This window comes from Amycolatopsis pigmentata (assembly GCF_042684065.1).
GTDB lineage: Bacteria > Actinomycetota > Actinomycetes > Mycobacteriales > Pseudonocardiaceae > Amycolatopsis_E > Amycolatopsis_E pigmentata.
The window spans coordinates 226,314-282,359 of record NZ_JBHUKR010000015.1; the positions used below are offsets into that span (position 1 = coordinate 226,314).

61 protein-coding genes and 1 tRNA gene (2 of these 62 running past the window's edge) are annotated in these 56,046 nt (G+C 67.4%); 23 read left to right on the forward strand and 39 right to left on the reverse strand.

Going from position 1 to position 56,046, the window contains the following annotated elements:
• From ACFSXZ_RS26850 to ACFSXZ_RS26860, 3 genes are all read right to left on the reverse strand, one after another.
• Nucleotides 1–1,385, reverse strand: partial view of an MGH1-like glycoside hydrolase domain-containing protein gene (locus ACFSXZ_RS26850; RefSeq protein WP_378267974.1) — the 5' portion only. Its footprint begins 700 nt before the window's first position; only the first 1,385 of its 2,085 coding nucleotides appear in the window; the start codon lies at nt 1,383–1,385; its stop codon lies beyond the left edge, outside the window.
• Between the two features lie 149 nt (nt 1,386–1,534).
• Entirely contained in the window at nt 1,535–2,005 is a 471-nt protein-coding gene (locus tag ACFSXZ_RS26855; RefSeq protein WP_378267975.1) for a thioesterase family protein, read from the reverse strand.
• Nucleotides 1,999–2,250, reverse strand: coding sequence for a hypothetical protein (locus ACFSXZ_RS26860; protein ID WP_378267976.1), 252 nt, complete (start codon nt 2,248–2,250; stop codon nt 1,999–2,001). The genes ACFSXZ_RS26855 and ACFSXZ_RS26860 overlap by 7 nt, the downstream gene beginning before the upstream one ends.
• Before the next feature lie 821 nt (nt 2,251–3,071).
• On the opposite strand from ACFSXZ_RS26860, the gene ACFSXZ_RS26865 reads away from it, so the two are divergent.
• Both ACFSXZ_RS26865 and ACFSXZ_RS26870 read left to right on the forward strand, forming a co-directional pair.
• Complete coding sequence (locus ACFSXZ_RS26865; protein ID WP_378267977.1) at nt 3,072–3,845, forward strand: TIGR03084 family metal-binding protein; 774 nt, start codon at nt 3,072–3,074, stop codon at nt 3,843–3,845.
• Between the two features lie 61 nt (nt 3,846–3,906).
• Complete coding sequence (locus ACFSXZ_RS26870; protein ID WP_378267978.1) at nt 3,907–4,560, forward strand: class I SAM-dependent methyltransferase; 654 nt, start codon at nt 3,907–3,909, stop codon at nt 4,558–4,560.
• On the opposite strand, the gene ACFSXZ_RS26875 is transcribed toward ACFSXZ_RS26870, so the two are convergent.
• Nucleotides 4,547–5,299: a maleate cis-trans isomerase family protein gene (locus ACFSXZ_RS26875; RefSeq protein WP_378267979.1), complete on the reverse strand. Its 753-nt coding sequence runs from the start codon at nt 5,297–5,299 to the stop codon at nt 4,547–4,549. The genes ACFSXZ_RS26870 and ACFSXZ_RS26875 overlap by 14 nt on opposite strands.
• A 16-nt stretch (nt 5,300–5,315) precedes the next feature.
• The gene (locus tag ACFSXZ_RS26880; protein WP_378267980.1) at nt 5,316–5,837 is read right to left on the reverse strand and encodes a DUF7660 family protein; all 522 of its coding nucleotides are present in this window, start codon (nt 5,835–5,837) and stop codon (nt 5,316–5,318) included.
• Nucleotides 5,838–6,002: 165 nt separating this feature from the next.
• On the opposite strand from ACFSXZ_RS26880, the gene ACFSXZ_RS26885 reads away from it, so the two are divergent.
• Nucleotides 6,003–6,326 (forward strand): tyrosine-type recombinase/integrase, encoded by a 324-nt coding sequence (locus ACFSXZ_RS26885; protein WP_378267981.1) that lies wholly within the window; start codon nt 6,003–6,005, stop codon nt 6,324–6,326.
• Nucleotides 6,327–7,023: 697 nt separating this feature from the next.
• On the forward strand, nt 7,024–8,502 hold the full coding sequence (locus tag ACFSXZ_RS26890) for a P-loop ATPase, Sll1717 family (RefSeq protein ID WP_378267982.1): 1,479 nt from the start codon (nt 7,024–7,026) through the stop codon (nt 8,500–8,502).
• Nucleotides 8,503–8,564: 62 nt separating this feature from the next.
• Here ACFSXZ_RS26890 and ACFSXZ_RS26895 read toward each other — a convergent pair whose 3' ends face one another.
• Nucleotides 8,565–8,807 carry a helix-turn-helix domain-containing protein gene (locus tag ACFSXZ_RS26895; protein WP_378267983.1) on the reverse strand — a complete coding sequence of 81 codons (243 nt, stop codon included), beginning with the start codon at nt 8,805–8,807 and terminating at the stop codon, nt 8,565–8,567.
• Nucleotides 8,808–8,938: 131 nt separating this feature from the next.
• On the opposite strand from ACFSXZ_RS26895, the gene ACFSXZ_RS26900 reads away from it, so the two are divergent.
• Complete coding sequence (locus ACFSXZ_RS26900; protein WP_378267984.1) at nt 8,939–9,238, forward strand: winged helix-turn-helix domain-containing protein; 300 nt, start codon at nt 8,939–8,941, stop codon at nt 9,236–9,238.
• 15 nt (nt 9,239–9,253) lie between these two features.
• A complete protein-coding gene (locus ACFSXZ_RS26905) occupies nt 9,254–9,832 on the forward strand; it encodes an HD domain-containing protein (protein WP_378267985.1) in 579 nt (192 codons plus the stop codon).
• Here the strand turns inward: ACFSXZ_RS26905 and ACFSXZ_RS26910 are convergent.
• Together ACFSXZ_RS26910 and ACFSXZ_RS26915 are read right to left on the reverse strand one after the other, a co-directional pair.
• Nucleotides 9,801–10,271: an NUDIX domain-containing protein gene (locus tag ACFSXZ_RS26910; protein WP_378267986.1), complete on the reverse strand. Its 471-nt coding sequence runs from the start codon at nt 10,269–10,271 to the stop codon at nt 9,801–9,803. The two genes, ACFSXZ_RS26905 and ACFSXZ_RS26910, sit on opposite strands and share 32 nt — an antisense overlap.
• 4 nt (nt 10,272–10,275) lie before the next feature.
• On the reverse strand, nt 10,276–11,025 hold the full coding sequence (locus tag ACFSXZ_RS26915; RefSeq protein WP_378267987.1) for an XRE family transcriptional regulator: 750 nt from the start codon (nt 11,023–11,025) through the stop codon (nt 10,276–10,278).
• Nucleotides 11,026–11,199: 174 nt separating this feature from the next.
• On the opposite strand from ACFSXZ_RS26915, the gene ACFSXZ_RS26920 reads away from it, so the two are divergent.
• The 7 genes from ACFSXZ_RS26920 to ACFSXZ_RS26950 all read left to right on the forward strand — a co-directional run bounded on the left by ACFSXZ_RS26920 (nt 11,200) and on the right by ACFSXZ_RS26950 (nt 16,440).
• A complete protein-coding gene (locus ACFSXZ_RS26920) occupies nt 11,200–11,523 on the forward strand; it encodes a hypothetical protein (protein ID WP_378267988.1) in 324 nt (107 codons plus the stop codon).
• 106 nt (nt 11,524–11,629) lie between these two features.
• Nucleotides 11,630–12,373, forward strand: a complete 744-nt coding sequence (locus ACFSXZ_RS26925; RefSeq protein WP_378267989.1) for a hypothetical protein — start codon at nt 11,630–11,632, stop codon at nt 12,371–12,373.
• Between the two features lie 12 nt (nt 12,374–12,385).
• Complete coding sequence (locus ACFSXZ_RS26930) at nt 12,386–13,204, forward strand: FtsK/SpoIIIE domain-containing protein (RefSeq protein ID WP_378267990.1); 819 nt, start codon at nt 12,386–12,388, stop codon at nt 13,202–13,204.
• Nucleotides 13,205–13,254: 50 nt separating this feature from the next.
• Nucleotides 13,255–13,509, forward strand: coding sequence for a hypothetical protein (locus tag ACFSXZ_RS26935; protein WP_378267991.1), 255 nt, complete (start codon nt 13,255–13,257; stop codon nt 13,507–13,509).
• 18 nt (nt 13,510–13,527) lie between these two features.
• Nucleotides 13,528–15,033 carry a replication initiator gene (locus tag ACFSXZ_RS26940; protein ID WP_378267992.1) on the forward strand — a complete coding sequence of 502 codons (1,506 nt, stop codon included), beginning with the start codon at nt 13,528–13,530 and terminating at the stop codon, nt 15,031–15,033.
• Between the two features lie 16 nt (nt 15,034–15,049).
• Nucleotides 15,050–15,226, forward strand: a complete 177-nt coding sequence (locus ACFSXZ_RS26945) for a helix-turn-helix transcriptional regulator (RefSeq protein ID WP_378267993.1) — start codon at nt 15,050–15,052, stop codon at nt 15,224–15,226.
• An 11-nt stretch (nt 15,227–15,237) separates the two neighbouring features.
• Nucleotides 15,238–16,440, forward strand: coding sequence for a tyrosine-type recombinase/integrase (locus ACFSXZ_RS26950; RefSeq protein WP_378267994.1), 1,203 nt, complete (start codon nt 15,238–15,240; stop codon nt 16,438–16,440).
• Between the two features lie 81 nt (nt 16,441–16,521).
• On the opposite strand, the gene ACFSXZ_RS26955 is transcribed toward ACFSXZ_RS26950, so the two are convergent.
• Nucleotides 16,522–16,594 (reverse strand) — tRNA-Asn (locus tag ACFSXZ_RS26955).
• Between the two features lie 123 nt (nt 16,595–16,717).
• On the opposite strand from ACFSXZ_RS26955, the gene ACFSXZ_RS26960 reads away from it, so the two are divergent.
• Nucleotides 16,718–16,945: a hypothetical protein gene (locus tag ACFSXZ_RS26960; protein WP_378267995.1), complete on the forward strand. Its 228-nt coding sequence runs from the start codon at nt 16,718–16,720 to the stop codon at nt 16,943–16,945.
• A 54-nt stretch (nt 16,946–16,999) separates the two neighbouring features.
• Here the strand turns inward: ACFSXZ_RS26960 and ACFSXZ_RS26965 are convergent, their stop codons facing one another.
• From ACFSXZ_RS26965 to dnaG, 3 genes are read right to left on the reverse strand one after another with little or no spacing between them, the layout of a single operon-like run.
• Complete coding sequence (locus tag ACFSXZ_RS26965; protein ID WP_378267996.1) at nt 17,000–17,758, reverse strand: trans-aconitate 2-methyltransferase; 759 nt, start codon at nt 17,756–17,758, stop codon at nt 17,000–17,002.
• A 17-nt stretch (nt 17,759–17,775) separates the two neighbouring features.
• Nucleotides 17,776–18,288 carry a hypothetical protein gene (locus tag ACFSXZ_RS26970; RefSeq protein ID WP_378267997.1) on the reverse strand — a complete coding sequence of 171 codons (513 nt, stop codon included), beginning with the start codon at nt 18,286–18,288 and terminating at the stop codon, nt 17,776–17,778.
• 3 nt (nt 18,289–18,291) lie between these two features.
• On the reverse strand, nt 18,292–20,187 hold the full coding sequence (dnaG, locus tag ACFSXZ_RS26975) for a DNA primase (RefSeq protein WP_378267998.1): 1,896 nt from the start codon (nt 20,185–20,187) through the stop codon (nt 18,292–18,294).
• Between the two features lie 24 nt (nt 20,188–20,211).
• Between dnaG and ACFSXZ_RS26980 the strand changes: the two genes are divergently transcribed.
• Entirely contained in the window at nt 20,212–21,162 is a 951-nt protein-coding gene (locus ACFSXZ_RS26980; RefSeq protein ID WP_378267999.1) for a sigma-70 family RNA polymerase sigma factor, read from the forward strand.
• Here ACFSXZ_RS26980 and ACFSXZ_RS26985 read toward each other — a convergent pair.
• The 10 genes from ACFSXZ_RS26985 to ACFSXZ_RS27030 all read right to left on the reverse strand — a co-directional run bounded on the left by ACFSXZ_RS26985 (nt 21,125) and on the right by ACFSXZ_RS27030 (nt 31,632).
• The gene (locus ACFSXZ_RS26985; protein WP_378268000.1) at nt 21,125–21,703 is read right to left on the reverse strand and encodes a carboxymuconolactone decarboxylase family protein; all 579 of its coding nucleotides are present in this window, start codon (nt 21,701–21,703) and stop codon (nt 21,125–21,127) included. The genes ACFSXZ_RS26980 and ACFSXZ_RS26985 overlap by 38 nt on opposite strands.
• Nucleotides 21,704–21,785: 82 nt before the next feature.
• Nucleotides 21,786–23,579, reverse strand: a complete 1,794-nt coding sequence (locus ACFSXZ_RS26990) for a glycosyl transferase (RefSeq protein WP_378268001.1) — start codon at nt 23,577–23,579, stop codon at nt 21,786–21,788.
• A 10-nt stretch (nt 23,580–23,589) separates the two neighbouring features.
• Nucleotides 23,590–24,714, reverse strand: coding sequence for a serpin family protein (locus tag ACFSXZ_RS26995; RefSeq protein WP_378268002.1), 1,125 nt, complete (start codon nt 24,712–24,714; stop codon nt 23,590–23,592).
• A 62-nt stretch (nt 24,715–24,776) separates the two neighbouring features.
• The gene (locus ACFSXZ_RS27000) at nt 24,777–26,012 is read right to left on the reverse strand and encodes a deoxyguanosinetriphosphate triphosphohydrolase (RefSeq protein WP_378268003.1); all 1,236 of its coding nucleotides are present in this window, start codon (nt 26,010–26,012) and stop codon (nt 24,777–24,779) included.
• Between the two features lie 30 nt (nt 26,013–26,042).
• The gene (locus ACFSXZ_RS27005; RefSeq protein WP_378268004.1) at nt 26,043–26,678 is read right to left on the reverse strand and encodes a YdcF family protein; all 636 of its coding nucleotides are present in this window, start codon (nt 26,676–26,678) and stop codon (nt 26,043–26,045) included.
• 30 nt (nt 26,679–26,708) lie between these two features.
• Nucleotides 26,709–27,314, reverse strand: coding sequence for a response regulator transcription factor (locus ACFSXZ_RS27010; protein WP_378268005.1), 606 nt, complete (start codon nt 27,312–27,314; stop codon nt 26,709–26,711).
• Nucleotides 27,311–28,480, reverse strand: a complete 1,170-nt coding sequence (locus tag ACFSXZ_RS27015) for a sensor histidine kinase (RefSeq protein ID WP_378268006.1) — start codon at nt 28,478–28,480, stop codon at nt 27,311–27,313. Before ACFSXZ_RS27015 ends, ACFSXZ_RS27010 begins: the two co-directional genes overlap by 4 nt.
• 31 nt (nt 28,481–28,511) lie before the next feature.
• Entirely contained in the window at nt 28,512–29,243 is a 732-nt protein-coding gene (locus ACFSXZ_RS27020; protein ID WP_378268007.1) for an ABC transporter permease, read from the reverse strand.
• Nucleotides 29,240–30,163, reverse strand: coding sequence for an ABC transporter ATP-binding protein (locus ACFSXZ_RS27025; RefSeq protein ID WP_378268008.1), 924 nt, complete (start codon nt 30,161–30,163; stop codon nt 29,240–29,242). Before ACFSXZ_RS27025 ends, ACFSXZ_RS27020 begins: the two co-directional genes overlap by 4 nt.
• A gap of 80 nt (nt 30,164–30,243) precedes the next feature.
• Nucleotides 30,244–31,632, reverse strand: coding sequence for a glycine--tRNA ligase (locus ACFSXZ_RS27030; RefSeq protein WP_378268009.1), 1,389 nt, complete (start codon nt 31,630–31,632; stop codon nt 30,244–30,246).
• 326 nt (nt 31,633–31,958) lie between these two features.
• Here ACFSXZ_RS27030 and ACFSXZ_RS27035 point away from each other — a divergent pair, with 326 nt between their 5' ends.
• Nucleotides 31,959–32,333: an ArsR/SmtB family transcription factor gene (locus ACFSXZ_RS27035; protein WP_378268082.1), complete on the forward strand. Its 375-nt coding sequence runs from the start codon at nt 31,959–31,961 to the stop codon at nt 32,331–32,333.
• Nucleotides 32,330–32,761: a Fur family transcriptional regulator gene (locus ACFSXZ_RS27040; RefSeq protein ID WP_378268010.1), complete on the forward strand. Its 432-nt coding sequence runs from the start codon at nt 32,330–32,332 to the stop codon at nt 32,759–32,761. The genes ACFSXZ_RS27035 and ACFSXZ_RS27040 overlap by 4 nt, the downstream gene beginning before the upstream one ends.
• On the opposite strand, the gene ACFSXZ_RS27045 is transcribed toward ACFSXZ_RS27040, so the two are convergent.
• From ACFSXZ_RS27045 to ACFSXZ_RS27120, 16 genes are all read right to left on the reverse strand, one after another.
• Complete coding sequence (locus ACFSXZ_RS27045) at nt 32,749–33,459, reverse strand: TIGR03943 family putative permease subunit (protein WP_378268011.1); 711 nt, start codon at nt 33,457–33,459, stop codon at nt 32,749–32,751. The two genes, ACFSXZ_RS27040 and ACFSXZ_RS27045, sit on opposite strands and share 13 nt — an antisense overlap.
• On the reverse strand, nt 33,456–34,448 hold the full coding sequence (locus ACFSXZ_RS27050) for a permease (RefSeq protein WP_378268012.1): 993 nt from the start codon (nt 34,446–34,448) through the stop codon (nt 33,456–33,458). The genes ACFSXZ_RS27045 and ACFSXZ_RS27050 overlap by 4 nt, the downstream gene beginning before the upstream one ends.
• A 36-nt stretch (nt 34,449–34,484) precedes the next feature.
• A complete protein-coding gene (locus ACFSXZ_RS27055; protein WP_378268013.1) occupies nt 34,485–34,886 on the reverse strand; it encodes a YbjN domain-containing protein in 402 nt (133 codons plus the stop codon).
• On the reverse strand, nt 34,883–35,704 hold the full coding sequence (locus ACFSXZ_RS27060; RefSeq protein ID WP_378268014.1) for an isoprenyl transferase: 822 nt from the start codon (nt 35,702–35,704) through the stop codon (nt 34,883–34,885). Before ACFSXZ_RS27060 ends, ACFSXZ_RS27055 begins: the two co-directional genes overlap by 4 nt.
• Entirely contained in the window at nt 35,685–36,494 is an 810-nt protein-coding gene (gene recO, locus ACFSXZ_RS27065; RefSeq protein ID WP_378268015.1) for a DNA repair protein RecO, read from the reverse strand. The genes ACFSXZ_RS27060 and recO overlap by 20 nt, the downstream gene beginning before the upstream one ends.
• Before the next feature lie 182 nt (nt 36,495–36,676).
• Complete coding sequence (locus ACFSXZ_RS27070) at nt 36,677–37,141, reverse strand: DUF2752 domain-containing protein (protein WP_378268016.1); 465 nt, start codon at nt 37,139–37,141, stop codon at nt 36,677–36,679.
• A gap of 6 nt (nt 37,142–37,147) precedes the next feature.
• Nucleotides 37,148–38,038, reverse strand: a complete 891-nt coding sequence (era, locus tag ACFSXZ_RS27075) for a GTPase Era (protein ID WP_378268017.1) — start codon at nt 38,036–38,038, stop codon at nt 37,148–37,150.
• A complete protein-coding gene (locus ACFSXZ_RS27080; RefSeq protein WP_378268018.1) occupies nt 38,035–38,403 on the reverse strand; it encodes a cytidine deaminase in 369 nt (122 codons plus the stop codon). Before ACFSXZ_RS27080 ends, era begins: the two co-directional genes overlap by 4 nt.
• Complete coding sequence (locus ACFSXZ_RS27085) at nt 38,396–39,727, reverse strand: hemolysin family protein (RefSeq protein WP_378268019.1); 1,332 nt, start codon at nt 39,725–39,727, stop codon at nt 38,396–38,398. The genes ACFSXZ_RS27080 and ACFSXZ_RS27085 overlap by 8 nt, the downstream gene beginning before the upstream one ends.
• 25 nt (nt 39,728–39,752) lie before the next feature.
• Entirely contained in the window at nt 39,753–40,295 is a 543-nt protein-coding gene (gene ybeY / locus ACFSXZ_RS27090) for an rRNA maturation RNase YbeY (protein ID WP_378268020.1), read from the reverse strand.
• 133 nt (nt 40,296–40,428) lie between these two features.
• Entirely contained in the window at nt 40,429–41,484 is a 1,056-nt protein-coding gene (locus ACFSXZ_RS27095; protein WP_378268021.1) for a PhoH family protein, read from the reverse strand.
• A 121-nt stretch (nt 41,485–41,605) separates the two neighbouring features.
• Nucleotides 41,606–41,962 (reverse strand): histidine triad nucleotide-binding protein, encoded by a 357-nt coding sequence (locus ACFSXZ_RS27100; RefSeq protein WP_378268022.1) that lies wholly within the window; start codon nt 41,960–41,962, stop codon nt 41,606–41,608.
• Between the two features lie 508 nt (nt 41,963–42,470).
• On the reverse strand, nt 42,471–43,232 hold the full coding sequence (locus tag ACFSXZ_RS27105) for a 16S rRNA (uracil(1498)-N(3))-methyltransferase (protein WP_378268023.1): 762 nt from the start codon (nt 43,230–43,232) through the stop codon (nt 42,471–42,473).
• An 11-nt stretch (nt 43,233–43,243) separates the two neighbouring features.
• A complete protein-coding gene (dnaJ, locus tag ACFSXZ_RS27110; protein WP_378268083.1) occupies nt 43,244–44,410 on the reverse strand; it encodes a molecular chaperone DnaJ in 1,167 nt (388 codons plus the stop codon).
• Between the two features lie 23 nt (nt 44,411–44,433).
• Nucleotides 44,434–45,459, reverse strand: coding sequence for a heat-inducible transcriptional repressor HrcA (gene hrcA / locus ACFSXZ_RS27115; RefSeq protein ID WP_378268024.1), 1,026 nt, complete (start codon nt 45,457–45,459; stop codon nt 44,434–44,436).
• Between the two features lie 150 nt (nt 45,460–45,609).
• Complete coding sequence (locus ACFSXZ_RS27120) at nt 45,610–46,899, reverse strand: aspartate aminotransferase family protein (protein ID WP_378268025.1); 1,290 nt, start codon at nt 46,897–46,899, stop codon at nt 45,610–45,612.
• 112 nt (nt 46,900–47,011) lie between these two features.
• Here ACFSXZ_RS27120 and ACFSXZ_RS27125 point away from each other — a divergent pair, with 112 nt between their 5' ends.
• The 6 genes from ACFSXZ_RS27125 (at nt 47,012) to ACFSXZ_RS27150 (ending at nt 54,178) form a co-directional block, all read left to right on the forward strand.
• Nucleotides 47,012–48,607, forward strand: coding sequence for a PucR family transcriptional regulator (locus tag ACFSXZ_RS27125; protein WP_378268026.1), 1,596 nt, complete (start codon nt 47,012–47,014; stop codon nt 48,605–48,607).
• Nucleotides 48,608–48,769: 162 nt separating this feature from the next.
• A complete protein-coding gene (locus ACFSXZ_RS27130; RefSeq protein WP_378268027.1) occupies nt 48,770–49,141 on the forward strand; it encodes an SSI family serine proteinase inhibitor in 372 nt (123 codons plus the stop codon).
• Nucleotides 49,142–49,317: 176 nt separating this feature from the next.
• Nucleotides 49,318–50,928, forward strand: coding sequence for an NCS1 family nucleobase:cation symporter-1 (locus ACFSXZ_RS27135; protein WP_378268028.1), 1,611 nt, complete (start codon nt 49,318–49,320; stop codon nt 50,926–50,928).
• The gene (locus ACFSXZ_RS27140) at nt 50,925–51,767 is read left to right on the forward strand and encodes a nitrilase-related carbon-nitrogen hydrolase (RefSeq protein WP_378268029.1); all 843 of its coding nucleotides are present in this window, start codon (nt 50,925–50,927) and stop codon (nt 51,765–51,767) included. The genes ACFSXZ_RS27135 and ACFSXZ_RS27140 overlap by 4 nt, the downstream gene beginning before the upstream one ends.
• Nucleotides 51,768–51,780: 13 nt before the next feature.
• A complete protein-coding gene (gene hydA / locus ACFSXZ_RS27145; protein ID WP_378268030.1) occupies nt 51,781–53,166 on the forward strand; it encodes a dihydropyrimidinase in 1,386 nt (461 codons plus the stop codon).
• 13 nt (nt 53,167–53,179) lie between these two features.
• Entirely contained in the window at nt 53,180–54,178 is a 999-nt protein-coding gene (locus tag ACFSXZ_RS27150) for a TIGR03842 family LLM class F420-dependent oxidoreductase (RefSeq protein ID WP_378268084.1), read from the forward strand.
• Nucleotides 54,179–54,181: 3 nt separating this feature from the next.
• On the opposite strand, the gene ACFSXZ_RS27155 is transcribed toward ACFSXZ_RS27150, so the two are convergent.
• Nucleotides 54,182–56,046: the 3' portion of a DUF4132 domain-containing protein gene (locus ACFSXZ_RS27155; RefSeq protein WP_378268031.1), read on the reverse strand. It continues 1,318 nt past the right edge of the window; 1,865 of the gene's 3,183 nt are visible here — the last part of the coding sequence; its start codon lies off the right edge, out of view — the gene reads right to left on this strand; its stop codon occupies nt 54,182–54,184.

The following is a 56,046-nucleotide window of genomic DNA, read 5'->3' on the forward strand; positions in this document are numbered from 1 at the left end:
AGCAGGCCGGAGAGCACCAGGTCGTTGAACGACGAGTGGTTGTAGTCCTCACTGTGGCCGGGCGAGTCGTAAAGCCACCGGTCCTCGTCCGGGTGATGTGCCTCCGCCACATAGGGCCGGCCGTTCTTCCGCTGTGTCAGGGCATAACCGTGGAGCAGATCGTAGAAGTCCTCTTCGCCGACGTAGGGTTGCGGTGGATAGTCGATCAGCAGGTTCGCCAGCGCGGTCAGCGTCTGGCTCGTCGCGTACGGCCAGCTCGGACCCGACCAGTGGCAGCAACCCTGAAGCGCGCCGTGCAGGTACCAGGGGCTTCGCCGTTCCACCGTGGCCGGGCCGAACGGGGCCGCGAAACCCGCCGGGTCGCGCAACTGCGCCCACGCCGCGGCGTCACCCGGCGGCGCCATGTGGAAGTACCACGGAATGAACCCGATCTCCTCCCGGTCGCCGATCTTGGCGCGCGTGGGGTTGTCATCGCGCATCACGTGCTTGTAGAACTGGCCGCCGCTGTCCCACAGGTAGCGTTCCTGGTTCGCTTGAAGGGATCGCGCGTCGTGCTCGTACCGGTCGGCCAGCAGCCGGTCACCACTCGCGCCCCGCAGGCGCAGCAGGCTCGCGATGGCCATCGCGTCCCCGTACTGGTAGGCGTTGAGCGTGGGCCGGAAGCCGGCGCCGCCGTGATACGGATCGGGGCTCTGGTAGGAACTCGCCGTGTATTCCATCGCGTCCCACACCGGCACCTGCCAGTACAGGCCGAGCTGATCGTCGAACTGAGGCGACCACGCCGCCCACTGCCGCCGCAGCTCCGGCAGCCGGTCCACCGCGAAGTCCCGCCGCCCGTCCACCGAAGCACGCGCCAAGACAGCGTCCGCGGCCCAGAACGAGTACTCGTGAGCCCAGTCGGTGGTGTTGGGGTTGAGCTCTTCCGTCGCCGGCTTGTCCTTCGAGCCGCTCCCCCGCAGCCAGTAGTCGATGTAGTCGTCGAGGTAACGGCTGTCGCGCAGCCATCGCCCCTCGTAGATGTGGTGGCCCGCCGCGGCGTCGATGCCGCCTCCGGGCGCGGAATAGCCGACCGGGCCGAGGAACTCCGAAACGATCCAGCCGTCGCGGGCACCGGTGTATTTGAGCGCTTCCTTGTACGTACGCCACCGGTAGTAGTAGGTGTCCTCGATCGCCTTGTCCGGCAGGTCGACGAAGGGGATGTTGGCCTCGTACCAGTCCGGCTCGACGAAGCCCGCCAGTTTCGCGGAATGGTCCAGCAGGTGCGTGCCGGGACCGACCTGGGGATACATCGGCGGCGCGGGTGCGGCTCCGGCCGTCACCGGCGGTGCGGCGATCAGGCCCGTGAACAGGGCGGCCACGACACACACGTGTCGAAACGCTGGCATGCGGCGGCTCCTCGTGATCGCGCGGCAACCCACACGAAAACGGTAAGCCTCTGCGAGGACCCCTGTAAATGGTCTAAACAAGCATCTGCCGTCAGGGACCGGAACGCGGTGCCCCGGCCCCTGACGGCGGTGTCGACGAGGGAAACTTCCTAAATCCCCAGGCCGACTATGCTTCTCACATCCTCATGGTCTTGCCCCGCCACAGGCGACCTTGCTTCGGCCGGATGTTTGCCGTGCAGGCGGCGGCGTTCGAACTCTGCCTGGTCGACGACTACGAACCCGAGGTGCGCGCTTCCGACGAGTTCGAATCCGTCGTGCACCTCGACCTCCCATTCGCTGTAGGGACCGGAACGCGAGACGCACCGCGCCGCGAGGGCGATCCGGGCCCCGATGGGAATGGGGCCGGTGTGTCTCAGATGCTGGAACACGCCGAGGGAACACTGGTGCGGGCCCAGTCCCTCGCGCAGTTGTTCCATGCAGGGCCATTCGCACACCGCCACGAGGCGGGCGCTGGCCATCACCGCGGGCTTGTGCCGGCAGAACTCCGGACTGAGTTCGATCGCGCGGACGGAGTCCTTTTCGGTGACGGTGTAGATCACGGTGCGAACCGGGATCACCATGTTGTGCCGTCCTCGGCACTGTGGTCCGAGCCAGGCAGGTGTCCCTGCGGCTGGATGCAGATCCAGCCCAGGTGTTCGGTGTCGGCCGGCACGGAGGTGAGCAGTTCTCCGCACAATCCTTCCGCGGGTTCGGGAGCCGCGCTCGTGGCACCTGCTTGGACAGGCACGACCGCGGGATAGGCGAGTTGCTTGTCACGGTCACTGATCACGGTGGGGGTCGTGGCGGAGGTCGTGGTGATCGACATTGCTGTTTCCCTTTCAGTTGATAGTGATTCATGCCGCGGAGGAGGTCATGTGGTGTCCGTAGGGTCGAAGGAACCGGAGAGCCTGAGGCTTTGTCCGGGGGTAGTCGTGTTTCGGATACTGGTGTCGGGTGGCCCGTCGCCTCGGAGTGGGCGAGGTAAGAAGACTGTAAGTTAGTTCCTGTCCAAGTTCGATGGGCTGGCGTCAAAAATGACCCATTTGGACGGACGTCAATTGGTGATCCGCGGGCATTGGTAACGGAGAGAGCGCGGTAGCGTTGCGGTTGGCTTGCCAGGACGTAACTATTGTGGTCCCTGTCGAAGGAACGACCGCGCGGAGTGCTTCGATAGTGCTCCGGTGGTGCATGAAAAATTCACTGTGACCAGCCTCGCAGCCGACGTGGAAGCCAGGCCGAAACGGTGTACTTTGTGGACACCCGCGTGACCTCACGGGATCAGCGCGGACGTGGTTCGAACCATGTCCACGACAAATGTCCGTTCGGGTGACCGAGTTCCGGCCTTTCCGGCTGCCGAACCAAGCACACCCTCACCCATTCGCGGAGTGACCAGCGAAGGTCCCGAGTCGGGATGTATCCCACATAATGAGAAACACCACCGACAGTGACCTTCACCCGGGGACGGCATCCAGCGAGAGGAGTGCCGAAGCCTCCGGGCATCCCCTCACCAGTTTCGCTGTGATTCCCGTCCCGACAACCAGTTCGACTTGCCGAAGTCAAGATCAGGTAACCTGACGACGACAAATCAACGTAACCTGTTCCACAGAGGCAGGGCGTTGCCGGCGAATGCGTGTGAAGGTGCTGCCGATGCTGAACTACGGCCTCGACATATCCGGCCTGGAGCGCGAGGTCGCTCTGGCCGATCTGGTGGCCGAAGGAGAGGAGCTCGACGCCCTCGTATCAGCGCAGAGCGACTGGACCAAACCAACACCGGCGGCCGGATGGACGATCGCCCACCAGATAGCCCATCTCACCGCGGCTGACGCGAACGTTCTCGTCGCCATCCGAACCCCCGAGGCGTTCGACGCCGTGCTGAAGCAGGCAGAAGCCGCCGGCAGTCGATACGCTGATCTCGACGCCGACGCGGGAGCGGCCAAACCGCGATCGGTGCTCCTGGAAGAATGGCGTGCCGGTCGCACCGAGCTGGCGGCGGCGCTCGGTGATGTTCCCGTGAACCATGGATTTCCGTGGTTCGGCTCGCGGGTGAGCGCGGCGCTCATGGTACCGCTTCGGCTCATGGAAACGTGGGCTCACGGGCAGGACGTTTTCGATGCGCTGGGCGTCTCGCGCCGTCCGACGGGCAGGCTGCGGCACGTGGCGTCGCTGGGAGTGATAGGGCGAGGATTGTCGTTCTACGCTGCCCAATTGCCCGTTCCTGCAGAGCCGTTCCGTGTCGAACTGGCTGGACCTGACGGCGAAACCTGGGTATGGGGCCCAGAAGATGCCCGGCAACGGGTTCAGGGAAGTGCCCTCGACTTCTGCCTTCGAGTCACCCAGCGCAGGCCACGAGCCGCGACCGATCTCACCGCGGCCGGCGAGGACGCACAGAAGTGGCTGGATATCGCTCGCGTGTTTCTCTGACCGCGCCTGGCGGCGATACTGAACCGGATCAGGCTCGGACGAGCACGGAGGAGGGACGACGATGTCCAGACGACCGACAAGCCCCGCCGGCCATCCATCCGACCACCGCCGGCAGACCAGTCATGAGCGGCAGGCGGGTCAATCCTGGGATGCTTCTTACCACGACGGCCCCGCCCCCTGGGACATCGGAGAGCCCCAGCCGGCCGTCGCGCGGCTGGTGACCGATGGCGGATTCACCGGCGCGGTGCTGGACGCGGGCTGTGGTACCGGCGAGAACACGCTCCGTGTCGCCTCGCTCGGGTTGCCGGTTCTGGGCGTAGACGTAGCCGAGACCGCCTTGGCGATCGCACGGAAAAAGGCCGCTGCCCGCGCAATCGATGCCGAGTTCGCCCTGGCTGACGCGTTCCGGTTGGACCGGCTGGGCCGCACCTTCGAGACTGTGCTGGACTGCGGCCTGTTCCACACCTTCGATGCCGAGGAACGGCGGGACTACGTAACGAGCCTGGCGTCGGTGACCCGGCCCGGCGCGACGCTCCACATACTGTGCTTCAGCGACGTCGGCCCGGAAACCGGCCCGCATCCCGTCAGCGAAGAAGAGCTGAAAGCCGCGTTCGACTCCGTTTGGAACATCACGTCCATCAGCCCGGAAACACTGATGGCCAGGTTCACCACGGATGGCGCGCCGGCCTGGCGCGCGACCATCAAACGGCTCTAACCGGTTTGACCCCCATGAGCCGTTGGCCCGGCCCGTCGGGTTCGAAACCGATCGCGTGCAACGCGGCCCACAACCCGGCCTGATTCGCGGTGACCACTGGCTTACCGAGCTGGTCTTCCAGCGGGGCAACGATGTCGTAGGTCGGCAGCGCCGTGCAACTGACGAAAACCGCCTCCGCGTCGGGATGATCCCCCGCCGCGACGAGCTCAGCGACGGCGGCGTAATCCACAGCACCGACCGTGAGCGCGTCCAGCCCCAACCCGCGGGCGGCCACGACGTCGACCCCCGCCTCGCGAAGAAACCCCGCAAGCCGCGCGCCAACCGGCTCGATGTAGGGATGAACGACGGCAACACTGCGCACCTCAAGCGCCGCCAACGCGGCCAGAACAGCCCCCGATGTCGTCACCGCTCGCGGCGCACCCGCCTCGCGCATCGCCGCCCGCAGCGCGCGTTCACCGTCGTGGCCGCCGACGAAGCTGCACGCCGTGCACGCATACAAGACCACCTCCGCGCCCAGGGGTTCCCGCGTGACCTCCCGCGTAGGGCGAGCGACCAGCGTCGGGCTGTTGAGCCCGGACACCATCGCCAACGGATCGCGCATCGGCACAGGATCAGTGCGAGCGATATACAAGGACACGGTGTCAGGCGCCCACCGCCACAGCTCCCGGTCACGCATGAAGTCGAACGAGGCGACGACACCTACTCCGGTCTGAGGAACCGGTCCCTCGGCGATTGCCACGGCGTCTCCCTTCTCATCAGGCAAGTCCGCGCACGAGCGACTTGCCCGCATGAATCGCAACCGGCACCACGAGATTCCCCGGCCACTGTGGAGTGTCCATTTCGGACCTAAATCTCGTGAGCCCGAGTTTCACCGCTGGTTTGACGGACTCGCCGATGACTGTTCCTGCCAGTGAGCCAGGTCGTGGCGAGTAGTCAGGGTGTCGGGATGGTTCGACAAGCAGTTCCTCGAACGCCATCGCCGCAGCGGCCAGGGTGATCCAGACACCGGCCCACACGAATGGATCTTCCTTGCGGTGCTCGCCTGCCTCGTAGGACCGGGCGCGCTTGCCGGTGCAGCTACTCGTAAACGGTGGCTGCCCGCAATGCAACTGCGACCAGCTCCCAACTGCTCCACGGAATTGCCTTTTGCGTCGAGCGTAATAGCCGTCCGAGTCGATCAACCATGCCACGAGTGCTTCAAGATAGTCCGGCAACGTCTGGTTACCCCAGTTGGCCGGCGGGCCGTCCGACCAATCGTCAAGCAGCTCCCGAGCCACCCGAAGCAAGACATCCCTGTTTCGCCCCCTGCGGCGGAAGGGCAGCCGGGAACACCGCAATCGTCATCGGGATCTGCCCAATGGTGCTCGAACTCGTAGTGGAAGCACACAAAGTGCATCCCCTCGAAGACACCGTAGTGGTCACGGCTGCGCGTCACAGGCCGATTGCAGCGTCGACACACCGGCGCAGGCTCACCTTCGTTCACTGATGGAGGATGGCACGGCCACAAGGAACCGCGGAAACGGCGCCAGGGGATGTGGCATGACTGGGACGTGTGGTCAGCAGGACAAAGAGACCGGAGCCGCGTTCATGATCTCCGCCACACCCGCGCCACTCTTTTGCTCATGGACGGCGCCACTATCCGCGAGGTCACGGATCAACTCGGCCACGCCTCGATCACGACTACCGCGAACATCTACGGGCACGTGCTCGACGAGGCGAAACGGAAGATGGCCGGGCGCATGAGCAGGCTCGCTGACCAGGACTGATATCAACCGTGGATGTAGAGAAGGCCCCCGATGATCTTGGGGGCCTCTTTACTGCTGCTCCCCCGGTTGGACTCGAACCAACAACCCTTCGGGCCTCTTCCAGCCCCTCCCGCCACTGCCGGTTGCCCCCGGAAACCGCCTATGACCTGGTCCGATGTAGCCAACCGTGATCGCGTTGACTCCTACACTGACCGGTCATTTTCGGTCGTTTCTGGCGGGTAAACGGCGGTTCGGTCGAGCCAAGCCGCGCTCGGGAGTCCGCGCCGTCCGCCAACCACGCGCCACCTTCCCCGCGATCCACAGCCGCCCATAGCCGGGACGGGCGCTGTCAACCCTGTAACCGATTACGCCCCTCCTGCGACGTACGTTCCGTGACGTTGCGTGTACAAGACGATCACTGGGGGCGTGATCGGCGCGAAGCGGGGTTGACAGCGTTCGGCCCGGCTTTGACCATCCGGCGATCGCGGGGAAGGTGGTCCCTCCGGAAGTCGCCGACGATGAGGACCCCTGCACCTTCTGACGCCCTCCGCGTCCCGCGCGCGGTGGCCGACGGCGTTCGGCGCGGCCGTGCAGAGCGAAGCGGCCCAGCTCGGCCGCGCGCCAGTTCGGCTCGCGCGCCCGCCCGGTAGGGCGGCTTGAAGACGTACAGAAAGTCCTCACAACCACCTGACTACAACCGACTGAGGGGATTGATCTGATGCGAGTCAGTGAACTCTTGTCTGACCTCGACCTGGGCTCATCAGTGGCGGAGCACGATGAACTACTGGAGCGATACTTCATCGAGACCGAGACGTTCCGAGCGGTCATCCGAGACAAAGCTGACGTAATCGCAGGCGACAAGGGAACGGGGAAGAGCGCACTCTATAGAATTCTAAGCAAGAGATACTCTGACATCCCCGAGCTTTTTGACACAGAAATTCTTTCGGCCTTCAACATTGCAGGCACTCCCGTCTTCCAGCGACTGTACGAGGCTGACACACTGACAGAAGATGATTACATCAACGTCTGGAAGACTTACTTCTTCTCCCTGGCAGGAAACTGGCTACTGGAGCTATTTGACGGAGACTATATAGATGAGATGCAAGCCATCGAGAAAATTCTCTCTGATTCGAATTTGAGGACTGCCGACGACAGCCCGAGCGGCGTGTTTTCGAGGCTGGTCAACGGGATCAAACGGGTAATCAGGCCGAAGTCAATCCAAGGAACAGCTAAAATCGGCCCAGCAGAACTAAGTGGGACTCTAGAATTTTTCGGACCAGTCTCCGAATCTACCGGCTTGTCTCGCTATGACGATGCGCTCAGAATACTCGACGCAGCGCTACAGAAGTCCGAGATCAAGCTATGGCTCGCCGTAGACAGACTAGATGAAGCATTTCAAAGCAGACCTCAAATGGAAACTCCCATCTTACGAGCGCTTTTTCGATGTTATCTCGACATGCAAGAATTCAACAACGTTAAGCTAAAAATCTTTGTGCGACGAGATCTATTCGGCCGCATCATAAAGGGAGGGTTCGTCAACTTAACGCATGTGAATTCACGGAAGATTGAAATACGATGGGATGATAGCGATCTTTTTAGTTTGCTACACAAACGGGTTGCCGAGAACGAGCGATTCATCAAGAAACTGGGTATTAATTCAACCTCGGCCGACGACCTATTTAGTGTTTTATTTCCGGAAAAAGTAGATTACGGAAGCAAGAAGCCAATTACCTGGAACTGGATAGTGCGAAGAATAGGCGACGCCAACGTTAAGCCTCCTAGAAATCTTATTGATTTGATCCTGAAATCGCGCGAAGCGCAGCTTCGGCGAGAAGATCGTCATCACCGCGACTACGAAATCGGGGTTCCGCTAATACAGTCAGATTCAATAAAGAGAGGACATGATGCCCTCAGCGAGCAACGCGTAGAAGACACCCTACTCGCCGAGGCTGGCGAATATTCAGAGATCATTGAACTGTTCCGCGATGGTAAAGCCGAGCATAACACCTCGACTCTCCAGGAAATCCTAGGCAAGGATTACCTGGATCACATTAGCTACTTGCAGGGCGTCGGCTTCCTCGAAAAAATTGGCGAAAATTATAAAGTTCCAGCGCTATATCGAAGAGGATTGAGAATCAAGCAAGGTAAGGCATTTGCGCCTGGCAACAACGACGAAGACGTTGCTGAAGACGATTGAGAGGTAGCCAGGTTTAGAAACTCGACCCGCAGGGGCGGTCTCTCATATCGCTTTTGCTTGCCTCATTGTGCATCGATGTCGAGTCGCGATAGTAGCGTTCCAAACGATGCCTCGAGCGCGCGTGCAACATGCCTCAGTTCGATCACGTCCAACCGTCGCTCCCCCGACTCGTACTTGCTGACGAACGACTGGGGCACGTCGAGTCGCTCGGCGACCTGGGCCTGGGTCAGCCCGGCTTCGTGCCGCAGCTCGCGTAGGACGCGGCAGAGCTGCTGGTACTCGGCCGAGTAGATCGACTTCTCCACCGGTCAAGGCGACCGTAGCGGTGACGGATATCCCAAAATCGGATATTCTCTGTGTCGCGTCCTGTCGCACTGCGTTCTGACCTGCGGCGGGGCGCATGGCAACCGCACGGTCGACAGGAGGGAGATACACGGTGGCGGAACAGCTCACCGACGAGGTGACGATGGACGTGGACGTCCGGTTCGACCCGGATGGCGAACCACAGCGCTACATCTACGAGAGGTTGGCGGCGCACCTGGCCGGCCTGATCAGGTCGGGCAAGTTGAAGCCCAAGAGCCTGCTACCTGCGGAACAGCGTCTGGCCGACGGGTGTGGGGTCTCGCTTGGGACGGCTCGGCACGCAACACGGCTCCTGCGAGAACAGGGCCTGATCGTGACGGTCCGGTCCAAGGGCAGCTTCGTGTGCGACGCGAGTGCATGGAAGGATTCCTGACGCTACGGTGGCAACATGTCACTGACCTCGTGGGCTTTTGACATCTCGGCGGCGAAACTAGCTGACACGCTGCCTCGACGGTGGTCCCACGTTCAAGGCGTTGCCCGGCAAGCCCGAACTTTGCGGGAAATGGCCGGGTCTGATGCAGATCTCCTGGAAGCCGCAGCCGTCCTCCATGACGTCGGCTACGCCCCGGACCTTGTTGATACCGGCTTCCACCCCATCGACGGCGCTACCTACCTCGCCACGATTGACGCTCCCGAACGGCTCATTCACCTCGTCGCCCACCACTCTTACGCGATCTACGAGGCCGAGTTACGCGGCTTGTCCGACGAGATAGCCGACTTCCATGACGAGCGTGGCTCGATCCGCGATGCGCTTTGGTACTGCGATCTCACGACGTCGCCGGACGGCGAAGAAGTCGACGCTGAGTACCGCATCGCGGAGATCAAACAACGTTACGGGCCGGGCACCCTGGTCACCCAGTTCATCACCGGAGCCACACCCGAGCTGCTGGCGGCCGTCGAGCGCACCAAACGGCGTGCAGAGGCGGCCTCGGTGGCTAGTCGAGATGGACGCTCGTTGGGTTCGTGACGCCGTGGTTGATGCGCGCACGCATCGACGGGTGGATGTTGAGGGCGTCCAGTTGATCAGGGGCGATCCAATGCACTTGCCGTGACTCGGAGCTTGGCCGTAGTTCTCCCCCGGCCGGACGCGCGTGGAAGGCCAGCGAGAACTCTTGCCGCACTTCCCCATCGTCGTAGGCGATGACGTGCTTCGGGTCGGAGTAGATCCCGCTGATGCCGGTGACCTCGACGCGCAGGCCGGTTTCCTCGAACACTTCCCGCCGGACGGCGTCTGTCACTGACTCGCCGATGTCTTGTGCGCCGCCTGGCAGCGCCCATAGGCCGTTGTCCGTGCGCTGGATCATCAGCACCTCGCCGGCCTCGTTCCGCACGATGGCGGTCACCGCGGGGACGATGCTGTTCGCGGCCGGGGCCGTGGGGTCGTCGTAGTAGTCCTTCTTCGGCACTCGTTCAGTCCTCCCACGTGTGCGGCTTGGCGTCCTCCCACACGGCCGTGAAGCTGTCCGCGTAGGTGGTGAACAGGTCTCCGGCCGAAAGTCTGCGGAGGTGCAGCGCGGGCGCGTGAGGTGCCATCTTGCCGTAGACGTGCGGGTTGACGATCATCTCGTCGTCGAATCGGTAAATGCTGTTATACAGCACGGTTCCGTGGGTCCGGATCTCGATTCCCGGCACGGCGTCGAGCTTCCGGAAATAGGCCAAGGCGTGGTCGATTTTCGCTGAGATCGTGTGCGGGCCGATCCCCTCGTCGGTGCTGCGTTGGATGACGGCGGGTGCGTCCCGGTCGCCAAAGAGCAGGCGGATGCGGGCACCGTTCTTGGCCTTGATTTTCAGGCTTTGCAGTAGGCCGGGCTTTTCGGTCATGAACATGCCGACATACACCAGCATGTCGACGTAGGTCGTCGCCTGGGCGAGCAGCCGGTCCCATAGGCCAGCGGGTACGGAATTACGGTGCGGGTAGACCTTGACGATTTCCGACTTGCTGACTTCTGACGCTTTGTCGTCGTCGAGCGCATCGGGCCAGAGATAGGTTTCGTTCTCCCGCAGAATGGCGGCGATCTTGTGGCGTGACTTCGCGTAGGGCGTTCGGCCCTTGGTGATCCAGCGCTCTACCGTCTTCGGGTCGACCGAGATACGCTCGGCCAGCGCGTCCGGCGTGAGCCCGTTCGACAGGAGTGCGTCACGTAGCCGGTCGTTCGCCATGATCCTCCCCCCTGGTACTTCTCGGGACGTCTTCAACGTAACACAGACGTCCCTAGATGTCCTTCTGTGTGGTAAAGCCGTCCCCCTCTTGGCGGGCATCGTGAAGGAACGCACTGCAGAGCGGCAGGGAGCGGTGCAGGCCACCACAGAGCGATTACCGGGAGGACAGCAGTTATGCGTCTACTGATCGACACTTCGAACGTCACGTTCACGGTGAGCCGTGAAGTCCAGCCGAAGACCGACCAAAACGGGGTGCAGCGTACCGAGCGCGCCACCAATGCCCCGATGTGGGCCGTGCAGCTCGTTGCCATGGACAGCTCCGGCGCGGAGGTCATCACTGTGACCGTTGCGGCCCCACAGCCCCCGAAGGTCACGGTCGGCGCCGCCGTCAATCCGCTTGAGCTGCAAGCGATTCCGTGGGCACAGAACGGTCGGAACGGCGTCGCTTTCCGCGCGACCGACATCAAGGCCGTGTCCGGTTCGAAGTCGGGTTCCTGACCCGCTTCATCGGCGGTGCAAACCAGTTGTCATTCCGGGAGAGGCATGGGACCGGGGGCTCCTCGGTTCCCTGCCCTCTCAGTAATCCGCCTGGAGGTGCGGAATCATGAGCAAGGCTATTCGTCGTCCGCGTGGCGCTCGTCGTATCGACGTCATGGAGGTTTGGTACGCCCCGAAACAGTGGTGGCCGATTCTCGTCCTGGGTGTCCTGGTTCGCTGGCGGGTCGAGATCGTCCTGACCGTGGCATGGCTGACCGGCATGGCGTGGCTGTTCCACGAGGTCGGGCCGACTGCGGCGTGGTTCATCTTCGCGGGGCTCGTCGTGGTGATCGCGCTGGTTCCGGCGACGAGGTGGTTCGTCTTCGCGCGGTTCTGGTGCGTGCTCGACCGGCACCGGTTACGTACCTGCCTGCGGCAGGCGCGGGCTCGGACGATGAACCTCGACGGCGCGTTGCCGTTCATGCTGTGGGCGCGGCCGGCCAAGACCGGTGAGCGGGTCTGGCTATGGACTCGTGCGGGCTCATCCGCTGGCGACATCGAAGCCGTGTTGGAGTACATCGCACCGGCCTGCTACGCCCGCGAGGCTCGGGTGCACACCGTGCGGAGGCTCTCGACGCTGTTCGCGGTCGACATCGTTCGTCGTGACCCGCTCGACAGGTCGACGCCGATCGACTCGCCGCTGGCCAAGATCGCCACTTTCGTGGGCCGCAAGAGCGCTGCGGAGGGAACGGAACCAATCAGGGCCGCAACCGTCGTTCCGCTTCCCACCACGCCGAAGAAGGCGACGCGCGAACCTTCCCGGCCGTCGGTCGTGGCCAGCGGTGAAGACCTCTCCGACTACATCGACTGAGAGGAGGCGGTCATGCTGACACGCAAGAACGAAACGATCCCGGTCGCCGGGCTGTCGATCTACGAACCGGTTCACCTCGGGATCTACGAAGACGGCTTCGGCGTCGACATCGAGCTGATCTACCGCAACATCCTGCTTGCCGGTGAGCCCGGCTCTGGGAAGTCGGGCGGGCTGAACAACATCGTGGCGCACGGGGCCTTGTGCCCGGACGTGTCGCTGTGGCTGCTCGATGGCAAGCAGGTGGAACTCGGCCTCTGGCGGGACCTGGCCGACGTCTTCATCGGCCCGGACATCGACGGCGCGCTTCTGGCGCTGGAACGGCTCCAAGCCGAGATGAACCGGCGTTATGCCGAACTCGACCGGGTGCGGCGACGGAAGATCGCCCAGTCCGACCCGATCGACGTGATCATGGTCGTCATTGACGAGTTGGCCCTGTTCTCGGCCACGATGGGCACCAGGGACCAGCAAGACCAGTTCGTTCGGCTGTTGCGTGATCTCGTCGCACGCGGTCGGGCTGCCGGGGTCATCGTCGTCGCGGCGACGCAGCGGCCCTCGGCCGACATCATTCCGACCAGCCTGCGGGATCTGTTCGGCTACCGGCTGGCGTACCGGTGCACCACCGACTCATCGTCAGACATCATCCTCGGGCGTGGCTGGGCCGCCCAGGGTTACGACGCAAGCAAGATCGCTCCCGAAGAGCGCGGCGTCGGCCTGCTCCTTGCTGAGGGCGGGTTTCCTCGCCGCATGAAGACCGCCTATCTCACCGACGCGCACATTTATTCGCTCGTCGACTACGCGCGCCAGTTGCGTACGAAAAAGACCGTCGCCTGACCTCGGTTTCACCATTCCGCAATTCACGTTGCAGGAGAGGACTGTCCACAATGCTCAAAGCCACGATGCCGATCGCGACCGGCCCGGACGAAATCTGGGTGTTCGTCTCGATCTGGACCGGGGCCGTGGACGTGGCCCGCATGGCGCACTGCCCCGACTCGCATCGGTTCATCGCGCTGCCCATCCATGTGTTCAACCCCGGCGCCGTGCTGCCTACCTACACCGCCACGGGCGAACTCGTCCCCGGCTTCCGGTGGGCCACGGTCGCCGACATCGAGGCCTACCCCGACCTGTTCACCTCCTGACCGGAAAGACCGCACTACGTGACTGTCTCGACCACGCCATTCAGCCCCACCGCAACGCACGCGGCGGGGCTGGGCGCCGTTGCCGAGCCCGGCACGCTCCACCGTGACCTTCTGGCCCGCGCGTCCCGGCCTGGCTATCGCTGGTGGCTGGCTCACGTCATGCCCGCAGCCGCGTGCTCCCGCCCGGTCCGGCTCAGGCTCGAAGCTACCTGGCACGGCGAACACGGCTCGGAGACCGAGCGGGTTACCGACGAGATGCCTGACGGGCTGCTCTACGTCGCCTGCAAAAACCGGCGCGGCGCCGAGACCTACCGGGCCGACACGTATCACCTGGTCAAGGCCGGTCTCGTCGGCGGTAAAGGTGTACCCGAAAGCGTGACCGGGCACCCGTGTTTCTTCGTCACCCTCACCGCGCCGGCCTTCGGTCCGGTCCATACTCGCGTTGTCGGTGCCAATGGGCAGGTCCGCCCCTGTCACCCTCGCCGGTACGCCGCGCCATGTCCGCACGGGCGGCCCTCGGAATGCTGGGAGCGCCACGCGGCCGACGATTCCCGCGTCGGTGAACCCATCTGCCGAGACTGCTACGACTACGACGCTCAGGCCGTCTGGAACCTCCATGCCGGTGAGCTGTGGCGGCGCACCACGATCACGCTCAACCGGCATCTCAAGGCCGCCGCCAAAGACCGGGGCGTCAAGGTGCGACTGTCCTACGCGAAGGTGGCCGAGTATCAACGGCGCGGCGTCGTGCACTTCCATGGCCTGATCCGTCTTGATGGTCTCGACCCGGAAAGGCCGGATAGCATCATCAAGCCGGACCCCTCGATCACGCCTGAACTGCTGCGCAGCTACATCGAAACCGCTGCGATCGTCACGCGCTTCACCACCGCGCCACACCCCAAGAACCGGTCCGGCTGGGCGCTCGCCTGGGGCCGACAGGTCGACATCCGCCGCGTTCACCTGGCGGCGACCGATCACGACGACAACGGCACCCTCACCACGAACGCCGTCGCGGCCTACCTCGCCAAGTACGCCACCAAAAGCACCGAGGAAGCCGGACACGTCTCCCGCCGCATCCGGCAGTTCGACGCCAACGTCTACGCCCAGCAGGACACTCACCAAGCCCGCCAGCTCGCCGCCTGCTGGCGTCTCGGGCAACGGCCTCTCTACTGCACCAGCGCCCAGCAACGCGAGCACTGGGACAACGGCTGGGGCCGTCTCCAGCGCTGGGCACACATGCTCGGCTTCGGCGGGCACTTCTCGACCAAGAGCCGCCGCTACTCCACCACGCTGACCGCCCTTCGTGCGGTCCGGAAAGCCTTCCAGCGTGGCGAAGTCCCTGACCTGACCGCGCCTGCGGACGTCGACACGGCGGGCGACGAGGCCGAAGTGACCTTGAACTGGCTGTTCGACGGCGTCGGCTGGCTGACCATCGGCGACGCGGCGCTGGCCAACACGGCGGCGGCCAAAGCCCGCGAACGCAAACAGACGGGACGTGAAGAAGTCGAGGAAACCATTGGTCAATAAGGAAAGAGGTGCTGTAATGAGTCGGCTTTGGACAGTCGGCGACGTCGCGGTCTTCCTGGGTGTGCCTGTCAAGACGCTCTACGAGTGGCGGACGAAAGGCTACGGCCCGAAGGGTAGGCGTGTCGGCAAGCACGTGCGGTACAAGCCCGAAGACGTCATCGCGTGGTTCGAGTCCCTCGATCACGCGGTCTGAAAGGAGCGTCGATGCCTCGGCCCCCGCTGCCAATCGGCACTTACGGCGTGATCCGCACGAAGCTGATCGCGCCGAAAACCTGGGAAGCCTCTGCACGCTTTCGCATGGCTGACGGTCGGTTGAAACGCGTAGGCCGCACGGGTCGCAGCAAAGCTGACGCCGTAACACGACTCAAGAAGGCCATGACAACGCTCGCCGCAGAGGTGCGCGGTGACGAGATCTCCGGCGATACGCGAATGAAGCGCATCGCGGAGATGTGGACGGCAGAGCTGGACCGAGAGGCGAACCTCGGCGACCGCTCCCCCGGCACGGTCAGGAATTACCGCAGCCAGTTGAAGAACTGGATCACTCCAGCCATCGGGGAGCTACAAGCCCGCGAGTTGACGGTCACGACCTGCGACCGGCTGGTGAAGAAGGTTCAGGACGCGACCAGCTACGACACGGCCAAGAGTGTCCGAGCCGTCCTCACCGGCCTGTGCAGCTATGCCGTCCGACACGGCGCGATGGCGCTCAATCCGGTGCGCTCAGTCGGGCGGCTTGCTCGGGGTACGCAGAAAGAGGTCGTGGCACTCGACCGTGACCAGTGCAGCGACTTGCTGATGAACCTTGAACGGCTGGCCGACAACAAGCGCACGGACAGCCGCGGACGAAGCATCGGATCTCGGGCTCAGGTGTGGCAGGACTTGCCGGACATTGTGCGGACCATGCTCGCGACGGGCGTCCGTCTCGGCGAACTGCTGGCGCTCACTGGTAACGATGTCGACCCGCAGGAACGGACGGTAGCGGTCGGGCATCACCTGATCCGGGTCAACGGCCAGGGGCTCGTCCGGGCCGCCAATCGCAAGGGCAATCAGTCTGGGCTCCTGCTGCGGCTGCCGGAGTGGTCGGTATCGATGTTGCGGCGGCGAAAACTGGCCTCGGGCGGCGGTCCCCTGTTCTCGACGTGGAACGGCGAGTGGCTGGACCCGAGCAATGTGATTCATCGCATTCAGGAAGCCTTCGCCGATGTCGGTTACGGGTGGGTTACATCACATGTCTTCCGCAAAACGGTGGCCTCGGTGCTGGACGAGGCCGGGCTTCCGCTGAGCGCGATCGCGGACCAGCTCGGCAACACACAAAAGGTCGCTGACAAGCACTATCGCAAGCGGCGCGTGGCCAACGAAGCCTCGGCGGCGGCGCTCGAAGGCATGTTCGGCGAAGACACCGGCGCCTGATGAAAGTGGCGGGTTTCTGGCGGGATGAGGCCGAATCGGCCTAGAGATGAAAGAGCCCCAGGCCTCTGACCTGGGGTGAAGCTCCCCCGGTTGGACTCGAACCAACAACCCTTCGGTTAACAGCCGAATGCTCTGCCAATTGAGCTACAGGGGAACGCTGTGTGACCGGAGCAGTCCGGCCAACGGAGAGAAACTCTAGCGCACCGCTGATCGTGTCCTGCAGGCACCCCTGAGACCGGGGGACAATGGGTAACCGGGGTAGCGAGGAGGCGTGGTTATGAAGACGTTCGCGTTGGGAGCCCTGGTGGGCTACGTGTTCGGCACCCGGGCCGGCCGGGCGCGGTATGAGCAGATCGTCCGCACCTACCGCAAGTTCGCCGACCACCCGGCGGTGCAGGGCGCGGCGGGGGTGGTGCGGGCCAAGGTCGGCGCCAAGGTGGGCGAGCGGGTGCCGTTCGTGCACGGGAACGGGCACCGTACGTCCGAGGCCGCGGCCAGCCGGTAGGCCGGACGACGCGAGCCGGAAGGCCAGTCAGCCGAGAGCGGCCAACCCCACGGGCTACGGGATGCGGGCGACGGCGAAGACGCGGCGGAACGGGAACCACGTGGTGCCGTCCGCGCGCGGCGGGTAGGCGTCGTCGAGCAGGGGTTTGAGGTCGTCCCGGAACCGGGCCCAGGACCCGTCCGAGAGCGCCGCGCGAACGGGTCGGAGTGCCGATCCGCTGATCCATTCGAGCACCGCGTCCGGGCCGGTCAGGCGCTGGATGTAGGTGGTCTCCCAGGCGTCGATCGTGCAGCCCGCGTCGGTGAACAGGTCGGCATAGCCCTGGGCGTCGTCGATGGAGTCGTCGCCGCGGAGCGTGACGCCGCCGAGTTCGGGCGCCCATCGGTCGGCGACTTCCCGGGCGAGGGTGTGGGCGGGGGCGATGTGGTTGCCGGGGACCTGGATGGCGAGCCACGCCCCGGAAGGGAGCGTCCGCGCCCAGCGTCGCAGCAGGTCCCGGTGTTCGGGCACCCAGTGCAGAACAGCGTTGCTGACCACGACGTCGGTGTCCTCGGCAGGCACCCAGTCACGCACGTCGAGCAGGCGCGCGTCCACGCCCGCCGCCCGCGCGGCTTCGACCATCTCTGGTGAGCTGTCACTGGCGTCGATGACCGCGCTGGGCCAGCGTTCGGTCAGGGTCTTCGTGAGGTTGCCGGGTCCGCAGCCGAGGTCGGCGACGCGCCGCGGGCTGGTGCTGCCGACGCGCGAGAGCAGTTCGTAGAACGGGCGGGCGCGCAGGTCGGCGTAGTCGAGGTACTTTCCGGGATCCCACATACAGTACGACTGTACTGTTACAGCGAGGGGTTGGCCAGTTTCTCCGCGGCTTCGCGGGCGATGGCGGCCACCACGGAAGGATCGACGCCGGGATCAGGCCGGGCCTGGAGCACCACACCGTCCTTACCCGGAACCTTGCGCCGCACGAACCACACGCCACCACCGGTCAGTTCGTGCCGGTGCCGGCCCCGGATCGAGCCGTCCACCCGCTGTCGCACCATCCACGGCACCTTGCCCGGCCGCGGCAGCTCCAGCCGTGTCGGTCGGCGATCGGTCAGCAGGACCGCCGCCCCGGCCGCGCCGAGCTCCTCCGCCTCGACCAGGGTGAGCGCGCCGTCGGACCAGCTCGCCTTGCTGATCATGTGCCAGCCGACTCGGCGCCCTTCGGGCAGCCACAACCCCAGCTCCGTGACGACGACGTGGCCGCCATCGGCCACCTTCGCCACCGACAGCGCGTTCTCCCCCGGCTCCAGCGAACCGGGAAAATCGTCCGGCAGCGGATCCCCGACGAGCCGCCGCAGCCACCCCATGAGCTAGTCCATTCCGCCGATCGCCTGTTCCCGCAACGCTTTCCGGTACTCTTCCAGCGCCACCAGGTCACCGAAGAGTGCCTTGTAGTCCTCCGGCGAGTCGACCGGCGAAAGCCGTTGCAGCCTGGACTTGATCTCCCCGATCTGCCGGCCGACCAGGTTCTCCTGTACCGCCGCCAGCATACTCCCGATGTACCGGACATCGGCTTCTCCCTTGGCGCGCAAGGGTTCCACCGCAAGTTCGGACAGCAGCATCCGGACTGTCCCTTGTGGAGCGTGTGCGCTCACGGCGTCGATCAGTTCCGGGCCTGCCAGTCCGGCCGCCGTCCCGCCCGCCTTCAGCACGGCCCGGTGCACGGCCACATACGCCGGGTGCGTGAACGCTTCCTCCGGCAAGGAGTCGTACTGGGGACCGGTCAGCGCGGGCTCCTGCAAGGCCGCCTTGAGAACCTCGCGCTGCGCCATCAACTGCGGGTCCTTCGGCACGGGCCGCGCGACATCGTCGTCCGGGCCTTTCGCCGGCCGGGTCGCGCGCCGCGCCGGGGCCTGCACGGTGGATCCGGCCGATTCCCGCACGCGCCGGACGACCATCGCCTCGTCCTGCCAGCCCACCCACCAGGACAGCTTCGTCGCGTAGCCGTCCCGCTTCGCACGGTCCTTGATCTGCGCGACCAGCGGCACGGTCCGCTGCAAGGCCGCCACCTGCCCGTCCACCGAATCGAGGTCGTAGCCGGAGAGGATGCTCCGGATCGCGAACTCGAACAGCGGCGTCCGTCGCGCCACGAGATCCCGCACCGCCGCCTCGCCCTTGGCCAGCCGCAGCTCACACGGATCCATCCCGTCGGGCGCGATCGCGATGTAGGTCTGCCCGGCGAAGGTCTGGTCGCCTTCGAACGCCTTGAGCGCCGCCTTCTGGCCCGCCTCGTCACCGTCGAAGGTGAAGATCACCTCGCCGCGGAAGGCGTCGTCGTCCATCAGCAGCCGGCGCAGGACCTTCATGTGGTCCTCGCCGAACGCGGTGCCCGAAGACGCCACGGCCGTGGGAACGCCCGACGCGTGCATCGCCATCACGTCGGTGTAGCCCTCCACGACGACCACCTGATGCCGCCGCGCGATCTCCCGCTTGGCCAGATCGAGCCCGAAGAGCACCTGCGACTTCTTGTAGATCGGGCTTTCGCTGGTGTTGAGGTACTTGGCCTGGATTCCGTCGTCGTCGAACAGCCGCCGCGCGCCGAAGCCGACCACGTCCCCGGACAGGTCCTTGATCGGCCACACCAGGCGCCGGTGGAACCGGTCGATCGGCCCCTGCCTGCCCTCCTTGACGAGCTGTGCCTTCAGCAGCTCAGGCAGTTCGAAGCCCCTCTTGGTCAGCAGGTGCTTGGCCAGCCGGTCCCACCCGGCGGGCGCGAACCCGCAGCCGAAGGTGTGCCAGGCCTGCTCGTCGAACCCGCGCTCCTTCAGGAAGTCCCGGGCGGCCTGCGCTTCGGGCAGCCGCAACTGCTCGGCGTAGAACTCCGCCGCGGCCTTGTGCGCTTCCACCATCCGGGTGCGGGTGCCGCGGTCCCGCTGGACGCTGCCGCCGCCCCCCTCGTAGGTGAGCCGGAAGCCGACCCGGTCGGCCAGGCGCTCGACCGACTCCACGAAACCGAGGTGGTCGATCTTCATCAGGAACTTGATGACGTCCCCGCCCTCACCACAGCCGAAGCAGTGGAAGGTGCCGTGCGTCGGCCGCACGTTGAACGACGGGGTCTTCTCGTCGTGAAAAGGGCACAGCCCCTTCAGCGCACCCCCGCCGGCGTTGCGCAGGGCCACATAGTCCCCCACGACTTCGTCGATCCGGTTGCGCTGACGTACCTCCGCGATATCACTGTCCCGGATACGACCTGCCACGGCGGCCATCCTATGTCAAGTATCGTCATGGCAATGGACACAGGCCATGTCCCGGTCAGCGAATTCGAGAAGCTGCGCCCACGTCTGACCACCGTGGCCTACCGCCTGACCGGCAGCGTCTCCGACGCCGAGGACGCGGTCCAGGAATCGTGGCTGCGGCTGGCGGGGCTCACCGCCGGTGAGCGTGCCGCCATCCGGGACCTCACCGGCTGGCTGACCACCGTGGTCGGCCGGATCTGTCTGGACCGCCTGCGTTCGGCCGCGGTCCGGCGCGAGCGGTACATCGGGGAGTGGTTGCCCGAACCCGTGGTCACCCCGCTGGACTCCGCCGGTGACGACCCGCTGGAGGCCGCGGTCCGCGACGAAGGCGTGCGGATGGCCGCGATGGTGGTACTCGACAAGCTCACGCCCGAGCAGCGCGTCGCGTTCGTCCTGCACGACGCCTTTTCGCTGCCGTTCGCCGAAATCGGCGAAATCCTCGGGGTCTCCCCCGCCACCGCCCGCCAGCACGCTTCCCGGGGCCGCCGCGCGCTCGACGACGCGCAGCCGCCGCCCCGGGCGAGCATGGCCGAGCAGCGCGCGGTCCTCGACCGGTTCATGGCCGCGGTGGCGGCCGGGGACGTGCGAGCCGTGGCCGAGGTCCTGCATCCCGATGTGGTGCTGATCGGCGACAGCGATGGCAAGGCCAAGACCACCCACCGGGTCATGGTGGGCGCGTCGAAGGTCCTGCGGTTCTTCGACGGGCTTCAGCGGATGTACTCTCCGGGCGCCTTCGCCACCGCGCGCCCCTTTCTGGTCAACGGCGATGTCGGCCTCTTCGTACCGAAGCTGCCGGGCGCCGACGGTTACCGCACGCTGGACGCCCACCTGACCACGTTCGCCATCCGGGGCGGCCGCATCGAAGCCATCTACGACATGGCCAACCCGGACAAGCTCACCCGCGTCCCTACGGACTCGGGACCCGGCACGCCTCCCCCGAAGTGAAGCCCTGTTCGGTGATGCCCAGCGCGCTGTTCAGCCGGGAACGCCCGTTTTCCAGGGCGATCTGGTAGGTCAGCTCGACCACGCCGTCCGGCCCGAACTCGCGTTCCAGCTCGGCGACCTGCTCGCTGGTGACGGTGACCGGAGTCGTGGTCATCGCGTCCGCGTAGGCCAGCGCCAGCCGCTCCTGAGCGCTGAAGTGCGGTGAGGTGGCGTATTCGTCTATGTGCTTCAAGCGTTCGATGTCGAGGCCCTGGTTCTTCTGCAGCATCGTGCCGAAGTCCACGCACCACGAGCATCCCAGCCGCACCGCGACCCGGTAGACGGCGATCTGGCGCACGTTGACGGGCAGGACGCGGGAAGCCTTCTCCACCATCCATTCGTGCACCGCGTTGGCCGTCAACAACCGGGGATGATGGGCGGCGACGGCGAACGGATCCGGCACCGCGCCGTAACGGCGACGGGCATAGCGGTAGCCGAGCCTGGTCAACAACCCTGCCCTCCCAGCGGGCACGAGTGGCAGGCGAGGCTGCGTCACGGACATCGTGATCTCCTTCCTGGCAAACGACTTCACCGGAAGGACGAGACGGTCTCCAAAGATGTGACAGCCCCTGGTACGCGGCTGGTCAGGCGGTCATCGAGCGGACGTCCCAGAGCCAGACACCGTCGACGAACTGCGGCGATTTGCGCAGCAGGAGCTCCACTACGGACTGGAGTGCCTGCTGGTTGTCCGTGGGGGCCAGCACGACCACGTCGGCCTGCCAGTACCGGAGGTCGGCAAGGGCCTGCGCGCGGTCCTTGTCCGTGATCGGCGGCACATCGCCCTTCTCCCGCACGGCATTGAGCAGATCGGCGGTCGCGCGCGAGGGCGCGCCGTAGCGGCCGCGCTTGTCGCTCGGCCCGTTGGGACCGACGAAGTAGCCGTCGGCGATGGGGAAGCCGAGATCCGCGTCGGTCTGCCAGTGCAGGGCACGCGCGTCACTGGTGTTGGGCAGCGGCACGGTGACCACCGAGCCGGAGGCGACATAGCGCTTCCAGGTCCCGTCGGCGAAGAACTCCGGTGTGGACGGCCGAGTGATCGTCGGCAACGGCGTGGGCGCGATCGGCAGGAGGACGGCGACGAGCGTACCCAGCCACAGCAGGCGCACCGGCAGTTGGCGCTCCCCGGCCGGTGACGACGCCGAGGCCGCGGCCTGGAACACCCGGTCCGTGGCGATGGCCAGCAGCGCACCGACCGCGGGGATAGCGCCCATCGCCAGCCGTGACTCCAGCAGCGAGTCGAACAGCGGCAGGTTCGCCAGCAACTGCCACGGCCCGGGAATGCCGGTGTCGGTGTGGTCGACCACCAGCCGCACGCCGAGCGAAAGCCATGCCATCACGAACATCGAGATCGCGATCGCGCGGGCGAGCACCACACGCCACAGCCAGATCGTCAGCACCACCATGAGCACGATCAGCGGCCAGCCGAAGAACGCGTTCTCCTCGGTGCGGTTCAGGGACACGTCCGCGGCCGGGCCCGGCTGCCCGGCGACCGATTCGGTGGCGAACCTGGTGAAGGCGGCGGTGTCGTTGCCGACCGGCCCGTGTTCCAGGGTCTTGTAGCTCTGGCTGCCGAAGAACTGGAACCACAGCGGGTAGATGATGATCGCCAGCGCGAGCACGGCGGCGATTCCCACGCCGATCGCGGTGGGGCGCACCATCTTCGCCGCCTCACGGGGACGAGACGCCGCGTAGGCGATCGCGAACACCGCGAAGGCCAGCATCGAGATGAGCAGCGGCTCTTCCCCGAGGAAAACCTGGTAGGCGATCAGCAGACCGAGGATGATCCCGTCGCGCACCGGGCGCTTTCCCTGCGCCAGCAGGATAAGCCGCAGCACGATGAACGGGATGAGGAAGAGACAGGCGAAGTTGGGGTGCGCGTTGCCGTGCGAAATCATCGGCGGCGCGAACCCGCAGAACACGCCGCCGATCGCGGCGGCGAACCGCGAGGTGACCAGGTACCGGGAGAAAAGCCAGTACCACGCGGAGGCGGTGCCCGCCAGGCCTCCGGTGAGCGCGACCGCCCAGGTCACCGTGGGCCCGAACAGCATGGTCAGTGGGGACAGCGGGATGCCGAGGCCGAACATCGCGGTGTTGGCCATCATGTTGACGCCCACCGGGAAGTTCTGCAGCGTCGAGGTGAGCGGGTTCTCCCAGTGCCAGACCGCGTGGGCGGTGACGTCGAAGAACCACTCCCACATGTTCTGGTCCTGCGCGCTGTTGTAGAGGTAGCCACCGCCGAGGTGCAGCCAGAGACCGCCGTAGATCCCCAACGCGATCAACAGGTAACACGCCATCGTCACGGCGTCGGCGCGATTCCATCGCCGCGACTTCGGTTCGGGATGCTGCACCGTCTCGGGCGCCTTGAGCAAGGCGGTCACTCTCGTTACCTCAGGGTTCGACAACGCGGGCGAAAAAGTAGACCACACCCGTGCCGGCGTGTCGCACGAGGAGCAGGAAAGGCCGGTCCACGACGACCTCGACCGGGGGCGGGCCGCTGATCATCGACAGGGTACGGAACGTCGTCGCGGTGGCCGCCGCCCCCTCCAGTCCCTGCTCGTCGATCCGCAGTACCGCCTGGTGCACGACGCCGTCGACCCACACCGGACGGACCGGCGTGAGCCTGCTGAAATCGGCTTCGTCGCGCTGGAACATCGCCCGCACGCCGAGTCCTTCGAGTACGGCTTTGAGTCCGGCCCGGGTGTCCAGTTTGAACCGTGGCATCGCGAGCCGGACCTGCCGGTAGCCTTTGCCATCGAGCAGGCTCCCGAACCGGGACACGTCCATAGTGGATTCCTGATCGGCCAGGTCGCCGTCCGGCAGCAGGATGGTCGCCACAACCCCGCCCACGGCGGGAAGCTCGACGAGCTGCCAGCCGTCGGCGTTCGCATAACCCAGATTTTCCGACTGGCGCATGGTGGGCACGCGACGGGTGCCCGAGGGGCTGTGGAAGTCGGCGTCTTCGGTGCCGGAGAACGGATGAGTCCACGACGTCTTGAGGTAGAGCGCGTTCACCAGGCTGGCGACCGTGTCGCTGTCCACCGATCCCGGAGCCAGCAACTCGGGGATGAGGTCACGCGTGGTGCGCGCGACATCCGCGTTGATCAGCCGGCGGGCCGCTTCGGAATCGGCGGCGAAGGGCGCGGGTTCGACCGTTCCTCGCGGCCACGCGGCCAGTTCCACGGCGAAGTCTTCGACGATCGGGAGCCCCTGATCGGCCCACAGGGTGTTCGCGACCTCCAGCACGGGCGCCTCGCGGCGGGACTGCTCGGGCAGAGTCGCCGCGCTGCGCAGCAGGTCGGCCTGCTTGGCGATGTCGGGATCGCCGGCGGCCAGGAGCTCGACCAGCTCACGCGTGGTCTGCCCGCTCGCCGCCTGGGCGGTCAGGCCGAGCGCGCTCGCCACGGAGTACGGCGAGAAGCACGAGTTCCCGCCCTCCCCGGCGATGGCGCGATGCAGGGTGAAGCCGAACCGTAGGTGGTCCCGTTCCGGACCACGGATTTTCGCCTTGGTCACCGGCCCGACGGTACCGGAAAGGTGTGTCGCCGATGGCGGATTGGTGACGAGAAGTGTGCCGGTTAGTGACGGGAACTGTGCCAGGCGTGGGCCTGGGCGTCGGTGAGGGAGGCAACCTGGTCGATCACCACGCGCAGGCGTGCCGCCTCGTCGGGGGCCGCCTCCCACGCCGGATGGAACATCGGGTCGAGCGAATCCGGCGCGTCCCGGAGCAGCAATCCCACCAGTTCCTTCAGCATCCGTCGTTGCCCGGCCTGCAGGGCGAGCCGGCGGGGGTCGCTCATGACGTAACGCAAGGCGAGCGCCTTGAGCAGCGCCACCTCGGCGGCCACCCGTTCGGGGACGGCCAGCGTCGCACCGTAACGGCACAACGGTCCGTCGCCGTAGGCGTCACGAGTGCCGGTGACGGCGGCGGTGGCGAAACGGCCGACCAGTTCGCTGGTGAGACGCTTCAAGGCGATCCGGGCTTCCGGCGACGCGTCGTAGGAGGCCATTTCGGCGACCACGGGCAGGTCCAGGAGGTCACGCGCCGCGTTCTCCAGCGCGAACACGGGCTGGCCGGAAAAATGTTTGGCGGCCAGCTCCGCGATCGCGGTGCGTTCCCCCGCGTCGGCGAGCACCTTCAGCGTGATGCGCCCGGCCAGCACTCCGTCCTCGACGTCGTGCACCGAGTACGCGACGTCGTCGGCCCAATCCATGATCTGGGCTTCCAGGCACGTAGTGCCCTCGAGCAGTCCCTCCCGGATCCACGCGAAGACCTCGAGGTCATCGTCGTAGACTCCGAATTTCGCCTGTCCGGCCCGGCGCGGCCAGGGGTACTTCATCGCGGCGTCGAGACACGCCCTGGTGAGGTTGAGCCCGGCACTGTCGACCTTCGGCTCCAGCCGGGTCAGGATCCGCAGCGTCTGCGCGTTGGCCTCGAACCCGCCGCATTCCCGCGAGGCCTCGTCGAGCGCGCGTTCGCCGTTGTGCCCGAACGGCGGGTGCCCGATGTCGTGGGCCAGCCCGGCGGTGTCGACCAGGTCCGGGTCCGCGCCCAGCTCTTCGGCGATGCCACGGCCGATCTGCGCGACCTCCAGCGAGTGGGTGAGCCTGGTCCTCGGCACACCGGTGACTTCGCTGCCCTCTCCCGGCCCCACCACCTGGGTCTTCCCGGCCAGCCGGCGCAGTGCCGCGGAGTGCAGCACGCGCGCCCGGTCGCGGGCGAACGCGCTCCGGCCGTCGGCTCTCGCGCCGGCGAGCGCGGCCGTCTTCGGCGGTTCCGGCAGCCATCGCCGCAGGTCATGGTCCGTGTACACCTGGCAACCCCACGTTCACCCCGGGTGTCGTCAGCCGAATCCGCTGCCGCCGACATCGTCGGCGGGCGTCCTGCTGGCCAAATAGAACAGCAAGGCCCCGGTCTCGCGGTAAATGTACCTAAGCTGGGTCAGCCGCGCCTGCACGATCGGCCCGCTGTGCGTGGGCGAGGTCCAGGCCTCGATGCCTTGGTCCTTCGCCATGGTCCGGGCCCGCAGCGAATGCCACGGATCGCTGACCAGGACGGCCGTGTCCCAGCCGTGCTGACGCGCCTCGATCGCCGTCGCGCGAAGGCTTCCCAGCGTGTCGCTTCCCTCCCGCACCGCGTAGGTGGCCGTGCTCGGCACACCCGCGGCCTGGAGCCAGAGCAGGCCGGCGTACGCCTCGGTGTAGTTGTCACCGACGCGGTTGCCGCCGGTCGTGACGATCGTCTTGGCCACGCCTTCCTGGTAAAGCTGCTTGGCGTGCTTGAGCCGCGCCTCGAAGATGGCGGACGGCTTGCCGTTGTACTGTGCCGCCCCGAGCACCAGGATGATGTCCGCGTGCTCGCGGTCGTCGGCGCGGGCCACCTGCCAGACCCGCAGGGCCGTCCCCCCGATCACCAGCACCACCATCAACAGCGTGCCGAACACGGCTCGTCTCAGCCAGTGGATCCTGAGTTTTCCCATCCGGACCATCTTCGCATCCGAGATCGCCCGTCAGAGCCAGCCGTTCTGCTCGGCGATCCGGACCGCCTCCGCGCGGGTGCGGGCACCGGTCTTGCCGATGGCGGCGGACAGATGGTTGCGCACGGTGCCTTCGGACAGATGAAGGACCCGTGCGATGTCGGCGACCGTGCCGCCGTCTCCCGCGGCGCGCAGCACCCCGTGTTCCCTGGCGGTGAGCGGACTCGAGCCGGTGGCCAGTGATTCGGCGGCCAGCGCGGGATCGACCACGCGGAGTCCATTGTGGACTTTACGGACCGCGTCGACGAGTTGCTCCGGTGGAGAGTCCTTGACCACGAACCCGACCGCACCGGCCGCCATCGCACGGGCGAGATAACCGGGCCTGCCGAAAGTGGTGCACACGATGACCCGGCACTCCGGCAGGGCGGAACGCAGTTCGGCCGCCGCGGTGAGCCCGTCCTTACCGGGCATCTGCACGTCCAGCAGCGCCACGTCGGGGCGGTGCTCCTTGGCCGCGGCCACCACCTCGTCCCCCGAACTGACCTGGCTCACCACCTCGATGTCGCTTTCGAGACCGAGCACCGTGGCCAGCGCGCCCCGCACCATCGCCTGATCGTCGGCGATCATCACCCGGATCACGCAGCGCCCTCCAGTTTTTCCGTAACCTCGGCGCGCACCCGGAAGCCGCCGTTTTCCCGTGGTTCCGCGCGAAGCGTCCCCCCGATCTCGGCGAGGCGCTCCCCCAGGCCCCGCAACCCGTTCCCGGCTGTCGCCGTCGTGCCCTCGCCGTCGTCGGTGATCTCGATCCACGTGCGGCCCAGGCGGACCCGCACCTGTTTGGCGCCCGAATGCCGGATCACGTTGGTGACCGCTTCGCGCAACACGTAACCGAACGCCTGCTGAAGATCGGGCCGCACGTTGTCCACCGCGGAGGGCAGATCCGCGTCGATTTCGGCCGCCCGCAAGGCCGCCCTGGCACCGACGACCTCGGCGGGCAACGACACCTCCCGGTAGTCCGAAACCGTGGCGCGCACGTCGGACAGGGCGCTTCGGGACAACTGCTCCACCTCGCGGATTTCGGTGATCGCACGATCCACGTCGCTCGAGCTCTCCAGTACGCGCCGCGCCAGGCCCGCCTTCACGGTGATGGTGGTGAGACTGTGCCCGAGGATGTCGTGCAGGTCCCGGGCCAGCCGTTCCCGCTCGGTCGTGACGGCCAGGGTCGCGATCTCCTCCTGCGCGGCGCGCAGATGCCGCACGGCGTGCGCGAGCCGCCCGACGAAGAACAACGCGATGGTCAGGCCCGTGACCGTGCCCACGTCACCGACCGTGCCGTTGAGCGGACCGCCCGTCAACACGATCGCGTACGCCGCGCAGATGGACAGGCCGTCGAAGACCAGGAACCACCCCGGCGGCACGCCCAAGGCCGCCACCGTCATTGCATAGGTGAGGACGTAGACGCTCGCGCCGTTGGTGACCAGCAACCAGGCCAGCGCGAGCATGCCGAGCACGAAGCCCAGCTGCACGGCCAGAGGACGCGCCGGGAACAACACGTACGGGAAGATCAGATAGCAGAAGGCGAACGGGATCAGCAGCACGAGCGTCGCGATCCCCACTTGCCGCACCTCGCCCTGGGAGACCGCGCGCACCGCCGGCATCAAGATCGGCAGCAAGACCACCACCGCGATGACAAGCCAACGGTGGCTGACCCTGTCCCGGGCGTAAGCGCTCCGGCTGGCCGACCACCAACTCAGCCGGGCATCGGCGGTCTCGCCGAGCAACCCGCCTCTGAAGGCGACGTTCACTCCTACCTCCTGTCCTTCACGGGACGCCGGGTCACACTCGTGCGGAGTCTTTACGGTAGCGGCGAATCACCGCGATCGAGAGCACGACCGTGAACAGGCCGAGCACCAGCGCGTCCTGGCCGAGACCGGTCGCGTGATCGGTGGTGACCCCGCCGCGGCCGACCTGGGCGAGCCAGTAGGCAGGCAGCACGTGCGCGATGTTCAGCAGCCACTGCGGCATCACGTCGATCGGGATGAAGATCCCGCCGACCAGCGCCATCGGCAACATCACCAGCTGCGTGATGGGCTGGGTCGAGTCGGCGGTGCCGATCTGCCCGATGAGCAGCCCGATCAGGGCGAACGGCACCGCCGCGAGCCACACGCCGACGGTCACCCGGAGCCACCCGGCCGCGTCCAGTGACACGCCTTTGACGATCAGGCCGGTCAACGGGACCAGGATGACCGGCGCGAGCGCGAGGATCATCCCGGTCGCGGCCTTCGCCACCAGGTAGCCGCTTCCCGACAGCGGGGTGAGCCGCAACTGCCGCTGCCACCCCGCTTGGCGCTCGATCGCGACCCGGGTGCCGGTGAACAGACCCGACGCCATCGCGCCGAACGCGGTCATGTTGACCATCAGCGAGGCGGTGCCCGCGCCGTCGCCATCCTTGACGAAGATTCCGGTATACAGCAGGAAAAGCAGGACCGGGAAGGCGACCGTGAAGATCATGAACCGTGGCGAGCGGAGCACGCGACGGATTTCCAGAGCCAGATAATGCGCACTCATCGTTGGCCCGTCAGGGAAAGGAAGGCGCCTTCGAGGCCGATCGCGGCGATCTCGATGTCGTGCGCGCCGGGGAAGGCCGCCAGCAGGGCTTTCAACGTCCGGTCGGAATCAGCGCTCGACACCGCGATCCGGGTGCCCCGGAGCTGGAAGTCGGTGACCGCGGGCAGGTTCGCGACCGCGGCCTCGGTGATGCCGGGCACCACGGCACGGAGCGTGCGCCCGCCCGCGAGCGAGCGGACCTCGGCCACCGAACCGTCGGCGACGGTCGCTCCCGCACGCATCAGCACCACGCGGTCGGCGAACTCTTCGGCTTCGTCGAGATAGTGGGTCGCGAACAACACGGTGCGACCGGTTTCGGTGTAGGCCTGCATGGCCCGCCAGAACTCGCGCCTGCTCGCCACGTCCATCGCGGCCGTCGGCTCGTCGAGCACCAGCAGGTCGGGGTCGCTGGCCAGGGCGATCGCGAAGCGGACCCGTTGCTTCTGGCCGCCGGAAAGCTTGTTGCCGCGCCGGCCCGCCAGCTCGGAGATCCCGGCCCGCCGCAACACCTCCGCAACCGGCACCGGCTCACGGTGCAACGAGGCCACCATGGCGACCATTTCGCCGACGGTCGCGTCGTCGAGCAGCGCACCGCCCTGCAGCATGGCGCCGATCGTGCCGTGCGCGATGGCCTCGGAGGGCGTCTTGCCGAACACGGTCACCGTTCCGGCGCCGGGTTTCGTGAGCCCGAGGATCATGTCCACTGTGGTCGATTTGCCGGCGCCGTTCGGGCCGAGCAGGGCGACCACCTCACCCGGCGCGATCGTCAGATCGACGCCGTCGACGGCGCGCACGTCGCCGTAGTGCTTCCGCAGCCCGGACAGGTGCACGGCCGCCCCCACGACGACCGCGTTCATGCCGGTGGCCTGAATTCCGTTCATACCCGCAAGGCTGCCGCCAAGCGGGCCCCGGTACTCAGGCCAGTCGTCATCACCTGCCCATGACAACTGTCACGGGTACGTCAGCAGCCGATGAGGCGGGCGGCGAGGTAGGACTCGACCTTGTCGATGGCGATGCGCTCCTGCGCCATGCTGTCGCGCTCGCGGACGGTGACGGCCTGGTCGTCCAGGGAGTCGAAGTCCACGGTGACGCAGAACGGCGTGCCGATCTCCTCCTGGCGGCGGTAGCGCTTGCCGATCGAGCCCGCGTCGTCGAAGTCGACGGTCCAGTGCTTGCGCAGCCGCGCCGCCAGATCACGGGCCTTCGGCGTGAGGTCGGCGTTGCGGGACAGCGGCAGCACGGCGGCCTTGTACGGCGCGAGCCGGTAGTCCAGCTTGAGCACGATGCGCTTGTCCACACCGCCCTTGGCGTTGGGCACCTCGTCCTCGTGGTAGGCGTCGAGCAGGAACGCCATCATCGGACGGCCCACCCCGGCGGCCGGTTCGATCACGAACGGCCGGTACCGCTGACCGGTCGCCTGGTCGAAATAGGACAGATCCACCCCGGAATGGTTGGAATGCGTGGTGAGGTCGAAATCGGTGCGGTTGGCGATGCCTTCCAGCTCGCCCCACTCCTGGCCCGCGGAGAACTTGAAGCGGTACTCGATGTCGACGGTGCGCTTGGCGTAGTGCGAAAGCTTCTCTTTGGGGTGCTCGTAGTGCCGCAGGTTCTCCGAGGCGATCCCCAGGTCGGTGTACCACTGGGTGCGCAGGTCGATCCAGTACTGGTGCCAGGTCTCGTCCTCGCCGGGCTCGACGAAGAACTCCATCTCCATCTGCTCGAACTCACGGGTGCGGAAGATGAAGTTGCCCGGCGTGATCTCGTTCCGGAACGACTTGCCGATCTGCCCGATGCCGAACGGCGGTTTCTTGCGCGAGGTGGTGAGCACGTTGAGGAAGTTGACGAAAATGCCCTGCGCGGTCTCGGGTCGCAGATAGTGCAGGCCCTCCTCGCTCTCCACCGGGCCGAGGTAGGTCTTGAGCATCATGTTGAACTCGCGGGGCGCGGTGTACTCGCCGCGGACGCCGCAGTTCGGGCAGGGCACATCGGACAGGTCGTCGTCCAGGTTCTCCTTGCCGGTGCGCTCGGCGTACTCCTCGGCGAGCTGGTCCGCCCGGAACCGACGGTGACAGGACGTGCACTCCACGAGCGGGTCGTGAAAAGCGTTCACGTGACCGGACGCGACCCACACCTGACGCGGCAGGATCACCGACGAGTCGAGCCCGACGACGTCCTCGCGGTTCTGCACCATGGTCTTCCACCACTGGCGCTTGATGTTCTCCTTGAGCTCCACGCCCAGAGGCCCGTAATCCCACGCCGACCGGGTACCGCCGTAGATCTCCCCGGACGGGAAGACGAAGCCACGACGCTTGCACAGGCTGACGACGGTCTCGATCGTATTGGCGGGCACTCCACGCTCTCCATCAGATGCGGGGACGGTTAGGGCTCGTCCAAGCGTATCCGGCCGCCCGGAGAGGCTTGACAGCGGTGGCCCCAGACGATAACGACGATCGTTCTCCTTCGCCAACTACCATGGTCCTACCGACACCAAGGCTGGAGACCGACATGCCGATGGCGAGCCCGGACGCCGCCCTGCCTGACAGACTGTCTGCGAAGGGCGAGGTACCTGGCCACAATGACCGAGGGAACGCGCCGTCCGAAGGTAGCCGATCTCGGGGGCAGGGCTCCGAACAGCCGAAACGAGAGTCGAGTGCACAGGAGAGCCCTGGCCACGAGATCGGCTGGGCGCGTTCACCAACAGGCACTGCGGAGACCGAACACCACGAAACGGACGCCCTCGAGCCCCGCACGGCAACCCAGCCCGCCTCCGCGCTCACCGGCGCGGGAGAGTTGTTACGGGCCCTCGCCGCGCCGGTCCGCATCGCCATCGTGCTGCAGCTCCGCGACGCCGACCGCTGCGTGCACGAACTGGTGGCCGCGCTCGACGTCGCGCAGCCGCTGATCAGCCAGCACCTCCGGGTACTCAAGGCGGCCGGGGTGGTGCGAGGCGAGCGCCGTGGCCGTGAGGTCGTCTACCGGCTGGTGGATGATCACCTCGCGCACATCGTGGTGGACGCGGTGGCGCACGTGAAGGAGGAGGCAAGCAGATGATCAGTCCGGCGCGGGACCGGGCTCCGCTGCCCGGCCGCCGTTCGACCAGGCAGCGCGCGGCCGTGGTCGATCTCCTGGCCGGAATCGACGACTTCCGCACCGCCCAGGAACTCTACGACGAACTCCGCAGACGTGGCGACGAAATCGGCTTGACCACGGTCTATCGCACTCTCCAGTCGCTGTGCGAAGCGGGCGAGGTGGACGTACTCCGCAACGAGAGCGGCGAGGCGATGTACCGGCGCTGCTCCGCCCACCATCACCATCACCTGGTCTGCCGCCACTGCGGCCGCACGGTCGAGATCGAGGGACTCGCCGTCGAGCGCTGGGCGGAGAAAATGGCCGCGGGCAACGGTTTTTCCGAGGTGTCGCACACCGTCGAGATCGTCGGCACCTGCGCGAGCTGCGCCGCGGCGCGTCAGCTTTCGTAAGGGTCGCGGGGCGCGGGTACCGCACGGACGGTCGCGACGGTGAAATCGGCCGTGTAGTCGTTCGCCCGGGTGGCCGTCCGGGGCACGACGCGGCCGGTCACCGCCAGCCAGGTGTCGTCGGGGTCGGCGGCGACCGCATCGGCCGCGTCGCCGGTCAGGTGCACCGTCACCGGGAAGGCGTCGGCGGCGCAACAGGTGATCACCATGCGCGCCAGCAGCACGGAAGCGCCGTGATGGCTGACGAAGCCGGTCAGCGCCACTGTCCGGCCGTCGAGGGATCCGGTGCCGTCCCAGCCGGCCCTGGTCACGAAGTCGGTCATGGACAGTGGCACCACGTCACCCGGCGGCAGTGGCGGGAAACTCGCCGTCGCCTGCGTGTCCGGCGCCCTGGTGCCGGTCCGGTTCACCGAGTCCGAGCCGAGCGCGGGCGGCGCGACCAGGAACACCGCGAGCACCGGCAGCACGAGCAGCCACGCCGAGCGGGCGGCATGGTGGTGGCCGTGCGGGTCGCGGGAGGCCCGCCCCCTCAGGTCCCGGACGATCGCGACCACCGCGAGCCCGAGCATCACCGCTCCCCCGGCGAGCACCCAGGGTTGTTGGGAGGGCTTGACGTAACGCAGGTAGTCGCCGTTGAGCCCGAGTTTGAGCAGCGCGCCGCCGAGCAGAACGAGCAGGACGTTCTGTGTCTCCCGCCTCACAGGAGCACACCGCCGACGGCCACCGCGCACACCACCGCGACCACGAACGTCACCGGCGCGAACCGCGTGGCGAACGACCGTCCGAAGGCACCGGCCTGCAGCGCGAACAGCTTCACGTCGATGGCGGGCCCGACCACCAGGAAGACCAGTTTCGGCAGCAGCGGCAACGCGGTCATCGAGGCGGCCACGAACGCGTCCGCCTCACTGCACAACGCGAGCACGACCGCCAGCACGGCCATCACGGCCACGCCGAGGACGAGATGCCCGGCCAGCACGTCGAACCACCCGCCGGGCACGAGCACGTTCAGGGTGGCCGCGATGAGTGCGCCGAGCACGAGGAAACCGCCGGACTCGGCCAGGTCGGAGCGCGCGGTTTCGGCGAAAACCGCCCACCGGCCCCGCCCTTCCACGTCGGGAAGCCGGCGCAGTGCCCGTTCCGCGAGCCAGTCCGCGCGCCCCCATTTCGACCACAGCAGCCCCATCACCACCGCCGTGGCGAACGAGCCGAGGAACCGGGCCAGCACCATCTCGGGCCTGCCCGGGAACGCGACCGCGGTGGCGACCAGCACGACCGGGTTGACCGCCGGAGCGGCGAGCAGGAAGGTCAGCGCCGCCGCGGGCGCGACGCCGTGGCCCATCAACCGCCGTGCCACCGGGACCGAAGCGCACTCGCAGCCCGGCAGCGCGACGCCGGCCAGCCCGGCGACGCCGACCGCCGCACCGGCGTTGCGGGGCAACACCTTCTCGAGCGTCCTGGCCGGGACGAACGCGGCGATCGCGCCGCTGATCAGCACGCCCAGCACGAGGAACGGCAACGCCTGCACGCAGATCGCGACGAACACGGTCGACCCGGTGCGCAGCGCCGGGACGTCCAGCGCGTCGGCGAACCACGACCGCGCGAAGATCGCCAGGGCCAGCACGACGCAGAGCAGTTCGAGCGAGGTGATCCGCGGCTTGCGCCGCTCCGGCGCCTCGGTCGTGACGTGCACGGCCGAGATCCTGCCACAGTGCCCCGACAATCCCCTTTACGACGCGAAGTCGAGCAGTTCCGCCCGCAGTTGCGAAGCGGTGGACACGACCAGCATCAACAGAGTGCCCAGCGGGGCGGGATCCAGGCCCTGCGCGGGAAACGCGTACCGCAGGGTCATGTCGAGCCCGCGCTCGGTGTGGATCACGCCGAGCGTGCCGAACAGGCCCTCGCCCGCGCGTTCGGCGGCGGAGGCCGCGACGCCGGGCCGGTCGGGCAGGTCCCAGCCGACCACGCAGGTCAGGCTGAGCACGGTCAGCCCCTCGGCGAGTTCGCTCGACTGGATCACGCACGGCACCCCGGCGTGGGCGAAGGTGAGCGCACCGTCCGGGTCGACCCGCACCTCGAGGTAACGCTCCAGCGCCTCGCGGGCACGTCCCAGCAGTTCCGTGTCGTTCACGATGCTCCCTTGGCCGCCGCGTCGACGGCGGCCCCGAACCGCCGGTCCCGCTTGGCGTACTCGAGGCACGCGGCCCACAGTTGCCGCCGGTCGAAGTCGGGGAAGAGGGTGTCCTGGAAGACGAACTCGGCGTAGGCCGACTGCCACAGCATGAAGTTCGACGTGCGCAGTTCTCCCGACGGCCGCAGGAACAGGTCCACGTCCGGCATTTCCGGTTGGTACAGGTACTTCGCGAGCATCCGCTCGTCCACCTTGTCCGGGTTGATCTTGCCCTCGGCGGCCAGTTGCGCGATGCGCCGCGTGGCGTCGACGATCTCGGCACGGCCGCCGTAGTTGACGCACATGGTCATGTTGAGCGCCGTGTTGTGCTTCGTCTTTTCTTCGGCGGCCTGAAGTTCCCGGATCACGCTGCGCCACAGCCTCGGCGCCCGTCCCGCCCACCGGATCCGCACCCCGATGGAACCGAGATAGTCCACCTGGCGGCGGATCGTGTCGCGGTTGAAGCCCATGAGGAACCGCACCTCTTCGGGACTGCGCTTCCAGTTCTCGGTGGAGAAGGCATACACCGAAAGCCAGCGGACGCCCAGTTCGACGGCGCCGCTCGCGACGTCGATCATCACGGCCTCGCCGCGCTTGTGGCCCTCGATCCGCGGCAGCCCCCGCTGGTTGGCCCAGCGCCCGTTGCCGTCCATCACCAGCGCCACGTGCCGGGGCAGCAGCGCGGCCGGGATCTCCGGGGGCGTGGCACCCGAGGGATGGGGCTCCGGTCGCCGCGCCGGCATCGGTGACGCGGTGACCTCACGTGCCCTGCGCCGCACGAGTTTCCTCCCTGATTCGCCCAGTGTCGTTCTTTCCAGAGTCGTTCGCCGAGGTTACTTGCCGCCGTTCCACCAGTGGCAGGGACCGTAGCTGCCGCTCCAGATGCCACTGGAGATGCGCCGCGACCAGGCCGCTGGCGTCCCGCCGCGCACCGGCGAGGGACGCCTCGGCCACGTCCCAGTCGCCATGCAGGAGAGCCTCCAGCAGCACCAGCACCTCCGGCGCCGGATGCACCGCGCCCGGCGCCCGGCAGCTGCCGCACAGGGAACCGCCCGCCGTCACGCTGAACGCGTTGTGCGGCCCGGGCAGGCCACAACGGGCGCATTCGGTGATGGCCGGTGCCCATCCCGCGAAGGCCATCGCTCGCAGCAGGAACGCGTCGAGCACCAGCGAGGCGTCACGCTCTCCCCCGGCGAGCGCCCGCAGCGCGCCGGTGACCAGCAGGTACAGGCGCAGCGCCGGCTCGCCCTCCTCCGCGGTGAGCCGGTCGGCGGTCTCGGCTATCGCGCTGGCGGCGGTGTAGCGCTGGTAGTCGCCGACCAGCGGCAGCGCGAACGCGTCCACCGTCTCGACCTGGGTGATCACGTCGAGGGTGCGGCCGGTGTAGAACTGGGCGTCCACGTGACCGAAGGGCTCCAGCCGGGCGCCGAACCGGGAAGTCGTGCGGCGCACGCCCTTGGCGACCGCGCGCACCTTGCCGTGGCGGCGGGTGAGCAGGGTGATGATCCGGTCGGCCTCACCGAGCTTGTGCACCCGCAGCACCACACCGGTGTCGCGATAGAGGGTCACTGTTCCTCCGCGAGTTTGCGCGCCCCCGCGATCGTGTCGACAGGGCGCTCCTCGCCGACGCACGTCACGCACGGCCGTAGGGCGCCCTGCCGCCCCGATAGCGGACAACAAGGGCGCGCCTTGTGGGCACCCTGATTGCCGCGAGTTGCCACAAGCGGTGTCACCGGTTCATCGTCTCACAGCTACACGAAGAGACCGGTGAACGGCGCGAACGGCAGATTCCGCGCGACGAACCACGCCACGAAGACCACACCGGAAACCACCGGCGTCCACCGCCAGTGCTGCCACGTCCGCACCGGCACACCACGACGGCGTCCGACCACCCAGGCACTGTTTTTCTCGCGAGTCTGCGCGCCCCCGCGATCGTGTCGACAGGGCGCTCCTTCCCAAGGCATGTCACTAAAGCTGTCGGGCGCCCTGCCGCCCCGATAGCGGATCCAGACGGCGCGCTCTGTGATCACCTTGAGAGCCGCGAGTCGAGCTGAGCGTGTCACGCTCCACAAGCACAGCAGCAGGAATCCGAGCGCGACGGCGTTGTAGTGCAGCGCCGCGGGGAGATCACCGCGCGCCAGGCTTCCCGCCATGCGCAGCCCGCCGCAGAGCGGGCAGTCGATGCCGAAGCAGGCGCGCGTCGGGCAGAGGATCATCTCCGCTCAGAATCCCAGGCGCCGCAGCTGTTTCGGGTCGCGCTGCCAATCCTTCGCGACCTTGACGTGGAGGTCGAGATACACCTTCGTGCCCAGCAGCGCCTCGATGTGGCGGCGCGCCTGGGAGCCGACGGTGCGCAGGCGTTCTCCCTTGTGCCCCAGGATGATTCCCTTCTGGCTGGGGCGCTCGACATACAGCAGCGCGTGCACGTCGAGGAGGTCGCGTCCCTCGCGCGGGATCATTTCCTCGACGGTGACCGCGATCGAATGCGGCAGCTCGTCCCGCACCCCCTCCAGCGCGGCCTCCCGGATCAGCTCGGCGACCAGCGTCTGCTCGGGTTCGTCGGTGATGTCGCCATCCGGATAGAGCACGGGGCCTTCGGGAAGCCGTTGCACCAGAAGGTCTTCGAGCACCCCGAGCTGATAACCGTCCACTGCGGACACCGGGACCAGCTCGGCGAAGTCCATGACTTTCTGCATGGCGAGCAGTTGCTCCGCGACCCGTTCCGGCGCGACGAGGTCGGTCTTGGTCACGACACCGATGACCGGGGTCCGGCGGGCGATCTTGGCGAGCTCGGCGGCGATGAACCGGTCGCCGGGTCCGACCTTTTCGTCGGCGGGGACACAGAATCCGACGACGTCCACTTCGGACCAGGTCGAGCGCACCAGGTCGTTGAGCCGTTCACCGAGCAGGGTTCGCGGCCGGTGCAGCCCCGGAGTGTCCACAATGATCAGTTGTGCGTCCTCGCGATGCACGATGCCGCGGATCGCGTGGCGCGTGGTCTGTGGCTTGCTGGAGGTGATCGCCACCTTTTCGCCGACGAGCGCGTTGGTCAGCGTCGATTTGCCGGCGTTGGGACGGCCGACGAAACAGGCGAACCCGGAACGATGGGTCACGGCCGTACTTCCCGCAGTACTTCCCGCACCGAGCCGGAAGGGTCGGCGCGGAAGATCCGCACGGACGGCGCGAGATCGCGCACCGCCTGCACCGAAGCGCCGGTGACCAGCGCGTCCTCGGTCACGACCGCGGCCGCCTCCAGGCTTTCCGCGCCACTGGACACCGCGGCCGCGACGGCCGCCTGGAGCGCGCTGATTCCGAAAGAGGGCAGGTCGACCGTGCTCGCCGCGTAGGTGCGCCCGTCGGTATCGCGCACCGCGGCGCCTTCCGCGGCCCCTGTCCTGGCGCGTGCCGCCCGGGCCAGCACGACGAGCTTCTCGTCCTCGGCCTCCAGTTCCCCCTCAGCCACCGGACCGTCAGCCATCTCCGCCACTCCGCTCGTGATCGTCACCGTTGCCGGTACGCACCTTACGTCCCGGGAACCTGCCGTCTTCGGCGTGGACCACCACCGTGGTGATCCGCATCCGGCCGCGCCGGTCCTTGCCGCCCTCCGCGGACAGGCGCAGGCCCTCGATATCGGCCTCCGCCCCGGGCAGCGGAACGCGGCCGAGCCGCTCCGCGAGCAGGCCGCCCACCGTCTCCACGTCGTGTCCTTCGAGGTCGACGCCGAACAGCATGGCGAGATCGTCCACGCCCAGGCGGGCCGAGACCCGGACCGAGGTGTCGTCGAGGTACTCGACCGGCGGCCGCTCCTCGATGTCGGATTCGTCGGTGATCTCGCCGACGATCTCCTCGAGGATGTCCTCGATGGTGAGCAGGCCGGCCGTCCCGCCGTACTCGTCCACCGCGATCGCCATGTGGTTGCGCGAAACCTGCATCTCGCGGAGCAGGTCGTCCAGTCGTTTCGAGTCCGGCACGAAGGACGCCGGGTTCATCAGTTCCTCGACCGGGCACGCGGATCCTTCGTTCACCGAGGCGCGCACGAGGTCCTTGAGATTGGCCACACCGACGATGTCGTCGACCGACTCGCCGATCACGGGAATCCGGGTGAAACCGGTGCGCAGGGACAACGCGAGCGCCTGCCGGACGGTCTTGGTCCCCTCGATCCAGACGATCTCGGTGCGCGGCACCATCACCTCGCGCGCGACCGTGTCCCCCAGTTCGAAGACCGAGTGGATCATCTCCCGCTCGCCGGGCTCGACCACCCCCCGTTCCTGGGCCAGGTCGACCAGCTCGCGCAGCTCTATTTCGGAACTGAACGGCCCCTCGCGGAAGCCCTCACCGGGCGTGATCGCGTTACCGATGAGGATGAGCAGGCGGCTCAACGGCCCGAGCACCGATCCGAGCACCCGCACCGGCACCGCCGTCACGATGCCGACGCGGTAGGGGTGCTGGCGGCCGATCGTGCGCGGGCCGACACCGATCAGCACGTAGCTGACCACGACCATGACCGCGGCGGCGACCACCACGGCCAGCCAGTCCGGGTCGATCCAGCGCAACAGCACGACGGTGACCAGCACGGTCGCGGTGAGCTCGCAGCCGACCCGCAGCAGGAGCAGCAGGTTGATGTGACGGCGCCGTTCCGTCACCACCGTGGCGAGCTGGCGCGCGCCGGGCCTGCCGCCGCGCACCAGGCCCTCGACGCGGGCCAGTGACACGGTGCTGACCGCGGCGTCGGCCGCGGCGAAGACGCTGCCGAGCAACACCAGCCCGACCGCGATCACCAGCATTGCGGCGGGATTCGCCATCAGTGACCGTCTCCCCGGTGCGCAGCTATCCCTCGGAGGGAGTGTCGAGTCCGGCCGCGCCGAGCAGGCGATCGTCGATGGTGCGCTGCGTGTCGCGGCGCCGGGCGTTGGCCGCGGCGGCGTGGAAGTCGTCGAGGATCCGCTTCTGCAGCCCGAACATCTCGCGTTCCTCGCCGGGCTCTGCGTGGTCGTAGCCGAGCAGGTGCAGCACACCGTGCACGGTCAGCAGGTGCAGTTCCTCGATCAGCGAGTGGCCCGCGGTGCGCGCCTGGTCCTTGGCGTAGTCCGGGCAGAGCACGATGTCGCCGAGCAACGCCGGCGAACTCTCCCCGGCGTCGGGCCGGTGACCGGCCTCCAGCTCGTCCATCGGGAAGGCCATGACGTCGGTGGGGCCGGGCAGGTCCATCCACTGCTCGTGCAGCCCGGCCATGTCGTCCAGGGTGACCAGCAGGACGGAAAGCTCGGCCAGCGGGCTGACCTCCATGCGGTCGAGCGCGAACCGCGCGGCCGACACGATGGAGGTCTCGTCGACCGGGACCCCGGACTCGTTCCGGATCTCGATGCTCACTCTTTTTCTCCCGACCTGCGCGCGAACGTGGATGCGGAGACGGACCTCCGGCCCGCCTCCGCATCCACGTGGCCTTCGGCCAAGGCGCGCTCAACGGTCACCATGGGAGCCGGGATCTCATTTGCGAACATGCTCACTGGCGGCGCCAGCCGTTCCCGGTGGCGGAGTCCTGGACGGCCTGCCACTTCTCGTAGGCGTCGACGATGTCGCCGACGAGCCGGTGCCGCACCACGTCGTGGCTGGTGAGCGTGGCGAAGTGCAGGTCTTCCACGCCTTCGAGGATCTCGCGCACCACCCGCAGGCCGCTGCGCTGCCCGCTGGGCAGGTCGACCTGGGTGATGTCACCGGTGACCACGATCTTGGAGCCGAAGCCGAGCCGGGTGAGGAACATCTTCATCTGCTCGGGCGTGGTGTTCTGCGCCTCGTCGAGGATGATGAAGGCGTCGTTGAGGGTGCGTCCCCGCATGTAGGCCAGCGGCGCGATCTCGATCGTGCCCGCCTGGATCAGCCGGGGGATCGACTCCGGGTCGACCATGTCGTGCAGCGCGTCGTACAGCGGCCGCAGGTACGGGTCGATCTTCTCGTAGAGCGTGCCCGGGAGGTATCCGAGCCGCTCGCCGGCCTCGACCGCGGGCCGGGTCAGGATGATGCGGGTGACCTGCTTGGCCTGGAGGGCCTGCACGGCCTTGGCCATCGCGAGGTAGGTCTTGCCGGTGCCGGCGGGGCCGACGCCGAAGACGACGGTGTGCCTGTCGATCGCGTCGACGTAGCGCTTCTGGTTGAGCGTCTTGGGCCGGATCGTGCGCCCGCGCCGGGACAGGATGTCCATGCTGAGCACGTCGGCGGGCGACTCGGTGCCGCCTGCCGAAAGCATCGCCACGGTGCGCCGGACCATGTCCGGCTTGACCTCCTGGCCCTTCGCGGCGAGCGTGACGAGTTCGGCGAAGACCCGTTCCCCGAAGGCCACGTCGGCGGGCGCGCCGGTGAGGGTGACCTCGTTGCCACGAACGTGGACGTCGGCGTCCAGGAGTTCTTCCGCCACCCGCAGGTTCTCGTCGCGTGACCCCAGGAGCGACAACACGGCCGTGTCCGGAACGGGGAATCGTGACTGCGCACTCTTGGTGCCTGTCTGGGGAGCGTCCTCTCCGACATCCGAGCGGGCGGCTCCACCCTGTGCGGTACCGGCCAAGTGTCCTCGGGCCTACCTTCTGGTGTGTCTGACTTGCTGACGTGTCTGCTGGTGCGGCTGCTGATGCATCCGGGTTACCTGACTACGATGCTAGCTGGCCATGGTGGCTGTGCGCACGCGGTTACCCGTGCCGCCCGAAGAATCCGAGCTGTTCCCCGCCGAGAACATGGGCATGCACGTGGAACACCGTCTGCCCGGCGTCACCGTCGGTGTTGAACACGACACGATACCCGGACTCGGAAATCCCCTCCAGCTTGGCGACTTTCGCCGAGGTACTCAGCACATCCGCCAGCAACCCAGGATCGGCCGCCGCCAGCTCGGCCACATTCCGATACCGCTTCCGCGGCACCACCAGCACATGCACCCTCGCCTGAGGCCGGATATCCCGGAACGCGAACGTGGTCTCATCCTCATAAACCACATCCGCGGGAATCTCCCCCGCGATAACCCTCTCGAACAACGTCTCCGCGTCACTCATACCCAAACCCTAACCACACCCCAAGACCCACCCCACACTCCCAACCCCGATGTGAGCCGCCAGGCGAACAAGCCCAACTCCCCCACACGATGTGAGCCGCCAGGCGAACGAGCCCCCTCCCCCACCACGATGTGAGCCGAAGGCGAACGAGCCACCCCCACCCGGAACTCGCGGCACCCACCCCACCCCACGAAACTCGCGGGGGGTCCAGGGGGCTTGCCCCCTGGCGGGGGTCTGGGGGCTCGGCCCCCAAAAAGGACGCGGAACCGCCAAGGCAGCGAAGTGAGCCGAAGGCGAACGAAGATGCCGCGGGCGGTGGAGCCTGGGGGTCGCTCCACCGCCCCGCGGCCCGCCGGACCGAGGGGGGAGGTGTCCGGCGGAGATGGGGTACCTGCGAGTGAACCCCCCAGGTAGACAGCTTCAGGGTAGTGCTTGCGGCTGTGTCCGCGCCAGCAATCATCCCATTTTTTTCCAGGTTTCGAAAACACTCGGTATGTTCGGGCAATCTTCACGTCCATCGGCTGGTCAGCGCGCCGAGCGCGCCGAGGGCGACGACGGCCGCCGTGGAAGTGCGCAGGACGGTCGGCCCGAGACGGACCGGAAGTGCTCCGGCGTTGGTCAGTGCTTCGGCTTCGGCGTCGGTGATTCCGCCCTCGGGGCCGACGACGAGCAGCAGGTCTCCATCGGTGGGCAGGTCCACTTCGGTGAGGCGGCGGGGTGCGGTTCCGTCAAGGACGAGCGCGAGTGCCGATTTTTCCGCGGTTTCACAGAGTCCGGCGGTGTCCACCGGAGTGAGCACCGGCGGCACGGTGGCCCGCCGGGCCTGTTTGGCGGCCGCACGGACGGTGGTCTGCCAGCGCGCCAGGGCTTTCGCACCGCGAGCGCCGTCGTCCCAGCGCGCCACGCTTCGGGCGGCCCGCCAGGGAAGTATCGCGTCGGCTCCGGCCTCGGTGGCCAGTTCCACCGCGAGCTCTCCGCGGTCACCCTTGGCGAGGGCCTGCGCGATGATCACCCGTGGCCGTGCCGGTGGTTCACTCCAGCGGCTTTCGACGGTCAGTTCGAGGCTGGCGTCCCGGCCGGGGTGCACGGTTTCGATCACACAACCGACGGCCGAGCCGGCGCCGTCGGCCAGCGTCAACCGCTCCCCCGGCCGCATCCGCCGGACCGTGGCCGCGTGACGGGCTTCGTCCCCGTCGAGCAGCGCGCGCGAACCGGTGGGGAGCGCGTCGACCAGGAACACCGGCGGAGTGGTGTCGGTGTCCAACCCCACGGTCCAGCCCGCTACTTGTGGCTCTTGGCACGCAGCTTCGAGAAGAGCCCGCCCTGGCCGCGGCCGTTGGCGGCCAGCGTGGGCAGCTCTTCCCCGCGCCGCTGAGCCAGCTCGAGGAGCAGCTCACGCTGGACGTCGTCGAGCTTGGTCGGCACCGCCACCTCGATGTGCACGTGGAGGTCACCCCGGCCGTCCACCCGGCCCGACGACCGCAGCCGCGGCATGCCCCGCGCGGTCAGCACCAGCTCGGTGTCCGGCTGTGTGCCGGGCTCGATGTCCAGTTCGTACTCGCCGTCGATCAGCGTCTCGAGCTGGATGCTCGCGCCCAGTGCCGCGGTGGTCATCGGCACGCGCAGGTTGCAGTGCAGGTCGTGGCCCTGGCGGACGAAGACGTCGTGCGGCTCCTCGTCGACCTCGACGTAAAGGTCGCCCGCCGGCCCACCGCCGGGGCCGACCTCGCCCTGGCCGGAGAGCCGGATGCGCATACCGTCGCCGACACCGGCCGGGATCTTGGCGGTCACATCGCGGCGCGCCCGCACCCGGCCGTCGCCGCCGCACTGGCGGCACGGGTCGGTGATGACCTCGCCGAAGCCACGGCAGACCGGGCACGGCCGGGCGGTGACCACCTGGCCGAGGAACGACCGCTGCACGGACTGGATCTCGCCCTGGCCACCGCACGTGTCGCAGGTGTGCACGCTGCCGCCGGGCGCGGTGCCCTGGCCACGGCACTGGTCGCACAGGACGGCCGTGTCGACCGTGATCTCCTTGTTCACCCCGGTCGCGCACTCTTCCAGGGTCAGCGAAATGCGGATCAGCGCGTCCGAGCCGGGCTGGACCCGGCTGCGGGGCCCCCGCCCGCGGCCGCCACCGGTGGCCGCGCCGAAGAAGGCGTCCATGATGTCGCCCAGGCCGCCGAAGCCGGCGAACGGGTCGCCGCCGCGGCCGCCCCCGCCTGCCCCGTTGTCCAGGGGATCCCCGCCGAGATCGACGATCTTGCGCTTCTGGGGATCGGACAGGACCTCGTAGGCGGTGGTGACCTCGCTGAACCGGTGCTTCGCGTCCTCGGAGGGGTTGACGTCCGGGTGCAGCTCTCTGGCCAGCTTCCGGTAGGCGCGCTTGATCTCCTGATCCGACGCGTTCTTGGGCACACCGAGAATGCCGTAGTAGTCCCTCGCCACCGCTCTCATGTCCTCCAAACCCCCTAGCCCCCGGCCAGGATCCGCCCCACATAGTTGGCGACCGCGCGAACCGCGGCGATCGTGCCCGGGTAGTCCATCCTCGTCGGACCGACCACGCCCATGCCGCCCAGCAGCATGTCATCCCGTCCGTAGCCGATCGACACCACCGAGGTACTGCGCATCTGTTCGTCCTCATTCTCCTCACCGATGCGCACGGTGATCGCACCGGGGTTGCGCGCCTCGGCGAGGAGCTTGAGGATCACGACCTGTTCTTCGAGTGCTTCGAGCACCTGGCGCAGCGACCCCGGGAAGTCGGCGACGCTGCGGGTGAGGTTCGCGGTGCCGCCGAGGACCAGCCTTTCCTCGGGATGGTCGACCAGGTGCTCCACCAGCACCGTGCACACCCGGATGAAGACGTCGCGGAGCTCACCGGGCGCCTGGTCGGGCAGTTCGGACACCCGGGAGGCCGCGTCGGTCAGCCGGCGGCCGGCCAGCGCGGAGTTCAGCGAATCCCGCAGGCGCGTCACGTTCTCCTCGGTGATCACGTCCCCGAGGTCGACGGTGCGCTGGTCGACCCGGCCGGAATCGGTGATCACCACCAGCATCAGGCGGGCCGGCGAGAGGGGCACGACCTCCAGATGCCGCAGGCTGGCGGCGGAGATGGTCGGGTACTGCACGACGGCGACCTGCCGGGTGAGCTGGGCGAGCAGCCGCACCGAGCGGCGCAGCATGTCGTCGATGTCGACCGCGCCGTCCAGGAAGGTGGTGATGGCCTTGCGTTCGGCCGGGGACAGCGGCTTGATCTCCGACAGCCTGTCCACGAACAGCCGGTAGCCCTTGTCCGTCGGGATCCGGCCGGCGCTGGTATGGGGCTGCGCGATGTAGCCCTCCTCCTCCAGCGCCGCCATGTCGTTGCGCACGGTCGCGCTGGAGACTCCGAGGTTGTGCCGGTCGACGATCGCCTTGGACCCCACGGGCTCCTGATTGGCCACGTAGTCGGCGACGATGGCGCGCAGCACCTGGAAACGACGTTCGTCGGAGCCCGCCACACCTCACCTCCGGATGTCTGGCTGCCGTCAAGTCTACGGAAAGCATGCCGACTACCGGGAAATGTGGGGAAAGTCGTGTCCTTCGGGCACAGTACGGCTTGCCCGTCCGGTCCTTTCTGCCCCTTTCGCGGGTTCTCAGACGGGGACTTCTCAGCCGGAGGCCGCCGAGTTTATGGCCGCTTCGAGGATTTCCAGCGCCTCGCTCGCCTCGGCGCCGGTGAGCGTCATCGGCGGCGCGAGGCGGATGACGTTGTTGTGCAGCCCGCCCTTGCCCACGAGCAGGCCGCGCTCACGGGTCCCCTCGAGCACCGCGGTGGCCGCGGCCGGGCTCGGGGCCCCGTCCGGGCCGACCAGTTCGATGCCGATCATCAGGCCCTTGCCTCGCACGTCACCGACCACCTCGTACCGCTCGCCGACCTCACGCAGTCCGGTCAGCAGCCGCTCGCCGAGCTTGGCCGCGTTGCCCTGCAGATCGTGGTCCAGCAGGTAGTCCAGGGTGGCCTTGGCGCCCGCGGTGGCCAGCGGGTTGCCGCCGAAGGTGGAAATCGAGTTGGCGGTGATCGCATCCATCACCTCGGGCCGGGCGACCACGCCCCCGATGGCGAGGCCGTTGCCGAGCCCCTTCGCGAAGGTCATCACGTCGGGCGTGACGCCGTGCGCCCCGATACCCCAGAAATGCTCGCCGGTGCGGCCCCAGCCGGTCTGCACCTCGTCGGAGATGAACAGGATGCCGTAGTCGTCGAGGACCTCCTTGAACGCGGCGAACAGCCCGTCCGGCGGGACGTTGAACCCGCCTACGCCCTGGATCGGCTCGGCGATGAACGCGGCCACGTCACCGGAGGTGCCGGTCACCAGCACGTCCCGGAGGTCTTCCACGCAGGCGTCGATGTAGGCGGAGTCGGACAGGCCGCGGAAGGCGTCACGGTAGCGGTAGCCACCGTGCACGGAGGAGACCCGGATCGGTGACAGCGAACTGGCCGACCAGCCGCGGTTGCCGGTGACGCCGACCGTGGCGAACGCGCGCCCGTGATAGGAGTTACGCAGGGCGAGAACCTGGTTACTGCGGCGATATTGGGTCGTCAGCATGAGCGCGGTCTCGTTGGCCTCGGTACCGGAGTTGGTGAAGAACACCTTCGCACCGGGGATTCCGGACTGCTCCGCGATCTGTTCGGCCAGCTCGACCTGCTTGCGGATCAGGTACAGCGTCGAGGTGTGCACGACGCCCGTGTCCAGCTGGGCCCGGATCGCCGCGGAGATCTCCGGAATGCCGTAGCCGATCGCGTTGGTCAGGATCCCGGCGAAGAAGTCGAGGTAGGTCCGGCCCGCGGAGTCGGTGACCCGGCGGCCGTGTCCTTCCACGATTTCGATCGGCTCGGCGTAGTACAACGCGAGCCAGTCCGGCAGTACCGCTTGGTGCCTGCGCAACAGATCTTCGCCCATGTTCCTGCCCTTCCCCGCGAGCCCGGCCCTCACCGCCAGTCTCCGGGGCCCACTCGGGTGGGCACCACGAGCAATGTGTACGGACTAGCGTTTCCGGCCGTACAGTCTGATCGTGTACCCGACCGTCGCGGAGGTGCTCGCCCTGCCGGTCATCCGGCAGGGGCGCCCGTGTGTGGTCGCGGGCGGTGAGGGTCTGGGCGCACGGGTGCGGTGGGTGCACGTCGCCGAGGCCGCCGGCATAGGTCACCTGCTCAAGGGCGGCGAACTCGTGCTGACCACCGGCATCGCACTGCCCGACGATCCCGCCGCGCTGTCCGCCTACCTGGACGACCTGGCCGCCGCGGGCGTTTCCGGACTGGTCGTGGAACTGGTGCGGCACTGGAGTCACGCACTGCCACCGGCACTGATCGAAGCCGCCGAGCGCAACACCGTGCCGCTGGTCACGCTGTCGCGCGAAACCCGTTACGTTTCGGTGACGGAGACGGTGAACGGTCTGATCGTCGACGCGCAGGTGGCCGAACTGCGGGCCGCGGACCAGGTGCACCAGACGTTCACGGACCTGACCGTCTCCGGCGCCGAACCGGACGCGGTGCTGCGCGAGGTGGTCCGGCTGACCGAACGTCCCACGGTGCTGGAAACCCTTGCCCGTGAAGTGCTCGCCTACGACGCGGCGGGCACCGACCCGGCCGAACTCCTCGCCGGCTGGCCCGCGCGATCGCGCGCGGTCCACCTTTCCGAGCGCACCGGCTACCACCCCGAAGCGGGTTGGCTGGTCACCGTCGTGGGTGCGCGCGGGCACGACTGGGGCCGGCTGGTGGTGTTGTTCGACGAACAGCCGCCGTACCGGCACGTCGTGGTGGCGGAGCGGGCGGCGTCCGCGCTCGCGGTGCACCGGCTCGTCGCGCGGGAAACCGACGGTCTGGAACGGCAGGCGCACCGCGCGGTGCTCGAGCGGTTGGTGGCGTCCCCGGTCCCGTCACCGGAATTGCTGGCCCGCGCGTCCGCCCTGGGTGTGCCGCTGAGCGGGCGGCGGCTGGTCGGTGTGGCGATCCGGCCCCGGCTCACGGACGCCCGGGAACCCACCGCGTCGGTCCCGGCCATCCTGCGTGAACTGGCCGAAGCCACGGCACTGGCGACGCGCAGGGCGAAGGTCTCGGCGCTCGTCGCGTTCGTCGACGACTTGAGCGTGTGCGCGCTGCTTTCCCTTTCCCCGCAGGCGAACGTGGACGCCGTGCTGCGCAGGCTGTCCGCCGCCGTCACCCCGTCCCGCACCCCGAGCGTGCTGGCCGCGGGCACCACAGTGGACAGTCCGGAACACGCGCGGCGCACCCTGGCCGAGGCCGCCCAGGTGGCGACGGCCGCGCTGCACTCCGCTTCCCGGCGTGCCGTGTACCGGTTGGAGGACGTGCGGCTGCGCGGACTGTTGCAGTTGCTGGCCGACGACGACCGGGTCCGCGCCTTCGCCGCGCGCGAACTGGGTCCCCTGCTGTCGCGGGACGCCGCTTCGGGGACACGCCTGATGCGGGCCTTGCGGCACTACTGCGAACACGGCGGGAACGTCTCCGCCGCCGCGGCCGCCGCGCACATCTCGCGAACGGCCTATTACCAGCAACTCGCGCGGATAGAACAGGTTCTGGGCGTGGCGCTGGAAGACCCCGAATCGATGCTTTCATTGTATGTGGCACTTCTGGCGCACGACATGGCCTGACGGCCGCACTTGTAACGTACATTTTCCTTGCCTCGCACCAAACCCGGCGACCTGGGATTTTTCCCGTCACGACGGGCGCCGCCCTTCGAAACATCCGCGAAAAACGGAATTCACACGACCGGGTAGCACTACGCGGTGACGAACGGTGCCACGATCTCAGTCATGCCTCTTCCAACCTTGATCCCGGCCGCGCTCTCCGCGCTCGCGCTGAGCATGGGCCCGGCGGCCACCCCCGGCTGTGAACTCACCCTCACCGTGCAAACCGAATTCGGAGCGCCCGTCTCGGCGACGGTGACCTGTGATCCAGTTTCCGGCACCCATCCGGATCCGACCATGGTGTGTGACGTACTGTCCAAAGCAGACGGAGACTTCCTGAAGATTCCCCGCGGGGAGGCCATGTTCTGCCCAGCCAACTACGCACCCGTGACCGTGACCGCCAAGGGCGACTGGCACGGCAAGCCGGTGGAGTTCACCCACACCTATCCCAACCAGTGCTCCGCGAACGTGTCCATGGGCAAGATTTTCAGCTTCTGACCCCCTCTTACCTTCCTGTAACACCATCGGCTGCTAGGGTCTGCGGCCGATGACGTCCGGCACCGGCCGATGCACCGGCCGGTGCCGGGCGCAATCGACAAAGTGCGTGACGAGCGGGCCAATGCCGAACACTCTGTAAATCCCCTCCGGCGGCACGGGCGCGCACCATTGAAGAAATGACCCAGCTCACCCAGATCACCCGGCCCGACGGCCGGGTCGATCTGCGCCAGGACTTCTCGATCGACGGCAGCCGGTTCATCAACGACGAACTGGCCCCGGTGCCGGTCGAGCGGCGCACCTGGACCACCTACAACTATTTCGCGCTGTGGATGGGAATGGCGCACAACATTCCCAGTTACGCGCTGGCCGCCTCCCTCATCGCGCTGGGGATGGACTGGGTACAGGCCCTGATCACCATCACCCTGGGCAACCTCATCGTGCTCGTGCCGATGCTGGCGAACAGTCACGCGGGCACCAAGTACGGCATCCCCTTCCCCGTGTTCGCCCGCGCCTTCTACGGCGTGCGAGGCGCGAACTTCGCCGCGCTGCTGCGGGCGTTCATCGCGTGCGGCTGGTTCGGCATCCAGACCTGGGTCGGCGGCGAGGCGATCTACATCCTGCTCGGCAAGCTCATCGGCCCGGCCTGGCGGAACGCGGCGAGCCTGGGTGGTCAGCCGTGGACGCTCTGGCTGTCGTTCGTGGTGTTCTGGGTGGTCCAGATGCTCATCATCTGGCGCGGGATGGAAGCCGTCCGCCGGTTCGAGAACTGGACCGCTCCCCTGGTTTCCGTGGGATTCCTGATCCTGCTGGGCTACGTCCTGGTGAAGGCAGGCGGGATCGGGCCGATCCTGGCCGAGCCGTCGAAACTGGGCTGGGGCACACCGTTCTGGAAGGTGTTCGCGCCGTCCCTGATGGCGATGATCGCGTTCTGGTCGACGCTCTCGCTCAACATGCCGGACTTCACCCGGTTCGGAGGCAGCCAGGCCAAGCAGGTACGCGGGCAGATCCTGGGCCTGCCGACGACGATGACGTTCATCGCGGCGGTGGCCATCCTGACCACCTCCGGCGGCGCGCTGCTCTACGGCCAGGCGATCTGGGACCCCGCTCAACTCGCGGACCACTTCTCCAGTCCCGTGCTCGTGGTGATCGCGCTCGTCGCGCTGGTGCTCGCGACGATCTCGGCGAACCTCGCGGCGAACGTGGTCAGCCCGTCCTACGATTTCTCCAACGCCTTCCCCAAACGGATCACCTTCGGCCTCGGCGGGCTGCTCACCGGTGTCATCGGCGTGGTGATCCAGCCGTGGAAGCTCTACTCCGACCCGGCCATCTACATCTTCGCCTGGCTCGGTTTCTACGGCGGGATCCTCGGCGCCGTCGCGGGCGTGCTCATCGCGGGTTACTGGGTCGTCAACCGGACCGAACTGGATTTGGCCGGGCTGTACACCGAAGGCGGGCGGTACTGGTTCCGCGCCGGGTGGAACTGGCGCGCGCTGGTCGCCTCGCTGGTGGGCGCGGTGCTCGCGGTCGGCGGGGCGTACACGGCACCGGGTTCCGACGGCCCGTTCCCGGCCGGTGGTCTCATCCCATTCCTGAAGCCGCTCTACGACTACAGCTGGGTGGCCGGCCTGGTGGGCGGCTTCGTCGTCTACCTCGCGCTTTCTCAAGTACTGCGCCGTTCTTCACCAATCCGACCACAGCCACGGCGGAAACGGGTGTCTACAAGCAGATCGGCCGCGGAGGCGTCTCCGCCTACTTTTGGTCGGATTGGTGAAGGAGGACACGAGTGAGCAACATGGTCAGAGCCGCCCTGGCGCAACAGCGCTGGACGGGTGACAAGGAATCGATGACCGAAGCCGCGGTACACCTGATCGGCACCGCCGCGTCGCAGGGTGCGCGGGTGATCTGTCTGCAGGAACTGTTCTATGGTCCGTACTTCTGCCAGGTTCAGGACTCCGACTACTACTCCTACACCGAGCCGGTCCCCGACGGGCCGACCACCAGGCTTCTTCAGGAGGTGGCCGAGCGGCACGGCATCGTGGTCGTCGCGCCGGTCTACGAAGAGGAGCAGAGCGGGGTCTACTACAACACCGCGGCGGTGATCGACGCCGACGGCACCTACCTCGGCAAGTACCGGAAGAACCACATCCCGCAGGTCAAGGGGTTCTGGGAGAAGTTCTACTTCCGCCCCGGCAACCTCGGTTACCCGGTCTTCGACACGGCCGTCGGGCGCATCGGGGTCTACATCTGCTACGACCGCCACTTCCCGGAAGGCTGGCGTGCCCTCGGCCTGGCGGGGGCGAAGATCGTGTTCAATCCGTCGGCGACCAGCCGTGGGCTGTCGCAGTACCTGTGGCGCCTCGAGCAGCCCGCGGCGGCGGTGGCCAACGAGTACTACGTCGGCGCGATCAACCGGGTCGGCGTGGAACCGTTGGGCGACAACGAGTTCTACGGCCAGACCTATTTCGCCGACCCGCGCGGGCAGCTCGTCGGAGACGCCGCGTCGGACACCGAGGAGGAACTCCTGGTGCGAGACCTGGACATGGACGCCCTCGACGAAGTCCGCAACCTGTGGGCGTTCTACCGCGATCGCCGTCCGGACTCCTACGGCCCGCTGGTCGCACCCTGAGGAGGTTCTCGCGATGCGAACTCTGATCAAGGGCGGGACGGTGCTGAGCGCCACCGGCGCGAGCCCGGCGGACGTGCTGGTGGAGGACGAAACGGTCGCCGCCGTCACCGCACCCGGTTTCCTGACCGACGCCGACCACATACTCGACGCCACCGGGAAATACGTGCTGCCGGGCGGAATCGACGCGCACACCCACATGGAGATGCCCTTCGGCGGTACCCAGTCGGCGGACACCTTCGCCACCGGCACCGAGGCCGCCGCGTGGGGCGGAACGACGACGATCATCGACTTCGCCGTGCAGGCCAAGGGAAGCACACTGACCGCGACACTGGATCGCTGGCACCACAAGGCGGGCGGTGAGTGCGCGATCGACTACGGCTTCCACATGATCGTGTCGGATGTCAACGACACGACGCTGAAGGAGATGGAGACCTGCGCCGAGGCGGGAGTCACCAGCTTCAAGATGTTCATGGCCTATCCCGGGGTGTTCTATTCCACCGACGGCGAGATCCTGCGGGCGATGCAGAAGGCCAGGGAAACCGGGTCGATGATCATGATGCACGCGGAGAACGGCATCGCGATCGACGAACTGGTGGCGCAGGCGCTGGCCGCCGGGCGCAGCGAACCGGTGAACCACGGACTGACCCGTCCGTCCTCTTTGGAGGGTGAGGCCACCGCCAGGGCGATCAGGCTGGCCCAGGTGACCGGCGCGCCGCTCTACATCGTGCACCTGTCCGCGGCCGAAGCGCTGTCCGCGGTCGCGGAGGCACGTGATGGTGGACAGAACGTCTTCGCCGAGACGTGCCCCCAGTATCTCTACCTGTCCATTGAGGACCTTGCACGGCCCGGATTCGAAGGCGCCAAGTACGTGGCTTCGCCGCCGCTTCGGGAGAAGAGGCACCAGGCGGACCTCTGGCGTGGGCTGCGCACGAACGACCTGTCCGTGGTGTCCACCGACCACTGCCCCTTCTGTTTCAAGGAGCAGAAGGAACTCGGCCGCGACGATTTCTCCAAGATTCCCAACGGCATGCCCGGCGTCGAGCACCGGATGGACCTCCTGCACCAGGGCGTCGTCGCCGGGGAGATCTCGCTCGCGCGCTGGGTGGAGACCTGCTCGACGACACCGGCCCGGATGTTCGGGTTGTACCCGCGCAAGGGCGTGATCGCGCCGGGGTCGGACGCCGACATCGTCATCTACGACCCGAACGCGAAGCAGGTGCTTTCCGCGGAGACGCACCACATGAACGTGGACTATTCGGCGTACGAGGGTTTCGAGATCACCGGCAAGGTGGACACGGTGCTCTCGCGGGGAACGGTGATCGTCTCGCCCTCCGGTTTCAGCGGCCGTGGCGGCCACGGGAAGTTCCTGCCACGCGAACACTGCCAGTATTTGACCTAGGAGGTTCGTGGCCGTGGATTTCGGTGTCGTGCTGCAGACCGATCCGCCCGCGCGGGAGGTGGTGCGGCTGATGAAACTGGCCGAGGACCGTGGCTTCTCCTACGGCTGGACGTTCGACTCCTGCGTGCTGTGGCAGGAACCGTTCGTGATCTACTCGCGCATCCTCGCCGCCACGTCGTCGATGACGGTGGGCCCGATGGTGACCAATCCGGGAACCCGGGACCCGTCGGTACTGGCGTCGCTGTTCGCGACGCTGAACGAGATGTATGGCAACCGGACGGTATGCGGGATCGGCCGAGGCGACTCCGCACACCGGGTCGTCGGCCTGCGACCATCTACTTTGGACAATCTACGGGAAGTCATGCACGTGGTGAAGGAACTCGCCGAAGGACGGGAAGCGATCCTGCGGGGGACACCGGTGCGCATTCCCTGGGTGCGTGACGGACGGTTGGAGATGTGGATGGCCGGCTACGGGCCGAAGGCACTGCGCCTGGCCGGTGAGCAGGCCGACGGCTTCATCCTCCAGTGCGCCGACCCGGCGATCGCGCGATGGACCATCGGTTCGGTGCGCGAAGCGGCACGGGCGGCGGGCCGTGATCCCGCCGGGATCACCCTGTGCGTGGCCGCGCCCGCCTACATCGGCGACGATCTCCCGCACCAGCGCGAGCAGTTGCGGTGGTTCGGCGGCATGGTCGGCAACCACGTGGCCGATCTGGTCACCCGCTACGGCGAGTCGGGACCGGTCCCCCGCGAGCTGACCGACTACATCGCCGGGCGGGAGGGCTACGACTACGCGCATCACGGCCGGGCAGGCAATCCCTCGGCGGACTTCGTGCCCGACGAGATCGTCGACCGGTTCTGCCTGCTCGGCCCGGCGAGCGCGCACGTCGAACGCCTCGAAGAACTCGCCGCGCTGGACGTGGACCAGTTCGCCGTCTACCTCATGCACGACCAACGGGAGCGCACTTTGGCCGCGTATGGCGAGGAGATCATCGGCAAGCTCGCCACCTGAGGTTCAAGTCAACGCGGTCAGGTCGGCCAGGATCTCGGAAAACATCACCGGGCCGAGCCCGTCGGCCAAGGTGATCTTCTCCAGCCGTCGCGTCTCCAGGCTGTCGATGTCTCCCCGGGCGAAGGGCGGGTCGAAGGCGACCATCGCGGACCACCCGGTGGGCGACGGGCGAGTGACAACCGCGACGTAAAAGTCGTCGTCGATTTCCCATCCCCGCGTGCGAAGTCCGAGCACACCACGCGGAGAAACCTCTTTCCCCACGAGTTGGTCGACCGTCGTCGCGCCGGCCGTGAACACCGGACGATCCAGTTGCCGGAATGGTTGCTTTATCCGGCGCGCGGCGAACACGTCCCGCCATTGTGCGGTCTGCTCGCCCAGCAGCGCGGGGTGCGCCAAGCTGACCATCGCGCCGGGAGGCAGATCCCGTTCGCCGTCCGTGACATCCACGGTCCTGCCGTCGCCGTTCACCCGGAACGGGACGCCGTCGGCGAGCCACAGCAGTCGCGGAACCAGCCGGCCCAGCACGGGATGGCCGGCCAGGAGCGTCCGGAACTCGTCTTCCGTCCAGCCGCGTTGGTCCACCATGGCCCGTTCCAGGCGGTTCACCTGATCGGCGGCCAAGGCACGGAGGTCCTTCTTGAACCCGGAAAAGCGTTTGTACGAGGCCGTCGCGAGTTCGTGATCGTCGGCTTCGCCCGGTTTGGGCAACGTCTTGAGCTGTTTGCCGTCCGCGTCGGTGATCCGCGGTTTGAGCTGCTCGTCCACGCCGACGACGAACCGGCGCGGACCGTAGTCCAGCGTGAGATCCCCCTGGCCGTCCAGTCCGAGATCGGGCACCAGACGGTCGGCCAGTTGCTCGGTGCTCAGACCGCGTTCCACGGAGACCGCGCCGATCTTTTCCCGGGCGCGTGCCTTGAGTGCCTTGAACTTCGTCCGCAGCGAGATCGCGTGGAGCCGGCTGAGCGCCAAGTCCGTGCCGATCCGTGCGAGGACGTCCAGACCGGCGACGGCGCGGGCATTCCCGCCGCTCCCCGGCCAGGTCGTGATCAGCGGGACCAGTTCGCGCACGGCATCGTCGTCGCCCAGGCTGCCCAGCGCGGCCAGCGCCCATCCGTCCTTGGACGGCATCCCGGCGTACAGCCATCGCTGGAACACCGTCAGCACGAACCGGGCCAGCCCGGCCCGGTCGCAGACCTGCCTGACCACTTCCAGGCCCGGATGTTCTTCTTCGCCGTCCCACAGCGCGAGCATGGTGAGGACATGGGCAACCGACTCGTCGGGCAGCGCGAAATCCTTACCGGTCAACGGAATCTGCGGCAACACCCGGGGGTCTGCCCAACTGCCCGGGACCGGCATCTTCGCCGGAACCACATCGAGGGGATCCATCTCCAGGATGGCCTCGACCGCGGACCTCACCTGTTCGCCGTAACTCCGTGCGGCCGTCAGGACATCGTTCCGGTTCATCGCGCGCAGGGCCGTTTCGGCGCACCGGCGTCGCACTCCGGCCTTGCCCACCGCGTCCGGCACCAACAGCGCCGCCGCGTCCGCACCATGCCGGGCCAGCCAGCCCACCGCGTCCGGGCGGACCGACTTCGACGTCGCCACCCAATGCGCCATCATGCGGGCGACGTCGAGGTGCAGGAACGGCCCCAGCAGGGGTACCAAGCTGCGCAACGACGTCCTGATCGCGCGGAGCAGGAAGGGCAGGGCGGCCAGTTCATACCGCGCCGCCAGCAGTTTCACCACGTCGTCGTAGATGTAAGGCCAGTTCGCCCGCCATTCGCCGAGCAGGGACAGGGTGATCTCGTCGGGTCCGGAGACCATCAGCGACACCGCAGCGTGGGTGTCGTGCTCACCCGCCCGGATGG

Bases quoted from the DNA above. Each gene is read 5' to 3' on its own strand.
- ACFSXZ_RS27025 (WP_378268008.1), bottom strand. From the start codon at position 30,163: ATGAACGGAATTCAGGCCACCGGCATGAACGCGGTCGTCGTGGGGGCG.
- ACFSXZ_RS26865 (WP_378267977.1), top strand. From the start codon at position 3,072: ATGCTGAACTACGGCCTCGACATATCCGGCCTGGAGCGCGAGGTCGCT.
- ACFSXZ_RS26930 (WP_378267990.1), top strand. From the start codon at position 12,386: ATGCTGACACGCAAGAACGAAACGATCCCGGTCGCCGGGCTGTCGATC.
- ACFSXZ_RS27040 (WP_378268010.1), top strand. From the start codon at position 32,330: ATGATCAGTCCGGCGCGGGACCGGGCTCCGCTGCCCGGCCGCCGTTCG.
- ACFSXZ_RS26890 (WP_378267982.1), top strand. From the start codon at position 7,024: ATGCGAGTCAGTGAACTCTTGTCTGACCTCGACCTGGGCTCATCAGTG.
- ACFSXZ_RS26925 (WP_378267989.1), top strand. From the start codon at position 11,630: ATGAGCAAGGCTATTCGTCGTCCGCGTGGCGCTCGTCGTATCGACGTC.
- ACFSXZ_RS26950 (WP_378267994.1), top strand. From the start codon at position 15,238: ATGCCTCGGCCCCCGCTGCCAATCGGCACTTACGGCGTGATCCGCACG.
- ACFSXZ_RS26870 (WP_378267978.1), top strand. From the start codon at position 3,907: ATGTCCAGACGACCGACAAGCCCCGCCGGCCATCCATCCGACCACCGC.
- ACFSXZ_RS26920 (WP_378267988.1), top strand. From the start codon at position 11,200: ATGCGTCTACTGATCGACACTTCGAACGTCACGTTCACGGTGAGCCGT.
- dnaG (WP_378267998.1), bottom strand. From the start codon at position 20,187: ATGGCCGCCGTGGCAGGTCGTATCCGGGACAGTGATATCGCGGAGGTA.
- ACFSXZ_RS27130 (WP_378268027.1), top strand. From the start codon at position 48,770: ATGCCTCTTCCAACCTTGATCCCGGCCGCGCTCTCCGCGCTCGCGCTG.
- ACFSXZ_RS26965 (WP_378267996.1), bottom strand. From the start codon at position 17,758: ATGTGGGATCCCGGAAAGTACCTCGACTACGCCGACCTGCGCGCCCGC.
- ACFSXZ_RS27005 (WP_378268004.1), bottom strand. From the start codon at position 26,678: ATGGGAAAACTCAGGATCCACTGGCTGAGACGAGCCGTGTTCGGCACG.
- ACFSXZ_RS27120 (WP_378268025.1), bottom strand. From the start codon at position 46,899: ATGGGCGAAGATCTGTTGCGCAGGCACCAAGCGGTACTGCCGGACTGG.
- ACFSXZ_RS26915 (WP_378267987.1), bottom strand. From the start codon at position 11,025: ATGGCGAACGACCGGCTACGTGACGCACTCCTGTCGAACGGGCTCACG.
- ACFSXZ_RS27135 (WP_378268028.1), top strand. From the start codon at position 49,318: ATGACCCAGCTCACCCAGATCACCCGGCCCGACGGCCGGGTCGATCTG.
- ACFSXZ_RS26935 (WP_378267991.1), top strand. From the start codon at position 13,255: ATGCTCAAAGCCACGATGCCGATCGCGACCGGCCCGGACGAAATCTGG.
- ACFSXZ_RS27100 (WP_378268022.1), bottom strand. From the start codon at position 41,962: ATGAGTGACGCGGAGACGTTGTTCGAGAGGGTTATCGCGGGGGAGATT.
- ACFSXZ_RS27085 (WP_378268019.1), bottom strand. From the start codon at position 39,727: ATGGCGAATCCCGCCGCAATGCTGGTGATCGCGGTCGGGCTGGTGTTG.
- hydA (WP_378268030.1), top strand. From the start codon at position 51,781: ATGCGAACTCTGATCAAGGGCGGGACGGTGCTGAGCGCCACCGGCGCG.
- ACFSXZ_RS26970 (WP_378267997.1), bottom strand. From the start codon at position 18,288: ATGGGGTGGCTGCGGCGGCTCGTCGGGGATCCGCTGCCGGACGATTTT.
- ACFSXZ_RS26855 (WP_378267975.1), bottom strand. From the start codon at position 2,005: ATGGTGATCCCGGTTCGCACCGTGATCTACACCGTCACCGAAAAGGAC.
- ACFSXZ_RS27020 (WP_378268007.1), bottom strand. From the start codon at position 29,243: ATGAGTGCGCATTATCTGGCTCTGGAAATCCGTCGCGTGCTCCGCTCG.
- ACFSXZ_RS26905 (WP_378267985.1), top strand. From the start codon at position 9,254: ATGTCACTGACCTCGTGGGCTTTTGACATCTCGGCGGCGAAACTAGCT.
- ACFSXZ_RS26960 (WP_378267995.1), top strand. From the start codon at position 16,718: ATGAAGACGTTCGCGTTGGGAGCCCTGGTGGGCTACGTGTTCGGCACC.
- ACFSXZ_RS27080 (WP_378268018.1), bottom strand. From the start codon at position 38,403: ATGGCTGACGGTCCGGTGGCTGAGGGGGAACTGGAGGCCGAGGACGAG.
- ACFSXZ_RS26860 (WP_378267976.1), bottom strand. From the start codon at position 2,250: ATGTCGATCACCACGACCTCCGCCACGACCCCCACCGTGATCAGTGAC.
- ACFSXZ_RS27070 (WP_378268016.1), bottom strand. From the start codon at position 37,141: ATGATCCTCTGCCCGACGCGCGCCTGCTTCGGCATCGACTGCCCGCTC.
- ACFSXZ_RS26945 (WP_378267993.1), top strand. From the start codon at position 15,050: ATGAGTCGGCTTTGGACAGTCGGCGACGTCGCGGTCTTCCTGGGTGTG.
- ACFSXZ_RS26985 (WP_378268000.1), bottom strand. From the start codon at position 21,703: ATGTCCGTGACGCAGCCTCGCCTGCCACTCGTGCCCGCTGGGAGGGCA.
- ACFSXZ_RS26980 (WP_378267999.1), top strand. From the start codon at position 20,212: ATGGACACAGGCCATGTCCCGGTCAGCGAATTCGAGAAGCTGCGCCCA.